The following is a 56,465-nucleotide window of genomic DNA, read 5'->3' as shown; positions in this document are numbered from 1 at the left end:
CAAAACCGCACGCACTTTCGCGCAGAGGAAATCGCCGAACTGCCACTGCTGCAGCAAACCACGCGACCCTACGCCTGGCGCCAGTGGTTCAACGCCCAACAACTGAATATCCCCCGGGACATGACAGGCCCGCGCTACGAGCTATTCTCCATGCTGTCCCAGGCGGCCATGCATGACATGGGGATTGCCTTGATCCCACCGTTCCTTATTCAGCGGGAACTGAGCGAGAAACAACTGGTGATTGCCAACCCGCAGGCGCTGACCAGCAGCAAAGCCTATTACCTGATGATTCCCGAAAGAAAGGTCGAATCTGCATCACTGCACGCCTTTCGAGACTGGCTGATTGATCAGGCACAGCGCTACAGCCATCAATTCTAGAGGCCCAGGCAAGTTATTGACCTTGTAGTCAGGTAATTTTGAGACCTACAGATATACGTATATGTCGCCTTTTGACAGACTGTACCGTTCGACCGTAAAACCCTCTGCAAGCCAATAGCTGCAAGCCCTACAGCGGGTATTCGGGGGCAATGATCGGTTATTCATGTCGACAATTGGGTAAATCGACTTTTCCCGCGATAACCCTTTAAACACCTGTATTCCAAGAGGTTATTCCGGCACATTGCGACAATCAGTCACAGGGTGACTTGTAGTTAATTTTTCGTCACCCGTCATAATCCCTTGAAGGCCGTAAAGTTCGCCTGCAAAATGCCGCGCCCTGCTGTCATTTCAGCGGGGTCGTGCTGATCGGCCGCCCCAGTTGCGCCACTCGCGGTGCACTGGCCTTTTTACAAAAATCAAAAGCAAAAAGATCATGCAGGAGATTTGACGTGCACATTGGTGTTCCTCTCGAAACCCAGACCGGTGAAACGCGGGTTGCTGCAACCCCGGAAACCATCAAGAAGCTGATCGGCCAGGGCCATAAGGTCACTGTACAAAGCGGTGCAGGTATCAAAGCCAGCGTCGTCGACAGTGCCTATGAAACGGCAGGCGCAACCATTGGCAGTGCCAGCGATGCGTTTGGCGCCGAGCTGATTCTCAAGGTGGTCGCCCCCAGCGACAGCGAACTGACGCTGATTAAAAGCGGCACCGTGTTGGTGGGCATGCTCAATCCGTTCAGCAACGAAACCATCACCCAACTGGCCGAACATGGCATCACTGCCTTCGCCCTGGAGGCCGCGCCGCGTACCTCCCGTGCGCAGAGCCTGGATGTGCTGTCGTCCCAGGCCAACATTGCCGGCTACAAGGCAGTGTTGCTGGCGGCCCATCACTACCCGCGCTTCATGCCAATGCTGATGACCGCCGCCGGTACGGTGAAAGCCGCTCGCGTGCTGATCCTCGGCGCCGGTGTTGCCGGCCTGCAAGCCATCGCTACGGCGAAACGCCTGGGTGCCGTCATCGAAGCGTCCGACGTACGCCCGGCCGTGAAGGAGCAGATCGAGTCCCTCGGTGCCAAGTTCGTCGACGTGCCCTACGAGACCGATGAAGAGCGCGAATGCGCCGTCGGTGTCGGCGGCTACGCCCGCCCAATGCCCACCAGCTGGATGCAGCGCCAGGCCCTGGCCGTGCATGAGCGCGCCAAGCAAGCCGATATCGTCATCACCACCGCCCTGATTCCGGGTCGCAAGGCCCCGACGCTGCTGAGCGCCGAAACCGTCGCCCAGATGAAGCCAGGCTCCGTGGTGATCGACCTGGCCGCCGCCCAGGGTGGCAACTGCCCACTGACCGTCGCCGACCAGGTGGTGGTGGAAAACGGCGTGACCATCTGTGGCCCGACCAACCTTGCCGGCGCGGTCGCTGCCGATGCTTCGGCCCTGTATGCGCGCAACCTGCTGGACTTCCTGAAGCTGGTCTTCACCAAGGAAGGGCAGTTTGAAATCAACCTCGAAGACGACATCGTCGCCGCGTGCCTGATGTGCCGCGACGGCCAAGTCATCCGCAAAAACGCCTAAGCAGGGATTCAGACGATGGAAGAGCTTATCTCCCCCGGTATCTACAACCTGATCATCTTCGTGCTGGCGATTTATGTCGGTTACCACGTGGTCTGGAACGTCACCCCCGCGCTGCACACGCCGCTGATGGCCGTGACCAACGCAATTTCGGCGATTGTGATCGTTGGCGCCATGCTCGCCGCCGCACTCACCGTTACCCCGCTGGGCAAGACCATGGGCACCCTGGCCGTGGCCCTGGCTGCCGTCAACGTGTTCGGTGGTTTCCTGGTTACCCGTAGGATGCTTGAGATGTTCAAGAAGAAAGCGCCCAAGGCTAAAGAAGAGGTGCAGAAGTAATGAGCATGAACCTCGTGACGACGCTCTACCTGATCGCGTCGATCTGCTTCATCCAGGCCCTCAAGGGCCTGTCGCACCCCACCACGTCCCGACGCGGCAACCTGTTCGGCATGCTCGGCATGGCGCTGGCGGTACTCACCACCGTGGGCCTCATCTATAAGCTCGGTGCAGAGCTGGCCACTGCCGGGATCGGCTACGTGATTGTCGGCCTGCTGATCGGCGGCACCGCCGGCTCGATCATGGCCAAGCGCGTAGAAATGACCAAGATGCCCGAACTGGTCGCCTTCATGCACAGCATGATCGGCCTGGCGGCGGTGTTTATCGCCATCGCGGCGGTGGTCGAGCCGCAATCCCTGGGGATCGTCAAGCAATTGGGTGACGCGATTCCTGCGGGCAACCGCCTGGAGCTGTTCCTCGGCGCAGCCATTGGTGCCATTACCTTCTCCGGTTCGGTCATTGCCTTCGGCAAGCTGTCGGGCAAGTACAAGTTCCGCCTGTTCCAGGGCGCACCGGTACAGTTTGGCGGCCAGCACAAGTTGAACCTCGTCCTGGGCCTGGCCACCCTGGGCCTGGGCCTGGTGTTTATGTTCACCGGCAACCTCAGTGCCTTCGCCCTGATGCTGGCCCTGGCCTTCGTGCTGGGCGTGCTGATCATCATCCCGATTGGCGGCGCCGACATGCCGGTGGTTGTCTCGATGCTCAACAGCTACTCCGGCTGGGCTGCGGCGGGCATCGGCTTCTCGCTGAACAACTCGATGCTGATCATTGCCGGCTCCCTGGTGGGTTCGAGCGGTGCGATCCTCTCGTACATCATGTGCAAGGCGATGAACCGCTCGTTCTTCAACGTGCTGCTCGGCGGTTTCGGCAATACGCCGGATGCGGCAGGGCAAGCCGGTTCGAAAGAAGCGCGCCCGGTGAAGTCCGGTTCGGCCGACGACGCCACTTTCCTGCTGACCAACGCCGACACCGTGATCATCGTCCCAGGCTATGGCCTGGCGGTCGCACGGGCGCAACACGCCCTTAAAGAGCTGACCGAGAAGCTGACCCATCGCGGCGTCACCGTGAAATACGCGATCCACCCGGTCGCCGGCCGCATGCCTGGCCACATGAACGTGCTGCTGGCCGAGGCCGAGGTGCCTTACGACCAGGTGTTCGAGATGGAAGACATCAACTCCGAGTTCGGCCAGGCCGACGTGGTGCTGGTGCTGGGCGCCAACGACGTGGTCAACCCGGCCGCCAAGAACGATCCGAAATCGCCGATCGCCGGCATGCCGATTCTCGAAGCCTTCAAGGCCAAGACGATCATCGTCAACAAGCGCTCGATGGCCAGCGGTTACGCCGGCCTGGATAACGAATTGTTCTACCTGGACAAGACCATGATGGTCTTCGGCGACGCGAAGAAGGTCATCGAAGACATGGTCAAGGCCGTCGAATAAACACTGCTCCAGCGCAATACCCAAAACCCCGGCCTCCCGTAGGCTGGGGTTTTTTATTAACGGGAAAAACCCGACCAAAGGCTCTAAATCGCCACCTGGCATTCGACCATGGTAGCGGGACGAACGCCTTTGAAATCACTAGACTGCCCACCTTGCCTCCGTTGCCCGAGATAACAATCCATGTACCGTGATCGTATCCGCTTGCCTTCGCTGTTGAACAAGGTCATGAGCGCCGCCGATGCTGCCGCCCTGATCGAGGACGGCATGACCGTCGGCATGAGCGGCTTTACCCGCGCCGGTGAAGCCAAGGCCGTGCCCCACGCCCTGGCCGAACGTGCCAAGACCTCGCCCCTGAAAATCACCCTGATGACCGGCGCCAGCCTGGGCAACGACCTGGACAAGCAACTGACCGAAGCCGGCGTGCTGTCGCGCCGCATGCCATTTCAGGTCGATAGCACCCTGCGCAAGGCGATCAATGCCGGCGAAGTGATGTTTATCGACCAGCATCTATCGGAAACCGTCGAACAGCTGCGCAACAACCAGCTCAAGCTGCCGGACATCGCGGTGATTGAAGCTGTGGCCATCACCGAGCAAGGCCACATCGTGCCCACCACCTCCGTGGGCAACTCGGCCAGCTTCGCGATTTTTGCCAAGCAGGTGATCATCGAGATCAACCTGGCGCACAACCCGAATCTGGAAGGCCTGCACGACATCTATATCCCGACCTACCGCCCGACCCGCACCCCGATCCCACTGGTCAAGGTGGATGATCGCATCGGCAGCACCGCGATCCCGATCCCGCCCGAGAAGATCGTCGCCATCGTCATCACCAACCAGGCCGACTCCGCCTCCACCGTGACCCCGCCCGACAGCGACACCCAGGGGATCGCCAATCACCTGATCAACTTCCTCAAGCAGGAAGTGGATGCCGGACGCATGACCAACAAGCTCGGCCCGTTGCAGGCCGGCATCGGCAATATCGCCAACGCGGTGATGTGCGGGTTGATCGAGTCGCCGTTCGAAGACCTGACCATGTACTCCGAAGTCCTCCAGGACTCGACCTTCGACCTCATCGACGCCGGCAAACTGAGCTTTGCCTCCGGCAGTTCGATCACCTTGTCAGAGCGGCGCAATGCCGACGTGTTCGGCAACCTGGAGCGCTACAAAGACAAGCTGGTGCTGCGCCCGCAGGAAATCTCCAACCACCCGGAAGTGGTGCGCCGCCTGGGCATCATCGGCATCAACACCGCGCTGGAGTTCGATATCTACGGCAACGTCAACTCCACCCACGTGTGTGGTACGCGGATGATGAACGGCATTGGCGGCTCGGGAGATTTCGCCCGCAACGCGCACCTGGCGATCTTTGTCACCAAGTCCATTGCCAAGGGCGGGGCGATTTCCAGCGTGGTGCCGATGGTCAGCCATGTCGACCATACCGAGCATGACGTCGACATCCTCGTGACCGAGATCGGCCTGGCTGACCTGCGCGGCCTGGCGCCACGGGAGCGGGCACGGGTGATCATCGATAACTGCGTGCACCCGGACTACCGTGACGCCCTCAACAACTACTACACCGCCGCCTGTGCCATCGGCGGGCACACCCCGCACATCCTGCGCGAAGCCTTGAGCTGGCACATCAACCTGGAAGAAACCGGGCAGATGCTCAAAGGCTGATCAATACAGATCCGGGTGGGTGCAAGCACAGTTGCATTCACCCGGAACTGAGCGCGGTACTTTTGAAAAAAACTGTACTGCTGTACCGGTCATTTCCTACCGAAAAACCCTACAAATCCTTTCCAAAACGCCTAAAACGCACCAAATAAGTGCTGACAGGTACAGTTGCCCCATTTCCGTACAGTACAGCCGCTATAAACAGTTAACTGGCCCCTCACAATACAGGTGAACTGTATCTAGAGAGTCTTGCGCCGGAGGAGGATCATTGGCATCAGTTAAACCACTACCTAATCCCGCCACAAGCGGAAGGATGTCATCATGGAACGTACACTCAGTTCCGAACTGTTCTTCGAAGATAAAGCTGTCAACACCCAGGCTTCCCTGCCTCTGCGCGTTATCGCCAACCTGATGTTGTGGCAGCGCCGCATCTCCAGCCGCCATCAACTGGCTCGTCTGGATTCGCGTCTGCTGGCCGATGCCGGGATCAGCGAAGCTCAACGCTACGAAGAGCTGAGCAAGCCGTTCTGGCGCTGATTTAGCGCCCGCTGGCCCTGACCTACCGGGTCCACCGCCAGCACCCCGAATTGTTGTAGCAAAGCCCGCCCCGGGTAACCGGCGGCGGGTTTTGTTGTTTCTGGGAGGACGAAAAAATAGCGTAGAAGCCATCCTCGATGCCTGGACAGGTACAGTTTAAAAAACATAACAATTAACAAGTACAATTACGCATTGGCTGATTTGTACCGGTCAAATAACCTCCGTGAGCCACCACTTCCAACTGCGCACTACCCGAACAGATAGGCGCCAGCTACTATCGCGTCATTAGTTCGTCTCATACACAGGAGTCACCCCATGTCCCGTCTTCGTTTGCTGAGCGCTGCAGCCCTGCTTGCCGTCGCTGCCAATGCCAGCGCCACCAGCCTGATCGTGACCACCGACTCGATTGTGGGCGCTCTCAAAGCCACTTCCGACGCCAGCTCCGATGCCACCTCCTCGCTGCGCGACAACAAAGTCGTGCGCGCTGCCCGTGACGATGCTGCCAGCTTCGTCGCCAGCGAAGGCGCGATCCGTGGCGTGAAGCTGGAAAGCGCCCTGGCGCAGATCCGCCAACAGGCGCCACAACTCAATGCCGCTACTGATGTGCAACTGGCCCAGGCAATCCTGGCCATCTGAGCCAGGCCTGTTTTGCAGGAGCCGACTTGCCGGCTCCTGCATAGAAGTACCCGCGCTGGCTCTCGCCCGGGCATTACGCTAGCCTTGGCGCTCGTTTTCAGTTGTCGAGTCCCATGGCTTTTTCATACCGCTTGTTGATTGTTCCCACGGTACTTGCCGTGTGCGGGGCCGGGCCGGTCCAGGCCTTTGATCTGTCCACACAAAGCCTCGTCGCCAGCGCCTATGCCACCAGCAAAGTGACCTCGGCGCCGTTCGATCGTAAATTGATACTGGCAGCCCAGGAGGACGCTGCTGCGTTTATTGCCACTGACGGCCAATGGCGGGGCGCCCGGCTGGAAAGTGCACTGGATTACCTGCGTCGCACCCAGCCAAAACTTAAGTCCAGTGACCTTGAACTGGCCCAGGCAATTCTCGTCCAATAATCATCTTTACCCTTTGGAGTCATTCCATGCGTCGCCCGTTGATCGCAGCTGCTCTCGGCCTGTTCTTGCTGGCAGATATCGCCCAGGCACAAACTCTCGTGGCCACCAGTAACATCATTGTTCGTGCCTTTGGCCGCACCATTGATTTCACCTCGGACACCACCACCTCTATCCGTGACTCCAAAGTCGTGCGTGCAGCCCACGATGACGCCGCCAGCTTTGTCGCCAGCAATGGCGATATCCGTGGCGCGCAACTGGAAGCCGCCTTCGACACCCTGCGAACTCGCGTGCCCGAAGCCCGCGACGCCAGCGACCAGGTCCTCGCCGAAGCCATCCTCGCATTGTGAGGCGCCTCACCGCCTGGCTATTGGCTGCGACGGTGCTGCTGGCCGGCAACGCCGCCCAGGCCAGCCTGCAACTACGGCTCAAGACCGACGGCTTGAGCCCAGCCCAGCAGCAGGCCAGCCAGGCATTGCTTGATGAAGCGATGCAGGCGCTGCCGCCGCGCTTCATCGAGCAACTGGACCGGCGCATCGACGTCGGCTGGACCGACGACATGCCCGCCAACGCCTATGGCCAGGCGTCGCTGGTGTCCGAACTGGACCTCAACCGCAGGCTACTGGCCAGCCTCACCGACGGTACCGCCGCCACCCAGCAGACCCAGCGACCCCACGGCACCGTGCGCCGGGAGCTGCTCGCCACCGTCTTGCATGAACTGACCCACATCTACGACCGCGCGCGCCTGTGGCCCAAGGACCAGCGCTCGTTGATCCAACGCTGCAGCCGCCAGAACAACATCACCGGCCTGATCGGCCTGCCCGATCAATGCCGTGGCCAGAATGATCGGCGCTTCACCCTCAGCGACGACCCGCGCTTGCTCGACCTGGCCGGCTGGCCGCAATACGTCGGCCGCCGTGGCGAGCGCGAGCAACACAACCGGCAAGTGGCGCGCAGTCCGGACCTGTACGAAATCACCAACCCCAAGGAGTTCGTCGCGGTCAACATGGAGTACTTCCTCCTCGACCCGAGCTACGCCTGCCGCCGGCCCGCGCTGTACCGTTACTACCAGCAACACTTCGGCTGGGCCCCGCCCGCCAAGGACGCGTGCGCCAACACCTTCGCCTTCCTCAACGCCGGCAACGACTTTGCCAAGACGCCCCTGGGCCAGGTCGATCCCGAGCGCGTGTACGCCATCGACTATCTGCTGGCCGAAGCCAACCAGAACCTGGTGAGCCGCTGGGGCCACAGCATGCTGCGCCTGGTGATCTGCGCGCCGGGCCGCCCCCGTGGCCCGGATTGCCGCCTGGACCTGGACCAGCACCTGGTGTTGTCCTACCGCGCATTCGTGGGCGACGTGCAGCTATCGAGCTGGGACGGGCTGGTGGGCAAGTACCCTTCACGCCTGTTTGTCCTGCCCCTGGCCCAGGTCATCGACGAGTACACCAAGACCGAACTGCGTGGCCTGGCGTCCGTGCCCTTGATCCTCACGCGCCAAGAGATCAACGACACCGTCGAACACGCCGCCGAAATGCACTGGAGCTACGACGGCAATTACTACTTCCTCTCCAACAACTGCGCGGTCGAAGGCCTGAAACTGCTGCGCAGCGGCAGCGCCAACCCGCAACTGACCACCCTGGACAACATCACCCCCAACGGTTTGCTCGAAGTGCTCAAGGCCCGCGGGCTGGCCGACACCAGTGTGCTGGATGACCGCCGCGAAGCCTTGCGCCTGGGTTATCACTTCGACTCCTTCCGCGAGCGCTACCAGGCGATGTTCGAGGTGCTGAAAAAACACCTGCCGATCCCCCAGACCCAGGTCGAAGACTGGCTGGCCTTGAGCGCCGAGCAACGCAGGACCTGGTTCGACCAGGCTGACCTGCGCACCAGCGCCGCTTTGCTGCTGCTGGAACAGGCGAGCTTTCGCAAACAACTGATGCTCGCCCAGGACGAGGTCAAGCAACGCTACCTCGGTGCCCGCGAGCTGAAGAACGGCGGCATGGCCAAGGCCGATGCGACGTTGCAGCAGATCCTCGCCAACAGCGGCTTCCTCAGCCGCCCGGCGGAGCTGCTCGGCAGCAGCGGTTATGGATTGCCCCAGCCCAAGGAATGGCAGCGCCTGGAGTCGGAAAGCGCATCGCGCCAGAAGCAGCTGCAATCGTTGACCGGCGACCTGGATAAAGAGGTGAGGGCGCTGCTGGAGCCTTCGCGGGCTGCGGAGATTGCCGCCTGCGAGGCCAATCTCAAGCAGGTGGGCGAGCATCTGCGGGCCTTGCACAAGGCGGCCGGCGGCCTGCAACTGCCTTAAGATCAGAAGCATCGCGGGCTTGTCGGATCGCCGCATCGCCGCGAAGACGTCGGCCCAGCAAACATTGAGGTTGACTGACCCACTGCTTTCGCGAGCAAGCCCGCTCCCACAGGGATCTGCGCTTAACTGACGGGTATTAGGGCTTGCCCGCGATAGCGCCCTTACAGACATCAAAACCAGACCAATCCTACGAAACATCTGTTCATCACCTGTTTACCCAGCGAAAGCTGGCTGAAAGCTTTCGCGATTAGGATCGCCCTCACTACCGGCAATAGACCGGTTGGCCAACCTGAGCGTTTTTATGCCCAGGGGCCCAATTAACAACAACAATGGTGATTCTGATGTCCGCTCGTACCCGCCTGTTTTTCCCCACTCCCCCCGTACGCCTCGCGCTTTTCGTTCTGCGCTGACCCCACCCGGTTCGCCATTCCCTAGCCGCGCTACGCCTGGAGTATTCCTATGCTGACTTTCCTTGGCTTTGCCATGGTCATCACGTTCATGTTCCTGATCATGACCAAGCGCCTGTCGGCGCTGATCGCCCTGATCATCGTGCCGATCCTGTTCGCGCTGTTCGGTGGCTTTGCGCCGAAGATCGGCCCGATGATGCTCGAAGGCATCACCAAGCTGGCGCCCACCGGCGTGATGCTGATGTTTGCCATCCTCTACTTTGCCTTGATGATCGACTCCGGCCTGTTCGACCCGGCCGTGCGCAAAATCCTCAAGCTGGTCAAGGGCGACCCGCTGAAAGTCTCGGTCGGTACTGCCGTGCTGGCGCTGGTGGTGTCCCTGGACGGTGACGGCGCCACTACCTATATGATCTGCGTGGCCGCCATGCTGCCTTTGTACAATCGCATTGGCATGAGCCCACGGATCATGGCCGGCCTGATCATCCTCGCCGGCGGCGTGATGAACATGACGCCCTGGGGCGGCCCGACCGCCCGCGCCGCCAGTGCGCTGCACGTGGATCCCTCGGACATCTTCGTACCGATGATCCCGGCCATGGCCGCCGGCGTAGTGGCCATCCTGATGATTGCCTATATGTACGGCCTGCGTGAACGCGCTCGCCTGGGCGTGTTGCACCTGCAAGGCGATGAAATCGACCATAGCGAAATCAGCGTCTCGCAGTTCCCGGATGCCCGTCGCCCGAAACTGATCTGGTTCAACGGCGCCCTGACCCTGGTCCTGATGTGCACCCTGATCGCCGGCCTGCTCCCGCTGCCAGTGCTGTTCATGGTGGCCTTCAGTATCGCGATGATCGTCAACTACCCGTGCCTGCAACAGCAGAAAGACCGCGTTGCGGCCCACTCGGGCAGCGTTCTGGCAGTGGTTGGCCTGATTTTCGCCGCCGGTATCTTCACCGGGATCCTGTCGGGCACCGGCATGGTCGATGCCATGTCCAAGAGCCTGCTGGCGGTCATCCCGGAAGCGCTGGGCCCGTACCTGGCGGTGATCACCGCGCTGGTGAGCATGCCGTTCACGTTCTTCATGTCCAACGATGCGTTCTACTACGGCGTATTGCCGGTGCTGGCCGAAGCCGCCAGCCACTACGGCATCACCGCCGCAGAAATGGGCCGCGCCTCGATTGTTGGCCAACCGGTACACTTGCTCAGCCCGCTGGTACCTTCGACTTACCTGCTGGTAGCCCTGGCCGGTATCGAATTTGGCGACCACCAGCGCTTCACCCTGAAGTGGGCAGTATTGGTATGCCTGTGCATAATGATCGCCGCATTGTTGTTGGGCACATTCCCGCTGTTCAGCACTCTATAATCGTAACAACCCACTGCGCCGGCCCTACTGCCGGCGCGGTCTAACACTCGCACAAAGGAACACATATGGAATGGCTGACCAATCCGGAGATCTGGATTGCCTTCTTCACCTTGACGGCACTCGAGATCGTCCTGGGCATCGATAACATCATCATGATTTCGATCCTGGTCAGCCGCATGCCCAAGCATATGCAGGCGCGCACCCGGATCTTCGGCCTGGCCCTGGCCATGGTCACGCGGATCCTGCTGCTGCTGTCGATCACCTGGGTGATGCAACTGACCGCCGACCTGTTCGTGGTATTGGGCCAGGGTATTTCCGGTCGTGACCTGATCCTGTTCTTCGGTGGCCTGTTCCTGCTATGGAAAAGCTCCCAGGAGATGTACCACGCCCTGGAAGGTGAAGACGAAACCCACGAAGAGCCGAAAGGCAAGGGTGGCAAGTTCATCTACACCATCATCCAGATCGCGATCATCGATATCGTGTTCTCCCTGGACTCGGTGATTACCGCCGTGGGCATGGTTTCCCACGTACCGGTCATGGTCGCCGCGATCGTCGTTGCCGTACTGGTGATGATGCTGGCCGCCGGCACCATCAGCGAGTTCATCGACAAGCACCCGTCGCTGAAAATGCTCGCGCTGTCGTTCCTGTTGATCGTGGGTACCGTGTTGATCGCCGAATCCTTCGATGTGCATGTGCCAAAAGGCTACGTGTACTTCGCCATGGCGTTCTCCCTCGCGGTCGAGGCCATCAACATCAAGATGCGTACCGCCATCGCGAAGAAGAAAAAGCAGCAGGATCCAGTGAAACTGCGCAAGGACATTCCGGGTCAATAACCCGAGATGACCAAAACGGGGGCCCTTGCGGGCCCCTTTTTTTTCGCCCGCAAAAAGCTGATTTCATGACAGTTTTGTTTCAATGCCGACTTTAGCTATGCGATGCTGGCGCACAGGCCGTTCGCCAACTACAGCTTAAGTACACACTACAAAACGGCACGCGGCACTTTTTGCTCCATTGGAGCACGACTCAATACAGGGGGCCGAGCATGCTGACCCTGCTCAATCTTCTTTCTGCGGTGACCCTGTTGATCTGGGGCACGCATATCGTCCGTACCGGCATCCTGCGGGTCTACGGTTCCAACCTGCGCCAGGTCATCGGGCAGAACATGGCCAGGCGCTGGCTCGCGTTCATTGCCGGGATCCTGGTGACTGCCATGGTGCAGAGCAGCAACGCCACGGCGATGCTGGTGACCTCGTTTGTCGGCCAGGGCCTGATGGGCCTAACGCCCGCCCTGGCGACCATGCTCGGCGCCGACGTCGGTACGGCGCTGATGGCGCGGGTGCTGACCCTGGATCTGTCATGGCTGTCGCCGCTGTTGATCTTTCTCGGGGTGATCTTCTTCCTGTCGCGCAAACAGACGCGCGCCGGGCAGATGGGCCGGGTGGGGATCGGCCTGGGCCTGATCATTCTCGCCCTGCAACTGATCGTCGAAGCCGCCGGGCCGATTACCCATGCCCAGGGCGTCAAGGTGCTGTTCGCCTCGCTGACCGGCGACATCCTGCTCGATGCCTTGGTGGGCGCGTTGTTTGCGATGATTTCCTACTCCAGCCTGGCCGCCGTGCTGCTGACCGCAACCCTGGCCGGCGCTGGGGTGATTGGCCTGCATGTGGCCATTGGCCTGGTGATCGGCGCCAATATCGGCAGCGGCGTACTGGCCTTCCTCAGCACCAGCATGCAAAACGCCGCCGGGCGCCAGGTGGCCCTGGGCAGCCTGCTGTACAAGCTGATTGGCCTGCTGCTGATCATCCCCGTCCTTGACCCGCTGGTGCTGTGGATGGACACCCTGGACTACAGCGCCCAGGGCATGGTCATCACCTTTCACCTGCTCTACAACGTCACCCGCTGCCTGATCCTGCTGCCGACCATCGGCCCCATGGCGCGCCTGTGTGCCTGGCTGCTGCCGGAGCGCCCGGAGGCCAATGGCCTGGCCAAACCCCGCCATCTTGACCCCACGGCGCTGACCACCCCAAGCCTGGCCCTGGCCAACGCGGCGCGGGAGACCCTGCGCCTGGGCGACCTGATCGACAACATGCTGACCGCCATGCTGGAAGTGCTGCGCGGCAAACAAACCGCCATCACCCAGGAAATGCGCAGCCTCAGCGATGATGTCGAAGCGCTCTACAGCGCGATCAAACTGTACTTGGCGCAAATGCCCCGGGAAGACCTGAGTGAGCACGACAGCCGGCGCTGGGCCGAGATCATCGAGCTATCGATCAACCTGAAGCTGGCCGGCGACTTGATCGAGCGCATGCTGCGCAAGGTCCAGCAGCAGAAAACCTCCCAGCGCCGCTCGTTTTCCGAAGTCGGGCTGGAAGAACTGGCCGGCCTGCACAGCCAGTTGATCGCCAACCTGCGCCTGGGCCTGTCGGTGTTCCTCAGCGCCGACCCGGAAAGCGCCCGCCAATTGCTGCGCGAGAAGCGCCGCTTCCGCGCCCAGGAACGGCGCCTGGCCCACGCCCATGTCAGCCGCCTGCAACGCAAGATCGTGCAAAGCATCGAGACCAGTTCCCTGCACCTGGAGCTGATTGCCGACATGAAACGCCTGAACTCGTTGTTTTGCAGCAGTGCTTATGTAGTGTTGGAAACCTCCGAGACCGGCGCGCTGGCCACGGACAATATTGCCGACATCACCCATTCGCCCTGAACGAACCGCACGCCCGGGGAGTCAGTTAAAAACACCGCCCAACCAATGTGGGAGCGGGCTTGCCCGCGATAGCGGTGTGTCAGCAGACGAATACGTGCCTGACACACTGGCTGCTCACAAAGTCATCACCCGCCAGGAACCCCGTTATGCGTCGCCTGTTATTCGCCTGCCTGCTCATAGGCTCGGCCCACGCCTTTGCCTTTGATCGCTTGCAGGTCGAAGGCTATATGTTGCCCAACGGCCTGCAATTGCTGCTCAAGCCGGGCACCGAGCGCGGGCACGTAGCGATCCGCCTGGTGGTCGGCATAGGCCTGGACGACTTCAGCTGCGCCGACAAGGAACTGCCGCACCTGCTCGAACACCTGCTGTTCAGCGGCATCGATGGCGGCGGCGAAGGTGTGCTGGAAGAACAGATGCAGGCCCTGGGCGGGGAGTGGAACGCCTACACCAGCAATGCCGACACCACCTTCGTCATCGAGGCCCCGGCACGTAACCAGCGCAAGGTGCTGGACCTGCTGAAGGCGATCCTGACCCGTACCGAACTGAGCGACGCGGCGATCAACGCCGCCAAGCAAGTGGTCGAGCGCGAAGACGGTGGCCACTATTCGCACCTGCAACGCCTGCTGGATCGCCAGGATTTGGGGCACAACGCCAGCAATCAACTGGCGGTGGAGCTGGGCCTCAAATGCGCCGAGCGCGCCGAGGTCGAGCACCTGACCCGCGCCCAGTTGGAAAAGGTACGCCAGGACTGGTACGCCCCCAACAACATGACCCTGATCATCGTCGGCGACCTCGACAAACTGCTACCGGCCTACCTGGAACGCACCTATGGCCAGCTCGAACCGGTGGACCCCACCGAACACCGGGCCTTGCCGCAAACCCTTGGCGCCGCAGCGATCCATCGTGACCTGATCCGGGGCTGGGTCGGCGATGGCGCCAAGCTGCACTGGCTGTTCCCCGAGCCGATGCTGGACGACCAGCACGATGCCACCTACGACCTGCTCAAGGATTACCTGGATTGGGCGTTGTATCGCCAGTTGCGCCTGCAGCATGGCCTGTCCTACGGCCCGTGGAGCGAGCGCGAAGTGCTGGGCGGCGTGGGTTTCATGAGCCTGAATGCCGACCTCGACCGCGAGAGCCTGCCCGAGGCCGAACACGTCCTAGAGAACCTCAAGGCCAGGCTGCTTGAGGATGGCCTCGACCCGGCCACCTTTCGCCGCCTGCAACAAGCCGCCATCGACCGCCAGGCCTGGGCCGTGCAAGGCAATAGCGCGCTGGCCGACTACTATTGGAGCGCCTTGGCCGACTACGCCGACGGGCGCTTCAGCGACCCGGCCAAGCGCATCAAGGCCGTGAGCCTGGCGCAAACCAACCAGGCCATGCGCCAGCTGTTCAACCAACAAGGCTACTGGCGCATTGAAAAGCCGCTGCTCAGTTACGACGCCCTGGGCTGGGGCGCCGCAGGCATGCTGGGGCTGATCGCCATTGGGCTGATCGGGCTGCGCCGTTATCGCAAAGCAATTGTGTAATGACACGCCTATCAACGGGCTAAGACGTTATTCTGTCTGGGATTTTTTCCTACAAAGACTGCGAACCGCCGAATGCCATACCTGACCCATTTCATACAGCGCATCCTCGAACTGATGAAGCGCTACCCAGGGGTGATCGCACTCGGCGGTTTTATCTCGGGGGTGGGCAGCTTTATCCTGGTGGACCGCCAGCAAGGCATGGCCAGCTGGATCGCGATCATCATGCTGGTGAGCTGGCTGTGGCTGATGCTCGAAAACAGCTTCACCCAGCTGTTCAGCAAGGTCTTCAAGCGGGAAATCCCCGAACCGCTGCTGCGCTACGCCACCCAGATGATCCACCAGGAAAGCCTGTTCTTTGTCCTGCCGTTCTTTTTCGTCACCACCACCTGGAACAGCAGCCAGGCGATTTTCACCGGTTTGCTGGGCGCCGCCGCGCTCGTCTCGATCACCGACCCGCTTTACTACAAATGGCTGGCGCCCAAGCGCTCGCTGTTTCTGGCGCTGCACACCCTGACCCTGTTTGCCGCCTTGCTCACCGCGCTGCCGATCATCCTGCACCTGACCACCGCCGAGAGTTACAAACTGGCGCTGGGGGTGGCGATGGCCCTGTCGATCCCCAGCTTGGCCGTGAGCCTGCCGCTGCGCAGCGTCAAGGGTTGGCTGATGCTGCTGGGCGTGACGGCGGTGATTGGTTGCGCAGGCTGGTTCCTGCGCAGTTGGGTACCGCCGGCCACGCTGTGGATGACCGAAGTGGCGATCAGTACCCAATTGCAGGACCGCACCCCCGGCGATGACCTCAAGGAAGTCAGCGCCAGCCAACTGCGCAGCAGCGGCCTGTACGCCTACACCGCGATCAACGCACCGCGCGGGCTGGACGAGCGCATCTACCATGTATGGCAGTTCAACGGCAAAGAAGTCGACCGCATCGCCCTGGATATCCACGGCGGGCGCAAGGAAGGCTACCGGGCCTGGACCCACAAGCAGAACTTCCCGGCGAATGCCGTGGGCCGCTGGCAAGTACGGGTGCTGACCGAAGACGGCCAGGTGATCGGCGTGTTGCGCTTTAAAGTCACTGACACAGCGCAAACGGACACGCCAAAGTAGGACGGATCGTGCTATTACATAGCAATTGTGGAATAGCCAAACAAGCTCGGAGCTTATGACCAGTAGCACAACGGCAGGCAATGCCCACCTGGACGCATCCACCCAGCCGCCCCAACTACGGGTCACCGGGGACTGGACGCTGGCCCATTACAGCGCCCTGAAGAAGTTGTCGACAAGCCTCGACGGCCAGTACGACGCCAGCACCCGCGTCGACCTCAACGGCCTGGGTGCGCTCGACACCGCCGGCGCTTCGCTGCTGGTAGAGCTGCTGGGCCCGGAGCGCATCGAACACTCCGCCGAACAAACCGACTGCCGTCTGCCCGCCGCCGACCGCGCACTGCTCAAGACCGTCTACCGCTCCCTGAATGATTTCTGTGTGCCGGTCAAAGAGCCGCAGGAAAGCGCCGGCATCCAGCTGTTGGCCCGCATCGGCCGCGCGGTGGATACGGTCTGGCAAGACGCCATGACCCTGCTGGGCTTTATCGGCCTGATCCTCGCAACCTTTGCCCGCGGCGTGTTCCGGCCCAAGCGCTGGCGCCTGACGCCGATGGTGGCGCATATCGAACAGACCGGGCTCGATGCCGCACCCATCGTCGCCTTGCTGACCTTTTTGGTGGGCGCCGTGGTCGCGTTTCTCGGCGCCACGGTGCTGGAAAGTTTCGGCGCGAGTATTTTTACCGTGGACCTCGTGGCGTTTTCCTTCCTACGGGAGTTCGGTGTCCTACTCACCGCGATCCTGATGGCCGGCCGCACCGCCAGCGCCTTCACCGCGCAGATCGGCTCGATGAAGGCCAACGAAGAAATCGACGCCATCCGTACCATGGGCCTCGACCCCATGGAGTTGCTGGTGCTGCCGCGCGTCCTCGCGCTGCTGGTAGCGCTGCCGATGCTGACCTTTCTCGCCATGATTTCGGGGATTATCGGCGGCGGCGTGGTGTGCGCCGTGGCCCTGGATATCTCGCCGGCGATGTTCCTCTCGCTGCTGCAATCGGACATTGGCGTCCAGCATTTGCTGGTGGGCCTGGTCAAAGCGCCGTTCTTTGCCTTCCTGATCGCCGCCATTGGCTGCCTGGAAGGCTTCAAGGTCAGCGGCAGCGCCGAGTCGGTCGGCGCCCACACCACCTCTGCGGTGGTGCAATCGATTTTCGTGGTGATCGTGCTCGATGCAGTCGCCGCACTGTTCTTTATGGAGATGGGCTGGTGAGCCGTTTACAGCGAGCGCCCAGCGAGGCGGTGATCGAAGTCCGTGGCCTGTGCAACCGCTTTGGCCCGCAGAGCGTGCATGAAAACCTCGACCTGGACCTGTACAAAGGCGAGATCCTCGCCGTGGTCGGCGGCTCGGGCAGCGGCAAGTCGGTGTTGCTGCGCAGCATCATCGGCCTGCGTCAGCCCAGCGAAGGGCAGGTGCGGGTGTTCGGGCAGAACCTGCCGAGCCTGTCGGAGCAGGAGCGCTCCCTGGTGGAACGACGTTTCGGCGTGCTGTTCCAGAAGGGCGCGCTGTTTTCCTCGCTGACGGTCACGGAGAACGTCGCCCTGCCATTGATCGAACACGCCGGCCTCAGCCGCGCCGATGCCGAGCACCTGGCGGCCGTGAAGCTGGCCCTGGCCGGGCTGCCGCTATCGGCGGCCGACAAATACCCGTCGTCGCTCTCCGGCGGGATGATCAAGCGTGCGGCCCTGGCCCGCGCCCTGGCCCTGGACCCGGACATTCTGTTTCTCGATGAACCCACCGCCGGCCTCGACCCCATCGGTGCAGCGGCATTCGACCAACTGATCCTGACCCTGCGCGATGCCTTGGGCCTGAGTGTGCTGCTGATCACCCATGACCTGGACACGCTCTACACCATCACCGACCGCGTGGCGGTGCTGGCGCAGAAAAAGGTATTGGTGGCCGGAGCCATAGATGTTGTTTCGCAAACGAACGACGCCTGGATTCACGAATACTTTCATGGCCCCCGGGGCCGCGCGGCATTGGATGCCGCTCAACAGCTCAACGAGGTATGACATGGAAACCCGAGCCCATCATGTGATGATCGGTCTGTTCAGCGTGATAGTCGTGGTCGGCGCCATGCTCTTCGGCCTGTGGCTGGCCAAGTCCAGCGTCGACAGCGCGTTCCAGGATTACGAAGTGATCTTCAACGAAGCGGTCAGCGGCCTGTCCCAGGGCAGCGCGGTGCAGTACAGCGGGATCAAGGTCGGTGATGTCACCAGCCTGCGCCTGGATCCCAAAGACCCGCGCCGCGTACTGGCGCGCATCCGCCTGGCCGGGCAGACACCGATCAAGGAAGACACCCAGGCCAAGCTGGCGCTGACCGGCATCACCGGCACCTCGATCATCCAGCTCAGCGGCGGCACCCCACAAAGCGCCGAGCTCAAGGGCAAGAACGGCGAGCTGCCGCAGATCATCGCCTCGCCATCGCCCATTGCCCGGCTGCTGAACAACAGCAACGACCTGATGACCAGCATCAACCTGTTGCTGCACAACGCCAACCGCATGTTCTCGCCGGCTAACGTCGACCGCCTGAGCGGCACCCTGGCGCACCTGGAGCAGACCACCGGGGCCATCGCCGAGCAACGGGGCGATATCAAGGTGGTGATGCAGCAATTGGCCCAGGTCAGCAAACAGGCCGGCGGCGCCCTGGAGCAGACCACCGCGCTGATGCGCAACGCCAACGGGCTGCTCAACGACCAGGGCAAACAGATGTTCGGCAGCGCCGAAGGGGCCATGCGCTCCCTGGAGCAAAGCACCGCCACCATCAACAGTTTGTTGGACAGCAACAAGGACTCCCTGAACAGCGGCATGCAGGGCCTCAACGAACTGGCGCCCGCCGTGCGCGAGCTGCGCGATACCCTCGGCTCCCTGCGCGCCATCACCCGTCGCCTGGAAGCCAACCCCAGCGGGTATCTGCTGGGCAGTGACAAGAACAAGGAGTTCACGCCATGAAGCGTGCTTACCAAATGATCCTCCCGGTAGCCCTGGCCCTGGTCAGCGCCTGCTCGATCCTGCCCAAGGCCGATCCGTCCAATGTCTACCGGCTGCCGGCGGCCCAGGCGCCAGCACCTGCCCATGGCAGCGCGGGCACCTGGTCATTGCGCCTGGCTAAGCCGCAGGCCAGTGAATTCCTCGACAGCCCGCGCATTGCCGTGGTGCCCCAGGGCGACTTGATCAGCAGCTACGCCCAGTCGCGCTGGAGCGATCCGGCGCCGGTGCTGCTGCGCAACCGTCTGCTGGACGGTTTCCAGCGTGATGGCCGGGTGGCGTTCCTGAGCACCGATGACACCAACCTGCAGGCGGATTTCGAGCTGGGCGGGCAGTTGCAGGCCTTCCAGAGCGAGTACCGGGGCGCGGCGGTGGAAGTGGTGATCCGGCTGGATGCGCGATTGGTGCGCGGCAGCGACCAGCGAATCGTAGCGGCCAAGCGCTTTGAAGTGCGCCAGCCGGTGAGTGATACCCAGGTGCCGGCGGTAGTGGCCGGGTTTGGGTTGGCGGGAGATCAGTTGAACAAGCAGGTGGTGGATTGGGTGGTGCAGCAGGGCAATACAGCGCCGAAACGCTGAGGGCCTCATCGCAGGCAAGCCAGCTCCCACATTTGACGGTGTTCACACATCAAAATGTGGGAGCTGGCTTGCCTGCGATAGCGATCTAAGCTCAGCCAAAGAACCAGTAGCAAACCGCAATCGCCGCCACCACACCGGCCAATTCCGCCAGCAGCGCACACCCCACCGCATGCCGCGCCCGCTGGATACCCACCGAGCCAAAGTACACCGCCAGCACGTAGAAGGTGGTCTCGGTACTGCCCTGGATCGTCGCCGCCACCAGCGCCGGGAAGCTGTCCACGCCCTGGGTCTGCATGGTCTCGATCAGCATCGCCCGCGCCGCGCTGCCGGAGAAGGGCTTGACCATCGCCGTGGGCAAGGCATCGACAAAACGCGTGTCCAGGCCGGTCCAGGCCACCAGATGGCGAATCCCTTCGAGGCCAAACTCCAGCGCCCCGGAAGCGCGCAGTACGCCAACCGCACACAGCATCGCCACCAGGTACGGCAGCAGGTTCTTCGCGACGTCAAAGCCCTCTTTGGCGCCTTCGACAAACGCTTCATAGACCTTGACCTTGCGCAGCGCACCGATCAGCAAAAACAGCATGATCAGGCCAAACAACGTGAGGTTGCCGAGGATCGAAGACAAGCCCGCCAGGGCCGTGGCCGACATCGTCGCCAGCAAGGCCATGAAGCCGCCCAGCACCAGCGCACCGGGGATCAGGTACGCCAGCACCACTGGGTCCCACAGGCGCAGGCGCTGCATCAGCGCCACCGACAGCAGGCCCACCAGGGTCGAGGCGCTGGTGGCCAGCAGGATCGGCAGGAACACCAGGGTCGGGTCGGGCGCGCCTTGCTGGGCGCGGTACATGAAGATCGTCACCGGCAGCAAGGTCAGGGAAGACGCGTTGAGCACCAGGAACAGGATCTGCGCGTTGGTCGCGGTGTTGGGGATCGGATTGAGTTCTTGCAGCGCCTTCATGGCCTTGAGGCCGATCGGCGTCGCCGCGTTATCCAGGCCCAGGCCGTTGGCGGCAAAGTTGAGGGTGATCAAGCCGATGGCCGGGTGACCGGCCGGTACTTCCGGCATCAGCCGCAAGAATAGCGGGCCCAGGGCCTTGGCCAGCCACTCGACGATCCCGGCCTTCTCGGCGATGCGCAAAAAGCCTAGCCACAGGGTCAAGGTGCCGAACAGCAGCACCATCACTTCCACAGACAGCTTGGCCATGGCGAAGATACTCTCCACCATCGCCGCAAAGATCCCGGCGTTACCGCCCACCAGCCATTGCACCAGCGCCGATACCATCGCCACGACAAAGAAGCCAAGCCACAGGCCATTGAGCATCAGTCACACCCCTTTAAATATGTGGCGAATGATAGCGGGGCTGACAGAAACGACAAACCCCGGATTTACCGGGGTTTGTGCGTATCAAGCAGGGATCAGCCCTGGCTGGTCTCGCCAGCCGGCAGCGCGGTCTTGGTCCGCCAGTGTGGCAGGGAGTTCCAGTAGCGCTCGCCCTTGGCATCGTCGTACATGCCTTCCCAACGCGCGATGACCAACACGGCCAGGGCGTTGCCGATCACGTTCAGGGCGGTACGCGCCATGTCCATGATGCGGTCGACACCGGCGATGAACGCCAGGCCTTCCAATGGGATACCCACGCTGCCCAGGGTGGCCAGCAGCACCACGAAGGACACGCCCGGCACGCCGGCGATACCTTTGGAGGTGACCATCAGGGTCAGTACCAGCATCAGTTGCTGGCCAACCGACAGGTCGATGCCATACAGCTGGGCAATGAAGATCGCCGCGATGCTCTGGTACAGGGTCGAACCGTCGAGGTTGAACGAGTAACCGGTCGGCACCACGAAGCTGCAAATGGCTTTCGGCGCACCGTAGGCTTCCATCTTCTCGATCACGCGCGGCAGCACGGTCTCGGAGCTGGCGGTGGAGTAGGCCAGTACCAGCTCATCCTTGAAGATGCGCATCAGCTTGATCACCGAGAAGCCAAACAGGCGGGCGATCAGGCCGAGAATCACAAAGGCGAAGAACAGGATGGCAACGTAGACCAGGATTACCAGCTTGGCCAATGGCAGCAGCGAGGCGAAGCCGAAGTTGGCCACGGTCACGGCGATCAGGGCGAATACACCGATAGGGGCGTATTTCATGATCATGTGGGTGACTTTGAACATGCTCTCGGACACGCCCTGGAACATGGTGACCAGGGGTTCGCGCAGGTCTGGCTTGAGGCTCGACAAGCCCAGGCCGAACAACACGGAGAAGAAGATGATCGGCAGCATCTCGCCACGGGCCACGGCGGCAAAGATGTTCGATGGGATCAGGTTGAGGATGGTCTCGATGAACGCATGTTCATGCTGCACCTCGGCGGCGGTCGCCTGGTACTTGGAGATATCCACGGTACCCAGGGTACTCATGTCGATCCCGGCACCGGGGTGGAACAGGTTGGCCAACAGCAGACCGACCACAATCGCGATGGTAGTGACCACTTCGAAGTAAACGATGGTCTTCACGCCGATCCGACCGAGTTTTTTCGCATCCCCCACACCGGCGATTCCGACAATCAGCGACGAAATCACGATCGGGATCACGATCATCTTGATCAGGCGGATAAAGATATCGCCCGCCGGTTGCAACACGTTGCTGATCCACCAGGCTTTTTCGGCACTGAAGTGGTTGAGTACAGCACCGATTGCAATCCCTAGCACCAGACCGATGAGGATCTGCCAGGCGAGGCTTAGTTTTGCCTTCTTCATGTCATTACCCTTGTTTCAAGTGGACTCAGGCAGATGCGCCAGCTGGAACGCCCGGGAGCGAAAAAGTGTGAGCATCAACCTCCGTAGAAGGTCACCGCAGATGGCCGATATGGCTTACTGGCAAGCGAAAAAAGGCGCAACTATTCCGATGCGCGGGGGCAGAGTCTAATGCCGTAAACGCCTACCCTATGCCGAATCGGCATGGGTTTTTGCAAATAAATCTGTCTGTTTGGTCAGTTCGAATGCGACATTTTGTCAGGCATACCTGCCGTGAACCGGTCATTTCAGGCTTGCCCAGGGATTTTCGGTTTTTTTGCGGGGAGGGAAAAACTCTTGAAATTTCCTACGCATACCGTCAAGAAACAGGTCTGGCCGTAGACAAACTTTCTCGATAGATGGTCACGTAGCAACACCGTGAAACGGTTGTGATGATGCAGAAAGGAAATTTGCAGCTAAGTACAGCATAAGTGCCACGGGATGCTGAGCGAGCCCGTCGCAAGTCCGTCAGGCCATAACTGCCTGCGGACTTGCGTCGCAGCTTTTCTCCTGACCCGGCCCTTGCGCAGGCACTCCCTGTACCCGTAGGTCACGCCGATCCACTTTGATCAGAGCAACCCGGCCCCCTGGTCATGCACCGCCGCCAGGCAGGTGCAAACGGAAACAGGCAGTTGGCCGGTTTCCATGTGGGTAAGGCCCGCAGACGGGCCTAGTACCAATTCGGATCTTTCTTCAGTTGCTCCATGAGCAACTTCTGCATGCCTTCATCAGGCTTGCCGATGAAGCGGTAGTCCGCATGCCTAGTTGGCGACTTGTCCGCCGGAAGCCCGGCTGGGACTTCGACCAGCATCGCGTAGGCATCTTCCTTATCAAGGCTGAAGGCAACGATCAGGCGTTTATTCAGGCAGGTGTCAGCCGTTTCACACAGCGGCCCTACCAGATACCCATCACCGTCCTCCGTGACGGCATTCATCTGCTCAGAGGTGCCCGACAGATTGATCACCCATTCCGGCAGGCGCTCTTCCTTCTTGACCACGCCCTGCCAGGTTTCCCGATACTGCGGGTCGGCATTGAGCAGTTCATTGGCCCGCGCCTGGCCGTCATTGGCGGCCATGGCCAAGCCACTGCCGCCCAACAGCAGGGCGGCAGCCAGGGTTTTGAAAGACAAGTTGGCCATGTTCAACCTCGACCGCGACGGCCAAAGAAGAAGGAAGCGATGAACATCACCAGGAAGACGACAAAGAGAATCTTGGCGATACCCGTAGCGGTGCCCGCGATACCACCGAAGCCCAGGACTGCAGCCACAATGGCAATGATCAGGAATGTGATTGCCCAACTCAACATGGTGATTCTCCTTTTGCGTCTATAGAAGTGACTGCTGTGTAGCCATCCTGTCGCACCCAACGGGGCGGCAGGTTCGTGCCTAGAACACCCAGCGTTCCTGGACGGGTTCGTCGTACAGGGCAATGTCCTGTTCAACCGCCATCATGCGTGGGGCTGTCACGTCAGCGCTGGTGCTGCCAACGGATCGGAAATGGGTCTGTGTCATCGGTGCGCGCTCGAACTGCGGGGCGGACTGCTGGCTCTGCTGCCAATGTTGCAATTGCTGGCCACCGATCAAGGTCACCATCAAGGCGAGGCTGGCAAACAGCCCCTGTTGAAGGCGCAGTGGCGATACACGCAATGGCTTGAGGCTTTGGCGAGTCATCCTGAATCTCTCCCGCATGTTGTTTTGTTCGTTGATCACGCTTGTAGAGGAGGTATTGCAGAGTGCATGCCAGTTTTTAATCCAAATAAAAGCCAATAAAATCAGCTACTTAAAAGATAGGTGCGTTTCTTGTCAGCAGCATCCTGCACGATGCGCCTATCCTCACCGTGCGAAATGCACGATGGCCAATGGTCGGATCAAGGGATCAGAGAGGGCTGTAGGACTGCCGAAGGGTCAACAAGGGTTAAAAACCCGCTACCCAGGCATATAAGTAGGAATGGTCTCAGATAGCTGCGCGATAGGGCTTTGAATCAATCAGAATAAACCATGCAACTTGCCCGATTATTCCGGGACTAACCAAGATCAATCATTCTTATTTTAAGGAGCGCGGGACAGATGGAATCCGCCAAGGAACTTCAAGGCCGCATTCTTTTAGTGGACGACGAGTCAGCAATCCTGCGCACCTTCCGCTACTGCCTGGAAGATGAAGGCTATACCGTAGCCACCGCCAACAGCGCGGCCCAGGCCGATGCCCTGTTGCAACGCCAGGTGTTCGACCTGTGTTTCCTGGACCTGCGCCTGGGCGAAGACAATGGCCTGGACGTGCTGGCGCAGATGCGCATCCAGGCACCGTGGATGCGTGTGGTGATCGTCACCGCTCATTCGGCCGTCGATACGGCAGTGGATGCGATCCAGGCAGGCGCGGCCGATTACCTGGTCAAACCATGCAGCCCCGACCAACTGCGCCTGGCCACCGCCAAGCAACTGGAAGTGCGCCAGCTGTCGGCGCGCCTGGAAGCACTGGAGGGCGAGGTGCGCCAACCCAAGGATGGCCTCGACTCCCATAGCCCGGCGATGATGGTGGTGCTGGAGACCGCCCGACAAGTGGCCGGCACCGATGCCAATATCCTGATCCTCGGCGAATCCGGCACAGGTAAAGGTGAGTTGGCCCGGGCGATTCACGGCTGGAGCAAAAGGGCGAAAAAATCCTGCGTCACCATCAACTGCCCGTCCCTGACCGCCGAACTGATGGAAAGCGAACTGTTCGGCCACAGCCGCGGGGCCTTTACCGGCGCCAGCGAAAGCACCTTGGGCCGAGTCAACCAAGCGGATGGTGGCACGCTGTTTCTTGATGAGATCGGCGATTTTCCCCTGACACTGCAACCCAAGTTGCTGCGTTTTATCCAGGACAAGGAATATGAACGGGTCGGTGACCCTGTCACCCGACGCGCCGATGTGCGCATCCTGGCGGCGACCAACCTGAACCTGGAGGACATGGTGCGCGACGGACGCTTTCGCGAGGACTTGTTGTATCGCCTGAATGTCATCACCTTGCACCTGCCGCCCCTGCGCGAACGCAGCGAAGATATCCTGGCCCTCGCCGACCGCTTCCTCGCGCGCTTCGTCAAAGAGTACGCACGACCGGCTCGCGGCTTCAGCGATGACGCCCGGGAAGCGCTGCTCAACTACCGTTGGCCGGGCAATATCCGTGAGCTACGCAACGTCGTGGAACGCGCGAGCATCATCTGCGCCCAGGAGAAAGTCGAAATCAGCCATCTGGGGATGGCCGAGCAACCGACCAACAACTCGCCGCGTATCGGCGCGGCGTTGAGCCTGGATGAACTGGAAAAGGCCCATATCGGCGCCGTCCTGGCCACCAGCGACACCCTGGACCAGGCGGCCAAGACCCTGGGCATCGATGCGTCGACCCTGTATCGCAAACGCAAGCAATACAACCTGTGAGCTGCACCTTATGAAGCTGGCGATGAAACTGCGCACGCGGCTGTTCCTGAGCATTTCTGCGCTGATCACCGTGGCGCTGCTCGGGTTGCTACTGGGGCTGGTGAGCGTCATGCAAATGGCCAAGACCCAGGAAGCCCTGATCCGCAGCAACTTCATTACCCTGGACCTGGGGCTCAAGCTGCGCCAGACCCTGGGTGACCAGCTGATTTTGATGCTCAACGACACTCCGGACCCGGTCGCGCTGAACACGTCCAAGCAACAGTATTTCAAGCTGCTGGACGAGGGCATCGCCCACGAAATGAGTGTCGCCAGAGTGGGAGGTTTCTCTCAGGCCAAGGCCGATTACCTGGCATTCCTCGAAGCGTTCGAAGAAAATGAAAATAGGCCGCCGTCCCTGCGCAATAACGAACAACTCACCACCAGCTTCAACGTCTTGCGCAATGGGCTGATCAGCGAACACAAAAGAGCGCTGGAAAACATCAATGCCACCGAAAGCCAGTCTCGCGAACGCGCCCTGTGGATCGCCGGCCTGCTCGGGCTGGTGGGCCTGGCGGTGCTGATCATCGGCTTCATCACCGCCCACGGCATCGCCCGACGCTTTGGCGGGCCGATCGAAGCCCTGGCCAAGGCAGCCGACAAAATCGGCCAAGGCAACTTTGATGTCACCCTGCCGATTTCTTCGGCGGCGGAAATGAACCAACTGACCCGGCGCTTTGGCATCATGGCCGAAGCGCTGCGCCAGCATCAGGCGACCAATGTCGACGAATTGCTCGCCGGCCAGCAACGCTTGCAAGCGGTGCTCGACAGCATCGACGACGGCTTGCTGATGATCGACCGCCAAGGGCACCTGGAACACCTCAACCCGGTCGCCCAGCGCCAACTGGGCTGGGACGAGAGCCGCCTGGGGCAGGGCCTGGGCGACGCGCTGCAACGCCCCGAACTGGATGAGCAACTGCACCTGGTGCTGCGCGGCGGCAACCTGGAGCGCGCACCTGACGACCTGGAAGTGGAAGTCGAAGGCGAATCGCGCCTGCTGACCTACAGCATGACGCCGGTCAGCCACCACCAGGGGCATATTCTCGGCGCGGTGATGGTGTTGCATGACGTTACCGAGCAGCGCGCCTTCGAGCGCGTGCGCAGCGAATTCGTGCTGCGTGCCTCCCATGAACTGCGTACGCCGGTCACCGGCATGCACATGGCGTTCGGCCTGTTCCAGGAGCGGGCGAAATTCCCTCCTGAATCCCGCGAAGCCGACCTGCTGAACACGGTCAACGAAGAAATGCAGCGCTTGATGCAACTGATCAACGACCTGCTCAACTTTTCCCGCTACCAGAACGGCCTGCAAAAACTCACCCTGGCGCCGTGCGACATCAACGATCTGCTTGAACATGCTCGCGCACGTTTTGCCGAGCTGGCGAATGCGCAACACATCGACCTGCTGGTAGAGGCGCAGGCACAACTGCCCAGGTTGCATGCCGACCAGGCGCAATTGGAGCGGGTCCTGGACAATCTGCTCGGCAATGCCCTGCGCCACACCAGCGAGGGCGGGCAGATTCGCCTGCAGGCGCGGCGCCATGGCGAACGGCTGATCATCAGCGTCGAGGACAATGGCGAAGGCATCGCCTACGGCCAGCAGGGCAGGATTTTCGAGCCATTTGTCCAGGTAGGCCGCAAGAAAGGCGGCGCCGGCCTGGGGCTGGCGCTGTGCAAGGAGATCGTGCAATTGCACGGTGGCCGCATGGGGGTCTATTCCCGGCCGGGGCAGGGCACGCAGTTCTATATGGCGTTGCCGCTGTAACTACACACGGTGACCACTCAAGGGGTGCAAGATCAAAGGTGGGGGCTATCGAGTCCCCACAGGTATTGCTCGCAGCCCTTTACTTGCCTGAATCAAAGACCTCAGCGGTGATTCAATACCCGCAGGATCGCGGCGCTTTGCGCATCCGGCGTACCGTCGAACAACGCCGGCCTAAAGCGCATCTGGAACGCAGCCAGCACCCGCCGCGTCGCCACATCCAGCTCGCCGGTCTGCGGCGTGGAATAGCCCACGCGGGCTAACTCTTCCTGGAACCAGGTAACGCTCGGCAGCTGCCTGGCATACTCGGCCTGATACCGCGCGACCGCCTGGGCCTCGGGCCAGATCCCCAGGCCTTGATCCGCCAGGCGCTTCCACGGGAACAATGGGCCCGGATCGAGTTTGCGCCCGGGAGCGATATCACTGTGGCCGATAATGAACTTAGGGTTGATCCGATTGCGCTGGCTGATGTCCTTGAGCAAGGTCACCAGGGACTGGACCTGCGCTTCGGAGTACGGATACCAGACACGCCCGGTGGGTGTGTCGCGGTAGCCAGGATTGACGATCTCGATACCAATGGAGCTGGAATTGAGCCAGGTACGGCCCATCCACTCACTTTCCCCGGCGTGCCAGGAGCGCTTGTCTTCGTCCACCAGCTTATAGATGGTTGCACGGGCATCATCGCCAATCAGGTAGTGGCTGCTGACTTGGCCTTTGGTCAATAGCGCCAGCGAGCCTTGCAGGTTGGTCGCGGTGTAGTGCAGGACGACGAACTGGATACGATTATCGAAGTTCACCGACGGGTGGCTGGTATCCAGGCGCGGGCCACTCGCACAGCCGGCGAGTGTGAGGGATAAAAGAGCAGCAACGAGAAATTTCATGGCAACAGACGGTACGCTAAAGACGATAATGCAACAGTGTAACGTACCGTTTGCCGGTCAGCGGCCCGCTATACAAAATGGAACAACTTTTCAGCCCGCCTGTACCTGATTGCGCCCCGCCGCCTTGGCCCGATACAAGGCTTCGTCTGCGCGCTTGAGTGTGAGGTCGCTGCGCTCGCCGGGCTGGAACTGCGCCATGCCGATGGACATGGTGATGGTCACGCGCTCGCCCTTGAAGTGAAACGGGCACGCCTCGATGGCTGCCCGCAGGCGCTCACCGAGTTGCAGCGCATCGCCCAGCGCCGAATCCGGCATCAGCAAGACAAACTCCTCACCGCCAAACCGCGCGATAAAGTCCGTCGGCCGCAGGCGTTTGCCCAACACATTGGCGATGATCTTCAACACCTTGTCGCCCGCCAGGTGGCCGTAGCTGTCATTGATGCGCTTGAAGTGATCGAGGTCCAGCATCGCCAGCGACAGGCTGTTGCCCTGCTGATGCCAGGTGTTGACCTCGGACTCCAGGCGCTCGCTCCAGGCGGCACGGTTGGGCAAGCCGGTGAGCGGATCGATCAGGGCTTTCTGGCGCTGGACCTCAAGGTGCTCACGATAGCCCTGGGCCTCCTGCTCCATGCTTGCTACCCGCTCCGCCAGCCCCTGCAACCGTGCGGCGACTTCATGTTCACGCTGGTCGCGCTGCTTTTGATGCTCGTCCATGGCCCCCAACAGCCCCTCAAGATGGCTTTCCAGCACTTGCTTGAGGTCATCGAGGTCGGCCGCTTCCTGGACGCTGCTTTGCAAGCCGTCCATCTGTTCACGGATCTGCGTATCCATCTCGCGCGCAGCGCTGCGGCTGTCGGCATGCCCGTCGCTGGCCGCCTGCAAGTTAGCCTGGAAGGCTTCCAGTCGCTCGTTGAGGCGCTTGAGGTAGGCTTCGAACTCATGCTGGCCGCTATCAGTGATGGCCAGCATCAATACCGCCAGGTCATCAAGGATCGGCAGCAACTCGTACCAATTGAGCCCGTGGGCCAGGCGCTCGCGCATGGCTTCGGCCTGGGGCCGGTGATGCTCGGGCAGGTCGAGGTCGCCCAGCAGGCCGAGCAGGGTGTCTTCGATGTGCTTGGCGACTGAGCTGTAGGAAGGCTCGGGCGAGTCGGGCAGGGCGTACAACGCCTCGGGATCGATTTCAGCCGATTCGTCATCCAGCACCGGCGGCAATGACAGGCTGCCGATTGCCGTCGGCTGCGGCGCCTCTGGCAGGAGCTGCGGCGCTGCGACCGTACTTTCACGCTGCGGCACAACGCTCACGTCGGCAGGCTGGACAGATTCCGGATCCTGGACCACTGCAGCAGGCATTTCGACCGGCGTTATACGGGCAACCTGCGGCTGCGGCTGCGGCTGCGGCTGCGGCTGCGGCTGCGGGGCCACAAGCTCATCCACTTCGACCCGGGGCGCAACAGGCACCGGCGCAGGTGCGCTCTCAGTGACCTGCGGCTGCGGGGCCTGGGCTTGTGGCGCAAAAGCCCGTAGGGCCTGGGCCAGCTCGGGCGCATCTTCAACCGCCGGGGCGGCCGGGCTTGCCTGAGCAGCAGGGCTTTGCCGGGAGGCCGTGGCAGCGGGCTCAACCGGCGCAACCTCGGTACCCGCCTCCTTGCCCCCGAACAGACGTTGCAACAAACCCGGGCGAGCCGGTTCGTCATCCGGCTCGAGGTTGCTCAGGGCCTGCCCTTGAAGGCCGCTCAATTCACTGAGCAGCAGAGGGATTTCCCGCGCCTGGCCGACGCGGCTGTCCAACTGCTTGGCAAAACTCTTGAGCGGGCGACTGACTTCCCGGGGCAAGGGCAGCGCCTGCAATTGCGTGACCAGGGAGGTCATAGCGGTGCTGATCTGATCAACCCGCGTTTCACGGCGTTGCTCGGAATCCAGCACGGCCTTTTCCAGGCGCGGCAGCAGGGCGGCGAGGGCGGCGTCCATGTCATCGCTGCGCACCACATCGCGCATCTCTTTCATGCACTGGTCGACGGCCCGGTCCGTGCCCTCGGCGGCCAGGGTGCTGCGCACCAGGCCACGGCGCAGCAAGTCGAGGCGCGCGGCCCAACGGCGTTCGAGCTTTTCTTGTTGCTCGATGCTTAACAGGTATTTTTCTTTCCAGCGCTGGGCGTCGTCGCTCATGCAAGGGGTCCGCGAGGGCCGGGGCTCAACGCGGGTAATGCATCAACCGTGAGCGAACCCGGCAGACGAATCTCTACCGCGACCGGCAGGTGATCGGAAATGGGTTGCGCCAGCACCTGCACGCTTTCCAGCGTCAGGGTCGGGCTTAACAGGATGTGATCAAGACAGCGTTGCGGGCGCCAGCTGGGGAAAGTGGCTTCGACCTGGGGCGCCAGCAGCCCGAGGTCGCGCAACGGGGAATTCTCCAACAGGTCACTGGCGTGGGTGTTCATGTCCCCCATCAGCACCTGGTGTTTGTAATCGCCAATCAGCTCACGGATGTAGGCCAACTGCATGGTGCGGGTACGCGCGCCCAGCGCCAGGTGCATCATGACGACTACCAGCGCCTCGGGCCCCTCGCCAAACCGCACGAGAATCGCCCCGCGCCCTTTCGGGCCTGGCAGTGGATGGTCTTCGATCGCCCAGGGCTTAAGGCGGCTGAGTACACCATTGCTGTGCTGGCCGAGTTTGCCGAGGTTGCGATTGAGTTGTTGATACCAGTAGGGAAACGCACCGAGCTGGGCCAGGTGCTCGACCTGGTTGACGTAGCCCGAACGCAGGCTGCCACCATCGGCCTCCTGCAGGGCCACCAGGTCGAAGTCTCCCAGCAGGTCGCCAATCTTCTGCAGATTGCCCGCCCGGCCATTGTGGGGCAACAGATGCTGCCAGCCACGGGTCAGGTAGTGCCGGTACTTTTCGGTACTGATGCCGACCTGGATATTGAAGCTCAGCAAGCGCAGCCGGCTGTCCGCCGGCAGGCCGGTGGACGCGAGATGATGCTCGTTGACCTGCGGATCATGCAGGCCAACCACTCGTTCTGTACCCCAGCGGCGCATGGCGGGCCCCTTACTTGGCTGCGCGCTCTTTGGCGATCAGCTGGTCGGCAACGTTCAGGGTCGCTTCAGGGCCGCCGGTGGAGCCGAGGTCAAAGCGGTACTTGCCGTTGACGATCAGGGTTGGAACGCCTTGCACGCCGTATTTCTGTGCCAGCTCCTTGGCCTGCTTGATCTGGCCCTGGATGGCGAAGGAGTTGAAGGTTGCGAGGAACTTGTCCTTGTCCACGCCTTGGGTGGCGAGGAAGTCAGCCATTTGATCAGGCTTGGTCAGCGGCTTGCGATCCTTCTGGATAGCTTCGAACACTGCATTGTGGACCTTATGCTCCACACCCATGGCTTCCAGGGTCAGGAACATCTGGCCGTGGGCATCCCAAGGGCCGCCGAACATGGCCGGGATGCGCTTGAAGTTCACGTCCGAAGGCAGCTTTTCGGCCCAAGGGTTGATGGTCGGTTCAAAAGAGTAGCAATGCGGGCAGCCATACCAGAACAGCTCTACGACTTCGATCTTGCCCGGCACGGAAACCGGTACAGGATTGGCCAGTTCAACATAGGTCTTGCCCGCTTCAAGTGGCACATCGGCGGCTTGGGCGGTCATGCCGAACAGGCTGGCAGTGACGAGAGCGGCGCTGAGGATCAATTTACGCATGCTTAACTCCTGGACAAATAAAGTCGCCTCGCGCGACCTTTTTTATGACAGGCCTGCACGGGCATGAGTTCGTTAGTGTAACGGTAGCGGCCACAAAAAAGGGCGGCCCGCGCCACCCTTTTTATGCTTGCATCGACGGATTAATCGAGCGTTAACGTTACCACTGGTGTACGCCCGGCCTTGCGCGCCTTACTTGTGCAGGCCCTGGATATAGCTGGCCACCGCTGCAATGTCTTCATCGCTCAATTTGCGCGCGATGGTGCGCATGGTCATGGCGTCGCCATCGTTGGCGCGACCGGCTTCTTCCTTGCGGAAATCGGTCAGTTGCTTGGCGATGTACTGGGCGTGCTGGCCGCCCAGGTGCGGGAAACCTGCTGCGGCGTTACCCGAGCCATCGGGGGAGTGGCAGCCGGTACAGGCCGGCAGGCCTTTGTCGAGGTCGCCGCCACGGAACAGCTTTTCACCACGCTCGACCAGTTTTGGATCCGCCGCCCCCACGCTGCCTGCCTGGCTGGCGAAATACGCCGCGATATCCGCCAGGTCCTGATCGTTGAGATTGGTCAGCATGCCGGTCATTTCCAGGACCGTTCGCTTGCCGTCCTTGATGTCGTGCATCTGCTTGGTCAGGTATTTCTCGCCCTGGCCCGCCAGTTTTGGAAAGTTGGGTGCCGGGCTGTTGCCGTCCGGTCCATGGCAGGCGCCACATACAGCGGCCTTTGTCTGGCCAGCAGTAGCGTCACCTGCAGCATGGGCAACACCAGTGATGCCCAAGGTCAACAGCAGACTCACGATCAATTTGTTCATCAGCTAATCCAATTACGGCTAAAGGTTATAGAGTTATGAACCGGGTCTACTCGCTCATCAAAAGGATGATGGCCTGGTAATCCTCGGCACGGCATTCCATGCACAAACCACGCGGCGGCATCGCCTTGAAACCCTGGGTCACGTGCTGCACCAGCGTATCCATGCCTTGCGCCAGTCTCGGCGCCCAGGCTGCCTGGTCACCCCGCTTGGGGGCCGTTGGCAACTGCCCGGCATGGCAAGCCGCGCAAACGCGGTTGTACACAGCTTCCGGATCCTGTGTAGCCTGCGCACTGTAAAGTGGTATCAGGACACCGACAGCTAGCAGCCACTTGGTCATACGTCGACCTTTTCAGGGTTTGGAAGCGTTTTGCGTTCTAATGCGCAATAAAGGTCTATCGCTCCCGTGAACTTCATCCTTCGCTGGGACAAAGCACACACAAAATCTGCGGCATTATATACTGGCGCTACTGAAACGGGAACGACACTACTTGCCGCACCCATTCCCGGCACCGCCCACATCGGAAATCCCATGCAACTCAAGAACCCCATCCTCGGTCTGTGCCAACAGTCCACGTTCATGCTCAGCGCCGCCAAAGTCGACCAATGCCCCGACGACGAAGGCTTTGAAGTGGCCTTCGCCGGGCGCTCCAACGCCGGCAAGTCCAGCGCGCTCAACACCCTGACCCATGCCAGCCTGGCTCGCACCTCGAAAACCCCAGGCCGCACGCAACTGCTCAACTTCTTCAAGCTAGACGATGATCGGCGTCTGGTCGACCTGCCGGGCTACGGTTACGCAAAAGTACCTATCCCATTGAAGCTGCACTGGCAGCGTCACCTGGAAGCGTATCTGGGTGGCCGCGAGAGTTTGAAAGGGCTGATCCTGATGATGGATATCCGTCATCCAATGACCGATTTCGACCTGCTGATGCTCGATTGGGCAGTCGCCAGCGGCATGCCAATGCACATCCTGCTGACCAAGGCCGACAAGCTGACCTACGGCGCCGCCAAGGGCACTTTGCTCAAAGTGCAGGCGCAAATCCGTAAAGGTTGGGGTGATGCCATCACCATCCAGCTGTTCTCGGCACCCAAGCGCATGGGCCTGGAAGATGCCTATACCGTGCTGGCAGGCTGGATGGAGCTGGCGGACAAGGGCGCAGAACTGGCCGAATAACTTTTCTGCGGGCAAAAAAAACCCCGGACTTCGTATGGGGAGGGGAAGTTCGGGGTCCAAGTTCCGGACCGCTAGGGCGGGGTCCAGATATCTGCCAACACTTAACACAACATAGGAGCATTGAAGGGCTTCACCACCCATTCAGTAACTCTGAGTGACTTTTCATGGGTTAAGTTCCGGCGCCCCGGAAAAACTATTGGAAATAACCCTCGGATATTTCCGATCTATAGGCAACGCTGCGACCTCATGCCGCAGCACTGCCGGATGATCAGTGCGCCTGGTCCCAGTTATCGCCCACGCCGACCTCCACCAGCAGCGGCACATCCAGTTGCGCGGCACTGCTCATGTGCTCGCGAATCTTCTCGCTGACTTCAGCCACCAGGTCCTCACGGACCTCGACCACCAATTCATCGTGCACCTGCAGGATGACCTTGGCGTCGAGCCCCGACTCCGTCAGCCAGTTGTCGACCTTGACCATGGCCTTCTTGATGATATCGGCGGCAGTCCCCTGCATCGGCGCGTTGATCGCGGTGCGTTCTGCGCCTGCGCGCTCCTGCGGCTTGTTGGAGTGAATATCCGGCAAGTACAGGCGACGCCCGAACAGGGTTTCCACATAGCCCTGGTCGGAAGCCTGGGCGCGGGTGCGCTCCATGTACTCGCGCACCCCTGGGTAGCGGGCGAAGTACACATCTATATAGGCCTTGGCCGTCTTGGTATCGACGCCAATGTCCTTGCCCAGCTTCTGCGCGCCCATGCCGTAGATCAGGCCGAAGTTGATCGCCTTGGCGCTGCGGCGCTGATCGGACGTGACCTCGTCCAGTTCGACCTTGAACACCTCGGCCGCCGTGGCCGTGTGCACATCCAGGTTGTCGCGAAAGGCGTTGAGCAAGCCTTCGTCCTTGGACAAGTGCGCCATGATCCGCAGCTCGATTTGCGAGTAGTCCGCCGCCAGCAGCTTGTAGCCCTTGGGTGCGACGAACGCCTGGCGGATCCGCCGGCCTTCGGCCGTGCGCACCGGGATGTTCTGCAGGTTCGGATCACTGGACGACAAGCGCCCGGTGGCCGCCACCGCCTGGTGATAAGAGGTATGGATACGCCCGGTACGGGGGTTGATCTGCTCGGGCAAACGATCGGTGTAGGTGCTTTTGAGCTTGCTCATGCTGCGGTACTGCATCAGCACCTTGGGCAATGGATAGTCATCTTCGGCCAGTTTGGCCAGTACTTCCTCGGCGGTAGAGGCCTGGCCCTTGCCAGTCTTCTTCAATACCGGCAGCCCGAGCTTTTCGTAGAGGATAGCCCCCAACTGCTTGGGCGAACCCAGGTTGAACTCCTCGCCGGCGATCTCGTACGCCTGGCGCTCCAGCTCCACCATCTTGTTGCCCAGCTCGATGCTCTGCACGCCAAGCAACGCGGCATCCACCAGGGCACCTTGGCGCTCGATCCGTGCCAGCACCGGCACCAATGGCATCTCGATATCCGTCAGCACGCTGGCCAGGCTCGGCAGGGCGCAGAGCTGCTCATACAGCGCCAGGTGCAGGCGCAGGGTCACATCGGCGTCTTCGGCGGCGTAGGGGCCGGCCTGCTCCAGGGCAATCTGGTCGAAGGTCAGTTGCTTGGCGCCTTTGCCGGCGATGTCCTGGAAGCTGACGGTGTCATGTTCCAGGTACTTCTTCGCCAGGCTGTCCATGTCGTGACGGGTCGCGGTGGAGTTCAGCACGTAGGATTCAAGCATTGTGTCGAAGGCAATGCCGCGCACGGTGATGCCGTGCGCCGGGTCGCCGCCGATGGCGCAATTGGCCAGGATATTCATGTCGAACTTGGCGTGCTGGCCGACCTTGAGCTTGTTCGGGTCCTCCAGCAGCGGCTTGAGGGCCAACAACACCGTATCGCGGTCCAGTTGCTCGGGCACGCCGATGTAGGAATGGGTCAGCGGGATGTAGGCCGCTTCGTTGGCCTGCACGGCAAACGAAACCCCCACCAGTTGCGCCTGCTGGGCGTCGACACCGGTGGTTTCGGTATCGAAGGCAAACAACTTGGCGTCATTGAGTTTTTTCAGCCAGACGTCAAAGCGGGCCTGGTCGAGGATGGTCTCGTACTGCGCCTGGACCGGGGCCACAGGCGCCTGGGCCTCAACTGCAACCTGAGCCGGTGCAACGTCCGCGGCGGCCTTGAGCTCGACGCGCTTGGCATCGCGCTGAATCTCGTCGATCCAGCTCTTGAACTCCAGCAGGGTGTACAGCTCCAGCAGCTTCTCGCGATCCGGCTCGATCAGGTGCAAGTCTTCCAGGCCAACATCCAGGGGCACGTCGACCTTGATGGTCGCCAACTGGTAGGACAGGAATGCCATCTCTTTATGCTCTTCCAGCTTGGCCGGCAGGGTCTTGGCCCCACGGATCGGCAAGGTCGGGACAATATCCAGTTGCTCGTACAGCTCTTTCAGGCCGCCGTTCACACCGACCAGCAGCCCCGAAGCGGTCTTAGGACCGATACCTGGAACGCCTGGGATGTTGTCGGAGGAATCGCCCATCAATGCCAGATAGTCGATGATCTGCTCGGGAGCGACCCCAAATTTCTCCTTTACGCCGTCGATGTCCATGGCGCTACCGGTCATGGTGTTGACCAAGGTAATGTGCCCATCGACCAACTGTGCCATGTCCTTGTCACCCGTGGAGATCACCACCGGGCGGTTGGCGGCCGCACTGCTGCGGGCCAGGGTGCCGATCACGTCATCCGCTTCGACGCCTTCGACGCACAGCAGCGGGAAGCCCAGGGCGATCACGCTCTGGTGCAGCGGCTCGATCTGCACGCGCATGTCATCGGGCATGCTCGGGCGGTTGGCCTTGTATTCGGCGTACATGTCATCGCGAAATGTCCCGCCCTTGGCGTCGAACACGACCGCGAACGGGCTGTCCGGGTACTGCTTGCGCAGGCTTTTGAGCATGTTCAACACGCCCTTGACCGCACCGGTCGGCAGGCCTTTGGACGTGGTCAACGGCGGCAGCGCGTGGAAGGCGCGGTACAGATATGAAGAACCGTCCACCAGGACGAGGGGGGCTTGGCTCATGAGCAGGATCAACCTTTTCGGCGGGTCTGGCGCTAGAATAGCCGGACCAATGACAACAAAGGGACAAGGTTATCATGCGTACATTCAATCGCCTGCTGTTGACCGGCTTGATTGCACTCGCTCCGATGGCTGCCATGGCGGCAGACGACGCTCCCTCGGGAGACCCGCAAGTCACCATTCGCACGGAAGGCGACAAGACCATCCAGGAATACCGCCAAAACGGTTTCCTGTATGCCATCAAGGTAACGCCCAAGGGCGCACCCCCGTACTTTTTGGTGCGCGCGGACGGAACCGATGCGAACTTCATCCGCTCGGACCAGCCGGATATGCTGATCCCGTCATGGAAGATCTTCGAATGGAAATGATTTCTTAACTTTAATCGGCGCCGCGGCCTGCGGCGCCCGTACTGGCAGTTTTAACCATGTCTGTGTTCACCCCCCTGGCTCGGCCCGAGCTGGAAACCTTTCTCGCCCCTTATGGGCTCGGCCGCCTGCTCGATTTCCAGGGGATTGCCGCTGGTAGCGAAAACACCAACTTCTTTATCAGCCTGGAACAGGGCGAATTTGTCCTGACCCTGGTTGAACGCGGCCCCGTGGACGAAATGCCGTTCTTCATCGAACTGCTGGACGTACTCCACGACGCCGACCTGCCCGTGCCTTACGCCCTGCGCACCACCGACGGCGTGGCCCTGCGCGAATTGGCAGGCAAGCCGGCGCTGCTGCAACCGCGCCTGGCGGGCAAGCACATCAAGGAGGCCAATGCCCAGCATTGCGTGCAAGTGGGTGAATTACTCGCTCACCTGCACCTGGCCACCCAGGGCGACAAGGTGCTGGAACGCAAGACCGATCGCGGGCTGGATTGGATGCTCGACGAGGGCACGCAGCTGATCTCGCACCTCGACGCCCACCAACAGCAACTGTTGCAAATGGCGCTGGATGAAATCCAGCAGCTCAAAGGGCAGATCCTCACGCTGCCACGGGCCAATATCCACGCCGACCTGTTTCGCGACAACGCGATGTTCGAAGGCACCCACCTGACCGGGTTGATCGACTTCTATAACGCCTGCTCCGGGCCAATGCTGTACGACGTGGCGATTGCCCTCAATGACTGGTGCTCGGACGCCGCCGGGGTGATCGACGGCCACCGCGCCCGCGCACTGCTGGGCGCCTATGCGGCACTGCGGCCGTTCAGCACCAGGGAAGCCGAGCTGTGGCCGACGATGCTGCGCGTGGCGTGTGTGCGGTTCTGGCTGTCCCGCCTGATTGCAGCAGAGACGTTTGCGGGGCAGGACGTGCTGATTCACGATCCGGTGGAGCTTCAACAGCTGCTGGAACAACGCCAGCAGGTCACCCTCCAGCTGCCGCTCGCCCTCTAACGCTTTGGGAGCGGGCTTGCCCGCGATGAGGCGTGTCAGTCACCTAATGAGCGCCTGATACACCGCATCGCGGGCAAGCCCGCTCCCACATTGGTTTGGCGGTGTGCCTACAGTGACTCCAGACACCCTGCCAAATCATTGCCCAGCTTCTCCAGCAACTGCTCATACCCCTGGCCCGTGGCCGGGGTGTAGCCGCCCAGGGCATCCAATTCCGCCAGCTTCACCGGCAGGCCAGCCACCAGGGTCTCGGCCAGGCGCGGGCGCAAGGGTGGCTCGCTGAACACACAAGTCTTGCCCACCTCCTGCAAGCGCGTGCGCATCGCCGCCACATGCTGGGCGCCGGGCTGCACTTCGGCGGCCACGCTGAACACACCGGTGTGCTTGAGGCCGTAGGCATCTTCAAAGTAGTCGAAGGCTTCGTGGAACACGAAGTAAGGCTTGCCGGCGATACCCGCCAGACGCGCTTTCAAACGCAGGTCCAAGGCATCCAGGCGCCCGTTGAACGCTTGCAGGTTGCTCTGGTAGCGCTCTGCATTGGCGGGGTCAGCCGCGCTCAAGTCCGCCGCCATCCTGGCCGCAATCACCCGCGCATTCACCGGCGACAACCACAAGTGGGCATCCAGGCTGCCAGGGCGATGATCGTGGTCATGGTCGTCGGCTTCTTCGCCATGGGAGTGATTATCTTCGGCGAAATGCCGCAGCTTCAGGCCCGGCAGTTCCTGCACGGCCACCGTGGGCAAGTTGCGACCCTTGAGGACCCGTGGCAGGAAGCCTTCCATGTCCGGACCGATCCAATACAGCAGATCCACCGATTGCACACGCCGTACGTCGGATGGGCGCAATGCATAGTTATGCGGCGAGGCTCCGGGTGGCAATAACACCTCTGGAACCGCCACGCCGTCCTGCACAGCGGCGGCAATCAGCTGTAAGGGTTTGATGCTGGTGAGCACCCGAACCTCGGCCTGGGCAGCCCCGGCAATCAATAAACTGGTGACAAATACGACAAAAACGGCAAAAAGTCGGGACACGATGAGCACTCAAGTCAGCAGGAACGGGTAACATAATAACGTCTCTCACAAATATCTGTCGCCGCTCATGCCTAAAACACCGCTTGCCAGCCGTCCCCACGACCACTCTCACTGCGTGCACAACGCACTGTCGGAGGCCGACGCCCTGTGCGCACGCCAAGGCCTGCGCCTGACCGCCCTGCGCCGGCGAGTGCTGGAACTGGTGTGGCAGAGCCACAAGCCGCTGGGTGCCTACGACATTCTCGGCGTGCTCAGCGAGCAGGACGGGCGCCGCGCCGCGCCGCCCACGGTGTACCGTGCGCTGGACTTCCTGCTGGAAAACGGCCTGGTGCATCGCATCGCCTCGTTGAACGCCTTTGTCGGCTGCAACCACCCGGAGCACGCGCACCAGGGCCAGTTCCTGATCTGCCGCGAGTGCCACGCCGCCATCGAGCTTGAACAAAAAAGCATCAGCGACGCGATTATCAAGAGCGCCGGCGATGTCGGCTTCCGGGTCGAAGGGCAGACCGTCGAAGTGGTTGGCATCTGCTCGGGCTGCCAGGGGGCTTGATGAGCACTGCGCTAATCCGCCTGGAACAGGTCGGCGTCACATTCGCCGACCAGAACGTGCTGGACAACATTGACCTGAGCGTCGAGCCGGGGCAGATCGTCACCCTGATCGGCCCCAACGGCGCCGGCAAGACCACCCTGGTGCGCGCCGTGCTAGGCCTGCTCAAGCCCGACAGCGGCAGTGTCTGGCGCAAGCCCAAGCTGCGCATCGGCTATATGCCGCAGAAACTGCACGTCGACCCAACCCTGCCACTGTCGGTGCTGCGCTTCCTGCGCCTGGTGCCCGGCGTGGACCGCACCCGCGCCCTGGCCGCGCTCAAGGAAGTGGGGGCCGAGCAGGTCATCGACAGCCCGGTCCAAAGCATCTCCGGTGGCGAGATGCAGCGCGTACTGCTAGCCCGGGCCCTGCTGCGCGAGCCCGAATTGCTGGTGCTCGATGAACCGGTGCAAGGCGTCGACGTTGCCGGCCAGGCCGAGCTCTACAGCCTGATCACCCGCCTGCGCGACCGGCATGGCTGCGGCGTGCTGATGGTGTCCCACGATCTGCACCTGGTGATGAGCACTACCGACCAGGTGGTGTGCCTCAACCGCCACGTCTGCTGCTCCGGCCACCCGGAACAGGTCAGCGGCGACCCGGCCTTCGTCGAGCTGTTCGGCAAGAATGCGCAGAGCCTGGCGATTTACCACCACCGTCACGACCATGCCCATGACCTGCATGGCGCGGTAGTTGCCGATCCGATCGCCCCTCATACCCACGTCCACGGAGATGGCTGCAAGCATGGCTGATTTTCTGCTCTACGCCCTGCTTGCAGGCTTGGCTTTGGCGCTGGTGGCGGGCCCGTTGGGCTCGTTCGTGGTCTGGCGGCGCATGGCCTACTTTGGCGACACCTTGTCCCACGCGGCCCTGCTCGGCGTGGCCTTGGGCTTTTTGCTGGACGTCAGCCCGACCATCGCGGTAACCGTCGGCTGCCTGCTGCTGGCAGTGCTGCTGGTGACCCTGCAACAGCGCCAGCCCCTGGCCTCGGACACGCTACTGGGGATCCTCGCGCCGAGTACCCTGTCCCTGGGCCTGGTGGTGCTGAGTTTTATGCATGAAGTGCGTATCGACCTGATGGCCTACTTGTTCGGCGATCTGCTGGCGATCAGCCCCACGGACCTGGCCTGGATTCTCGGCGGCAGCGCGGCAGTATTGATCCTGCTCGTGGCCCTGTGGCGCCCGCTGCTGGCAATTACCGTCCACGAACAACTGGCCACCGTCGAAGGCTTGCCAGTACCCGCACTGCGCATGACCCTGATGTTGCTGATCGCCGTGGTGATCGCTGTCGCAATGAAGATTGTCGGCGTATTGTTGATCACGTCGCTGTTGATCATCCCCGCCGCAGCCGCCCAGCGTCATGCACGTTCGCCGGAACAGATGGCGGTCGGCGCCAGTTTGCTGGGGATGCTTGCCGTGTGTGGTGGCCTGGCGCTGTCCTGGTTCAAGGACACCCCGGCCGGGCCGTCGATTGTGGTCACGGCCGCCGCACTGTTTCTGCTGAGTTTTGTCCTGCCCCGTCGAGGGGTGTAGACTTGCTCGCTTTTTGCGCAATTAGAGAGTCGCAGGAATGAAGCCGTTCACCTCCCGTTATCTGCTCCTTGCCGCATTTTCCCTGCTGCTGGGCGCCTGCCAAAGCACCCCGCCCGTCGCCCCCGAGGCGCCGGACGCGCGCGCTGCGGCCATTGCACAGCTGGAACAAAACCTGGCCAGCAGTGAGCTGGCTACCGCCGAAGACCAACTGGCGGCCTTGCAGGCCCAATCGCCTGACGATCCGGCGCTGGAGCCTTATCAGCGCCAACTGGCCGAAGCCTATTTGCAGCGCAGCCAGATCGTCCTGCAAAAAGGTGATGTCAACGCCGCCGCTACGGCCTTGAGCCGCGCCCGGGCCCTGATGCCCAAGGCTCCGGCACTGACTGGCGGGGTCAACAGCGCCATCGCCCACGCCCGCAAAGCCGAGCTGGATAAAGCCGAAGCCGCCCTTAAAGCCGCCGAAGCCAAGCCACCGGCCAAGGTCATCGACCCCTCCGCCGAGAGCACCACGGTTGCGCTGAACCTCACGGATATCCAGCAATTGCGCCATCAACTGGATGCCATCGCCACCGATGTGGTGAATTACCAGTGTGACGTGAGCATCCAGGTGCCGCGCACCGAGGATTACCCGTGGCTGAACACCCTGTTGACTAAACGAGTGAAGCGGATTGACTCAGGGTATGACCTGAAGATCCACCGGCAGATTCTCAAACACATACCGGCCCAGGTGGTGCTGATTCCGCGTAAGGCGGACTGACGCCCATCGCCGGCAAGCCGGCCCCCACAGTGCAATACATTTCAACGTGGGAGCCGGCTTGCCGGCGATGAGGCCCTGTCAAACAACCAGAAACTTAAGCCGGAACCGCCTTGGCCCTAGGCTCGCGCTCCCACACCCGATGCTGGGCAATCGCCGCAATAAACGCCTTCAACGCCTTGGCATCACCGCCCACAATCAACCCCGCATCCACCTCCAGCTTCAACACTTCCAGCAACTGCTTCGCCTCACCGGCCAAGGCAATCGCCTTCAAGTGCTTGTAGGCCTCCAGCAGGTAATGCAACGCCACGCCATCGCCGCTCAATGCCTGGATCGACTTCGCCCCGCCCGGCACAAACACCGCATCGAATGCCACCGACGGCAAGCCTTCCATCGACGCGTCCACCGCCAGGCTCTTGCCATCGGCCGTGGTGACCGGCGCCGAGGTCGGCCCGAGCAACTTGGCATGGGCACCTTCTGCGGCCAGCGCCTTTTTCAGCGCGGCAATCGCGGCACCATCCACACCATTGGCGGCCAGGATCGCCACCTTGCGCGTCTTGATATTGCCCGCCAGCAAGTTGGCCTGGCTCAAGGCCGGCGAGCGCTCTGGCGCGGTCTTGCGCACCGGCACGGTGCCTTTTTTCGGTGCCGGCAGGCCCAGGTTCTGCGCCACACGCTTGGCCAGCCCGAGGTCGATATTGGCCAGGATTTCATTGACCTGGCGCGCCCGGATAAACTCACGCTCGACCTTGCCCAGCTCAAAGCTATAGGCCGCGATGATGTGTTCCTGCTCGTGCTTGCTCATGCTGTTGAAAAACAGGCGCGCCTGGGAAAAGTGATCGCCAAAGGACTCACTGCGCTCGCGGATCTTGTGCGCGTCGATACGCTCCGGGTAGGACTCGAAACCACCGTCCTGCGCTGCCGGCGCAGTTTCTTTCGGCCAGCCGCCGTCGATGGAGTTCGGCTCGTACGCGGCACGACCTTTATCGATGGTGCTGCGGTGCATGGCATCGCGCTGGTTGTTATGCAGTGGCGTCAGCGGCTGATTGATCGGCAACTGGTGAAAGTTCGGGCCACCTAGTCGGCTGATCTGCGTATCGGTGTAGGAAAACAGGCGACCTTGCAGCAGCGGGTCATTGGAGAAATCGATACCCGGCACGATATGCCCCGGGCAGAACGCGACCTGTTCGACTTCGGCGAAGAAGTTGTCCGGGTTGCGATTGAGCACCATCTTGCCCAGCGGGGTGATGGGCACCAACTCTTCGGGAATCAGCTTGGTCGGGTCGAGAATATCGAAGTCGAACGCGTGCTCCTTATCTTCCGGAATCACCTGTACGCCCAATTCCCACTCCGGGTAATCGCCCATCTCGATCGCATCCCACAGGTCGCGACGATGGTAATCGGTATCTTTACCGGCCAGCTTTTGCGCTTCATCCCACACCAGGGAGCAGGTGCCCGCCGTCGGACGCCAGTGGAATTTGACGAAGTTGGATTGACCCTCGGCATTCACCAGGCGGAACGTGTGCACCCCAAAACCCTGCATGCTGCGTAGGCTTTTTGGAATGGCGCGGTCGGACATCGCCCAGATCACCATGTGCGCCGATTCCGGCTGCAGCGAGACAAAATCCCAGAAAGTATCGTGGGCCGAGCCGCCGGTAGGAATTTCGTTGTGCGGCTCAGGTTTTACCGCATGCACGAAGTCAGGAAACTTGATCGCGTCCTGAATGAAAAATACCGGCATGTTGTTGCCCACCAGGTCGAAGTTGCCTTCGTCGGTGAAGAACTTCACGGCAAAGCCGCGCACGTCACGCACCGTATCGCCTGAACCACGTGGGCCCTGCACCGTGGAAAAGCGCGTGAACACCGGGGTTTTACGGCCAGGGTCACGTAAAAAACCCGCCTTGGTCAGCGCCGAATGGTTTTCATAGGTCTGGAAGTAGCCATGGGCGCCAGTGCCGCGGGCGTGCACGATGCGCTCCGGGATACGCTCGTGGTCAAAGTGCGTGATCTTTTCACGCATGATGAAATCTTCCAGCAGCGAAGGCCCGCGCGCGCCGACTTTCAACGTGTTCTGGTTATCGGAGATTTTCACCCCCTGATTAGTGCGCAGCGCCTGGCCGGTGGCGTCGGAGCGAGACTTCTCCAGGCTTTGCAGCTTGGCATTGGTGTTGCCACGGTCCAGGGTATCGGTGCCTGCAAGCTCGCTCTTGGGCGGCGTAGCGGGTTTTTTGGTACTCATCAGACAAAACTCCTCGTTTGCGTAGGCCAGAGCGGTCCCTGGCTCGTTTGAGCAAAACCCCGGGCACGGCACCCGGGAAATCGAGTTGCTTAAGTAGTGACTGACGGGATTTTTTACCGTTCCTTTTTTATGACCTTTGATCGCGTTATTGCCAAATCGCTGGTTGAATACGAAATAAATGCTAAGAAACGCTATACGGACAGGCTAAAATGCGCGCCCGGCTAACCGCTGATCCCTTTTCAATGCGCCCCACAAGGTTCGCTACGTGATCGAGTTTCATAACGTCCATAAAACCTACCGGGTCGCCGGCAAGGATATCCCCGCACTGCATCCCACCAGCCTGCGCGTCGAGAACGGCCAGGTGTTTGGCCTGATCGGCCATTCCGGCGCGGGAAAAAGTACTCTGCTGCGCCTGATCAATCGCCTCGAAGAGCCTTCGGGCGGCCAGATCCAGGTGGATGGCGAAGAAGTCACCGCCCTGGATGCCAACGGCCTGCGCCGTTTCCGGCAGCAGGTCGGGATGATCTTCCAGCACTTCAACCTGCTGGCCTCCAAGACCGTTGCCGACAACGTCGCGCTGCCGCTGACCCTGGCGGGCGAACTGTCGCGCCGCGAGATCGATGCGCGCGTGGCCGAACTGCTGGACCGGGTCGGCCTCGCCGACCACGCCAGGAAGTACCCGGCGCAACTGTCCGGCGGCCAGAAGCAGCGCGTCGGCATTGCCCGTGCCCTGGCCACCAAGCCGAAAATCCTGCTGTGCGACGAAGCCACCAGCGCCCTCGACCCACAGACCACCGCCTCGGTCCTGCAATTGCTGGCCGAGATCAACCGCGAGCTGAAGCTGACCATCGTGCTGATCACCCATGAAATGGACGTGATCCGCCGTGTCTGCGACCAGGTCGCGGTGATGGATGCCGGGGTGATTGTCGAGCAAGGCCCGGTGGCCCAGGTGTTCCTGCACCCCACGCACCCGACCACCAAGCGCTTTGTGCAAGAAGCCGAGCAGGTCGATGAAGGTGAGCAGCGCGATGTGTTCGCCCATGTGCCGGGCCGCATCGTGCGCCTGACGTTCCAGGGCGAAGCGACCTACGCGCCACTGCTGGGTACCGTCGCCCGCGAAACGGGTGTGGACTACAGCATCCTTGCCGGTCGCATCGACCACATCAAAGATACCCCTTACGGGCAACTGACCCTGGCCATCACCGGCGGTGACATGGAAGCGGCGTTCGCGCGCTTTACCGCCGCCGATGTGCACATGGAGGTCCTGCGTTAATGGACGTGTTACTGCATTATTTCGACAACGTCGACTGGGCTGATATCTGGGTGGCCACCAACGACACCCTGCTGATGCTCGGCACCTCGCTGTTTTTCACCGTGCTGGTGGGCCTGCCGCTGGGCATCCTGCTGTTTCTCTTCAGCCCACGGCAGTTGCTGGAGCAGAAAACCACCTATGCCGCCCTGGCCTTCGTGGTCAACGCCATACGTTCGCTGCCGTTTATCATTCTGCTGATCGTGATGATCCCGACGACCGTGTTCCTCACGGGCACTTCGCTGGGCGTGGCCGGCGCGATTCCACCGCTGGTGGTAGGCGCTTCGACGTTCTTCGCGCGGCTGGTGGAAACCGCCCTGCGCGAGGTCGATCGCGGCATCATCGAGGCGACCCAGGCCATGGGCGCGACCACCCGGCAGATCATCACCAAGGCGCTGCTGCCCGAGGCAAAGCCGGGCATCATTGCTGCAATCACCGTGACCGCCATTGCCCTGGTGGGCTACACCGCCATGGCGGGTGTGGTGGGTGCCGGTGGCCTGGGCGACCTGGCGATCCGCTATGGCTACCAGCGTTTCCAGGATGACGTCATGGTCGTGACCGTGGTGATGTTGATTGTGCTGGTGCAGATTCTGCAAACCATCGGCGATAAGCTGGTGACCCACTATTCTCGAAAATAACGGCCATTGCCGGCCCTCGCCGGCATGCCCGAACAAGGAGCTTGTTGGATGAAAAAACTACTGGTTGCTTTCGCCGCGGTTGCCGCATTTTCCGCCCACGCCGCCGAGACCCTGACGGTCGCCGCGACCCCGGTGCCGCACGCTGAGATCCTTGAGTTCGTGAAGCCGGCCCTGGCCGCGCAAGGCGTGGACCTGAAGGTCAAGGTGTTCACCGACTACGTGCAGCCGAACGTACAAGTGGCCGAAAAACGCCTGGACGCCAACTTCTTCCAGCACCAGCCGTACCTGGATGAGTTCAACAAGGCCAAGGGCACCCACCTGGTGAGCGTCGCCGGCGTGCACCTGGAGCCGCTGGGCGCGTACTCCAGCAAATACAAAACCCTGGCCGAGCTGCCGAACGGCGCCAACGTGGTGATCCCCAACGACGCCACCAACGGCGGCCGCGCGCTGTTGCTGCTGGCCAGCAAGGGCCTGATCACCTTGAAGAACCCGACCGATATCCTGTCGACCATCAAGGACATCACCGGCAACGAAAAAGGCCTGAAATTCCGCGAACTGGAAGCCGCCACCCTGCCGCGCGTGCTGACCCAGGTCGACCTGGCCCTGATCAACACCAACTACGCCCTGGAAGCCAAGCTGGACCCGTCCAAGGATGCCCTGGCGATCGAAGGCAACGACTCGCCTTACGTCAATATCCTGGTGACCCGCGAGGACAACAAGGATTCGGACGCGGTGCAAAAACTGGTCAAAGCCCTGCACACTCCGGAAGTGAAGAAATTCATCAACGAGAAGTACAAAGGCGCGATCCTGCCGGCGTTTGATCTGAAAGACGATCTCTGAAGCCGAGCAAAGCAAAATGTGGGAGCTGGCTTGCCTGCGATAGCGGTGGGTCAGCAACCAAGAGGCTGGCTGACCTGACGCTATCGCAGGCAAGCCAGCTCCCACACTTGATCTGTGTTGTCAGCTCAGTTGCGCTGCAACAACCCCGGCAACTGCGCCACCAGCTTCTGGTTATTCAACGGCGCACGGATAAACCCGCGCTGGCTGCCATCCGGGCCGATCAATGCCAGGTTGCCGCTGTGGTCGACGGTGTAGTTCGGCTTGCTGGTGTCGGCCGGAATGAACGGAATGCTCACCGCATTCGAGACCTTCTGCACATCCTCCACATTCGCCCCGGTCAACCCTGCAAATTGCGGATCGAAGTAGCTCAAGTACTGCTTGAGCTGGGTCGGGGTATCGCGATGCGGGTCAACGCTGACCAGGATCACCTGCAGCTTATCCACCACGTCCTTGGGCAGCTCGCTCTTGATCTGCCGCAGTTGGGCCAGGGTGGTCGGGCAGATGTCCGGGCAGAAGGTGTAGCCAAAGAACAGCACGCTCCACTTGCCCTTCAACTCATTGACCAGCACCGGCTGGCCGTCCTGGTTGGTCATGGTCACGGGCGGCAGCTGGCGGCTTTGCGGCAGCAGGATAATGCCCGCGTCGATCAATGCCGTAGGGTCGCCCTGGCCCTTGCCAGACAGCACTTTGTTGACGGTCAGGCCCATGATCAACGCCACGACGGCCACCAGGATAACGACAGTTTTTTGAGTTCGAGTCATAGGTTCAACAATAAGTAGTGGTCTACGAGCAGGGCGATAAATAGCAAAAACAGGTACCAGATAGAGTACTTGAAGGTATTGATCGCCGCGTGCGGCCGACTGCCACGGTACAGCACCCAGGCCCATTGCAGAAAGCGCGCACCCAGAACCAGCGCACAACCGAGGTATAACAGCCCGCTCATGTGGATCACATAGGGCATCAGGCTCACCGCCAGCAGCGCGAAGGTGTACAGCAGGATATGCACCTTGGTGTAGTGCTCGCCGTGGGTCACCGGCAGCATCGGGATATCGGCCTTGGCGTACTCCTCCTTGCGATGGATGGCCAGGGCCCAGAAGTGCGGCGGGGTCCAGGCGAAGATGATCAGCACCAGCAGCAACGGCTCGGCGCTCACATGGCCGGTGACCGCCACCCAGCCGAGCAACGGTGGCGCCGCGCCGGCCAGGCCGCCGATCACGATGTTCTGCGGTGTCGCGCGCTTGAGAAATCCGGTGTAGATCACCGCATAGCCCAGCAGCGAGGCCAGGGTCAGCCAGGCCGCCAACGGGTTGGTAAACGCCAGCAGCAACGCCAGCCCGGCCACCGCCAGCGCCAGGGCAAACGTCAGCGCGGCAGCCGGGGAAACCCGGCCTTCAGCCAACGGTCGCTTGTGGGTGCGCGCCATCAGCGCGTCAATGCGCCGGTCCACCACATGGTTGACCGCCGCCGCGCCACCGGCACACAGGGCTATCCCCAGGTTGCCGAAGATCAGCACCGGCCACGGCACCCCGGCGCGGGTGGCGAGAAACATGCCCACCAGCGAGGTAATCAGCATCAGCACCACCACCTTGGGCTTGGTCAGCTCCAGGTAGTCACGCCAGATAGCCTGGCCGGGACGCTCGCCAATCAAGGTCGCCATGGCATCTCTCCTTTAAGGGTGATCAGACCCGACACGTGCTTGCGCGGGCTGAAGCGCCAACCGAACGGCACTTGGTGGCGGACCCGCACCAGGCTGGTACGGGCGTGGTAATTGACCAGCACCAGGGTCAGCAACAACGCTGCGCCGCCGGCGTTATGGGCGACCGCCACCGGCAGCGGCAAATGAAAGTACACATTGCTCAGGCCCAGGCCGATCTGCACGGCCAGGGCAACCAGCAGCAGGCCCGCCAGGCGGGTCATGCCCACCGCCTTGAGCTGCCAGGCCAGGCCCAGCAGCGCCACAGTCACCACCAGCGCGCCCAGGCGATGGGTCAGGTGAATCGCCGTGCGTGCATCACTGTCCAGTTGCCCGCCCAGGTAGTTGGGGCCGATATGCTGGGTCAGGTGAAAGCCATTGGCAAAGTCCGCTGCCGGCCACCACTCACCATGACAGGTCGGCAAATCGATACAGGCCACCGCCGCATAGTTGGAACTGACCCAGCCACCGAGGGCGATCTGCCCGATCACCAGCACCAGGCCGGCCGTGGCCCAATACTGCAGGCGCCGGGGCACGATCAGCGCCGGCAACACCCCGGACAAACGCAGGGTCAGCAGAAACAACAGGCTCAAGGTCGCGAAGCCCCCCAGCAAATGCCCGGTGACCACCTGCGGCCACAGCTTGAGCGTCACCGTCCACATGCCAAAGGCCGCCTGGGCGAGCACCACCGCCAGCAGAAACAACGGCAGCTTCAAGGGCTGCCCCGGATGCCGGCGATGAGTCCAGGCGCGGGTGGCCAACAGCGCGATCAGCAGCCCCAGGGTGCCTGCTGCATAGCGATGGATCATCTCGTTCCAGCCCTTGTCGGCCTCCACCGGCGTGTCCGGGAAGTGCAACTCGGCATGGGCCAACTGGGCCTCGCTTTTCGGCACGCTGATAAAGCCATAGCAACCCGGCCAGTCCGGGCAACCGAGACCGGCATGGGTCAGGCGCGTGTAGGCGCCCAAAAGCACCACAATCAGCGCCAGCAGGGTGGCAAACAGCGCGAGGCGAAATCCAGGTTTGGCCATGACGATGCCCTTATCCGATATTCGACAGTTTCAGCAGGTGGCGCAGGTCGTTGAGCAGATCCTTGCCCTTGACCCGCGCGTCATAGCGCAGCACCAGGTTGCCGTGGGGGTCGACGATCCACAGTTGCGCATCGCCCGGCGCGGCAGCGTTTTGCTTGAAGGTCGGCAGGTCCAGGGGCAAACGCTGCAACTGCGGATACTCGGCCTTCAACTTGGCCTCATACTCGGCGCCGACCGGCTGCGCACTGGCCAGGGCATGGCTGGCACGGGACGCATCGCGCCCCAGGCCGATCTGCAACTGGCGCGCGAGGTAGACCAGTTGCTGGCAATCGGCCGCGCAGGCCGCGGGCGCGGTGACCAGCAATTGCCAGCGGTCCTCGTCGGCCTGCACGCCGATATCGCTGCGGGTCTGGCCATTGCCGATCATTTCGCCATGATCGCTGCGGTTGTCCGGCACCCAGAACTGCCACTTGTACATCAGGGTCGCCAGCACCATCGGGCCGATCACCATCAGCAGGATCAGGATCAGTTGCCAGCGCCCCTTGCTGCGGTTGGGCGCCGCTGGCATGTCAGACATGTTGAGTGGATTCATGGCCGCTCCCATGGTGCTTCTCCCTTGCGTTGTGCCAGCCGAGGTAGAGGTAAAGGCCCAGTAGCGCCAGCGCCATGGCGAACCACTGCACGGCATACCCCAGGTGTTTTTCCGGGCCCATGGCCACTACTGGCCACTGGGTTTCATAGGTCGCCGGGCCCGCTTCGGCCCGTAGCTCAAAGGCAAAGCCGCTGTGCTCCAGCTCGGCCCACAGCGCCTGCGGGTGCAGCGCCGTCAGCAGGCGTGGCCATTTGGCGGCGGCTGGGTCGGCGTGTAGCTGGAACGTCTCGCCGGGGGCGACATACACCCAGGCGTTGATATTCAAAGGCTGGTCGGGGGTGGTGAAAGCTGGCGGCGTGCGCCGGTCCGGCCACGGCAGCCAGCCGCGATTGAGCAACAGCCACTGGCCGCTGGTCTGGTCATGAAAGGGTTGCAGCAACTCGACGCCGGCCTTGCCGTCGCGCATGCGGTTATCCAGCAGCACGCTGTGCGCGGCGTCGAACTGCCCGCGCAACTGCACGCGGCGAAAGGCCGGATCCGCCACCGTCTCCAGTTGCGCAACGCTGATGGGCTGCGCCGCCCGGCGTTCGGCATAACTCTGGAGCAGTGCCTGTTTTTCCTGACCACGGGACAACTGCCAAAAGCCCAGGAACACCATCAGCGGTAGCAGCACCAGCACCACCAGGGTCGGGGCAATCCCGGGGCGAAAGCGTTTCATGGCGTTACCGCGAAGGTCGATGCTGTGCTGGCTATACTGAATCTCATTGCCCGCCCCTCAAAATAAGAGCCCTGGAGCCTGACCATGCTCAAAGCCGCTATCGCCCTGATGCTGATCGCTACCGTTGTGAGCCTGTTCAGTGGCTTGTTCTTCCTGGTCAAGGACGAGGGCCACTCCAATCGCCTCGTCACCGCCTTGACCGTGCGTGTAGTACTGGCCGTGATCACCCTGGCGCTGATCACCTGGGGGTTCTTCAGCGGCCAGCTGGTTTCCCACGCCCCCTGGTAAATCGCTACAGCACGTAGACGAAGAAAAACAGACCGATCCACACCACGTCGACAAAGTGCCAATACCAACTGGCCGCCTCGAAACCGAACTGGTGCTCGGCATTGAAATGCCCCTTGAGGATGCGCATCAGCATCACGAACAAAATGATCGTGCCGATGGTCACGTGGGCACCGTGAAAGCCGGTCAGCATGAAGAACGTCGCGCCATACACCCCCGAGCCCAGCGTCAGGCCCAGCTCTTTATAGGCGTGGATATATTCCTCGGCCTGGAACCCGAGAAACGCCAACCCCAGCAACACGGTGATCGCCAGCCAGATCTTCAGCGCGCCGCGATGCCCCTTGCGCAGGGCATGGTGGGCGATGGTGATGGTCACGCTGGAACTCACCAGCAAGATGGTGTTGACCAATGGCAGGCCCCACGGGCTGATGGTGCCTTCCGGCGCCGGGAACAGCTTGGGGTCCGGGTTGTTGAGCAGCGGCCAGGCAAACTCGAAATTGGGCCACAGCATATGGGCAATGCCCTTGGAGCCCTCACCGGCCAGCCACGGCGCCGACATATGCCGCACATAGAACAGCGCGCCAAAGAACGCGATAAAAAACATCACCTCGGAAAAGATGAACCAGGTCATGCCCCAGCGGAATGAGCGGTCCATCTGCGCACTGTACAACCCGGCGCGGCTTTCTTTGATCACCGCGCCAAACCAGCCAAACATCATGTACGCCAGCAGCAGGCTGCCGACGAAAAAGATCAGCGGGCCGTGGGATTCCGGGCGGGCCGCCTTGAGGTCGTTGAACCACACACCCAGGCCATACACGGTGATCAACAGCCCAAACGTGGCAATTATTGGCCATTTGCTTTGCGCTGGTACGTAGTACGTATCATGAGTCGACATGTATCCGTTCTCCTAATCGAGCCCGCAGGCACGCCTAGCCGCCGGTATGGACAGCCACGGGCGGTTGGCGCGCAGTGATATCGAACAGCGTGTACGCCAGGGTCAAATGCTTCACATCCTTGGGCATGTCGCGATCGACAATGAAGCGCACCGGCATCTCGATGCGCTCTCCCGGCTGCAGCACTTGCTGGGTGAAGCAAAAGCACTCGGTCTTGTGGAAGTACATCGCCGCTTCGGCCGGGGAAATACTCGGGATCGCCTGGGCGGTCATCGGCTTGTCGGTGGGGTTGAAGGCCACGAACACCATCTCGTTGACCGCACCGGGGTGGACCACGATTTCGTCGGCCTTGGAGTGGAATTCCCAGACCATATCGATGGCATTGGTCGACAGGAATTGCACCCGTATCTGACGTGACGGATCGACCACCTGCGAGCCTTCGTACTGCCCCGCGGTCTTGCCGTTGATGCCGAACGCCTTGCACATCACGTCGTAGATCGGCACCAGGGCAAAACCGAAGGCGAACATCGCCAGCACCAGGATCAGCAGGCGCGTGACCAGGCGGTTGAGAGGCACGGAGTCAGCCATGGCGCCCACCTGGGCGAGCTGGCTTCGCGATGAGGCCCTCAAGCTCTGCAGGGGTCTTGAGGCCGCCATCGCGGGCAAGCCCGCTCCCACAGGGGATCGGGAGTGTTTTCATGACCGGGCTCATTTGACCTCCGGCGGCGTGGTGAAGGTGTGATACGGCGCCGGCGAAGGAATGCTCCACTCCAGCCCTTCGGCGCCATCCCACGGCTTGGCCGGCGCCGGCTTGCCGCCCCGGATGCACTTGATCACGATAAACAGGAAGAAGATCTGCGTGGCGCCGAACATAAAGGCGCCAATCGACGACACCATATTGAAGTCGGCGAACTGCAGGTTGTAGTCCGGCACCCTCCGTGGCATGCCGGCCAGCCCCACGAAGTGCATCGGGAAGAACGCCATGTTCATCCCCACGAACGACAGCCAGAAGTGCAGCTTGCCCAGGGTTTCGTCGTACATATGGCCGGTCCATTTCGGCAGCCAGTAGTAGGCCGAGGCGAAGATCCCGAAGATCGCTCCAGGCACCAGTACGTAATGGAAATGCGCCACCACAAAGTAGGTGTCGTGGTACTGGAAGTCCGCCGGGGCAATCGCCAGCATCAACCCGGAAAAGCCGCCGATGGTGAACAGGATCACAAAGGCCACGGCAAACAGCATGGGCGTCTCGAACGTCAGCGAGCCTTGCCACATGGTGCTGACCCAGTTGAACACCTTGACCCCGGTGGGCACCGCGATCAGCAGGGTGGCGTACATGAAGAACAGCTCGCCCACCAGCGGAATACCCACCACGAACATGTGGTGCGCCCACACGATAAACGACAGGAACGCGATGCTCGCCGTGGCGTAGACCATCGAGGTGTAGCCAAACAGCGGCTTGCGCGAGAAGGTCGGGATGATCGAGCTGACGGCACCGAAGGCCGGCAGGATCATGATGTACACCTCAGGGTGGCCGAAGAACCAGAACACATGCTGGAACAACACCGGGTCACCGCCGCCAGCGGCGCTGAAGAAGCTGGTGCCGAAGTGGATATCCATCAGCATCATGGTCACGCAACCGGCCAGCACCGGCATCACCGCAATCAGCAGGAAGGCGGTGATCAGCCAGGTCCAGACGAACAGCGGCATCTTCATCAGGGTCATGCCCGGTGCGCGCAGGTTGAGGATGGTGGCGACCACGTTGATCGCACCCATGATCGAGCTGATACCCATCAGGTGGATGGCAAAGATAAAGAACGTCACGCTTTCCGGGGCGTAGGTGGTGGAAAGCGGGGCGTAGAAGGTCCAGCCAAAATTCGGCCCGCCACCGGGGGTGAACAGGGTCGAGACCAGCAGCAGGAACGCCGCCGGCAGCAGCCAGAAGCTGAAGTTGTTCATGCGCGGCAAGGCCATGTCCGGCGCGCCGATCATCAGCGGGATCATCCAGTTGGCCAGGCCGACAAACGCCGGCATCACCGCGCCAAACACCATGATCAAGCCATGCATGGTGGTCATCTGGTTGAAGAACGCCGGCTCGACGATCTGCAAGCCCGGCTGGAACAACTCGGCACGGATCACCATGGCGAACGAGCCGCCGAGCAGGAACATGGCGAAGCTGAACCACAGGTACATGGTCCCGATGTCTTTGTGGTTGGTGGTCAGCACCCAGCGCATCAGGCCCTTGGCGGGACCGTGGGCGTGGTCAGCGGCATGACCGTGGTCATCGATCACAGTGCTCATGGCCGTTCTCCTGCAAGCGGATGGGCGGGGCGGTTCAGGGCATACGCAATGAAGAGGTTCATTTGCTTTCCGCCTGTTTGATGGCCAGCACGTCTTTGGGCGTGACCATGTCGCCTTTGTTGTTGCCCCAGGCGTTACGCTCGTAGGTCACGACCGCCGCAATATCGACTTCCGACAGTTGTTTGCCAAAGGCCGCCATCGCCGTACCGGGCTTACCGTGGTAGACGATGCTCAGGTGGTCTGCCGCCGGTCCAGTGGCGATTTTCGAGCCTTTGAGCGCCGGGAACATCGGCGGTAGGCCCTGGCCTTCAGCCTGGTGACAGGCCACGCAGGTGGTGTGATAGACCTTGTCGCCACGGGCCACCAGCTCTTCGCGCGTCCACTCTTTGGAGGTCAGCTCCTTGAGCTTGGCGGCTTCCTCCTTGCGCTCGCCGAGCCAGGTTTCGTAGTCGGCCTTGGACTTGACCTCGACGACGATGGGCATGAAGCCGTGATCCTTGCCGCACAGCTCCGCGCACTGGCCACGGTAGATGCCGGGCTTCTCGACCCGGGTCCAGGCCTCGTTGACGAAGCCTGGGATCGCATCGCGCTTGACCGCAAACGCCGGCACCCACCACGAATGGATCACGTCGGCGGCCGTTACCAAAAAGCGCACCTTGGCGCCGACCGGCAGCACCAGCGGCTGGTCGACTTCCAGCAGATAGTGTTCGCCCTTGGTGGCCTGGTTATGGATCTGCTCGGCGGGAGTGGCCAGGTTGCTGAAGAACTCGACGTCCTGGCCCAGGTACTTGTAGTGCCACTTCCACTGGTAGCCGGTGACCTGGATATCAATATCCGATTCACTGCTGTCGTAGATGTTGATCAGGGTCTTGGTCGCCGGAATGGCCATGGCGACGAGGATCAGCAAGGGCACCACCGTCCAGAGAATCTCGACCGTCGTGCTTTCGTGGAACTTGGCCGCCACCTGGCCCGTGGAGCGTCGATGCACAATCATCGACCAGAACATGGCGCCAAACACGATGATGCCGATCACCACACAGATCCAGAAAATGGTCATGTGCAGGTCGAACACGGCGTGACTGACTTCAGTGGCCCCTGGTGCCA

Annotated in this window: 55 protein-coding genes (2 of these 55 cut by a window edge); 32 read left to right on the top strand and 23 right to left on the bottom strand. The window is 61.5% G+C overall.

Annotation, left to right across the window (positions count from 1 at the left end; translation table 11 throughout):
• From ACO77H_RS00550 to ACO77H_RS00460, 19 genes are all read left to right on the top strand, one after another.
• Window positions 1–378, top strand: the 3' portion of a protein-coding gene (locus tag ACO77H_RS00550; protein ID WP_432754840.1) for a LysR family transcriptional regulator. It extends 522 nt beyond the left edge of the window; only the last 378 of its 900 coding nucleotides appear in the window; its start codon lies off the left edge, out of view; its stop codon occupies window positions 376–378.
• Between the two features lie 449 nt (window positions 379–827).
• A complete protein-coding gene (locus ACO77H_RS00545) occupies window positions 828–1,949 on the top strand; it encodes a Re/Si-specific NAD(P)(+) transhydrogenase subunit alpha (RefSeq protein WP_065942441.1) in 1,122 nt (373 codons plus the stop codon).
• A gap of 15 nt (window positions 1,950–1,964) precedes the next feature.
• The gene (locus ACO77H_RS00540) at window positions 1,965–2,285 is read left to right on the top strand and encodes an NAD(P) transhydrogenase subunit alpha (protein ID WP_003233786.1); all 321 of its coding nucleotides are present in this window, start codon (window positions 1,965–1,967) and stop codon (window positions 2,283–2,285) included.
• The gene (locus tag ACO77H_RS00535) at window positions 2,285–3,721 is read left to right on the top strand and encodes an NAD(P)(+) transhydrogenase (Re/Si-specific) subunit beta (RefSeq protein ID WP_432754839.1); all 1,437 of its coding nucleotides are present in this window, start codon (window positions 2,285–2,287) and stop codon (window positions 3,719–3,721) included. The genes ACO77H_RS00540 and ACO77H_RS00535 overlap by 1 nt, the downstream gene beginning before the upstream one ends.
• A 180-nt stretch (window positions 3,722–3,901) precedes the next feature.
• A complete protein-coding gene (locus tag ACO77H_RS00530; RefSeq protein WP_432754838.1) occupies window positions 3,902–5,395 on the top strand; it encodes an acetyl-CoA hydrolase/transferase family protein in 1,494 nt (497 codons plus the stop codon).
• Window positions 5,396–5,713: 318 nt separating this feature from the next.
• Window positions 5,714–5,929, top strand: coding sequence for a DUF1127 domain-containing protein (locus ACO77H_RS00525; RefSeq protein WP_007911656.1), 216 nt, complete (start codon window positions 5,714–5,716; stop codon window positions 5,927–5,929).
• A gap of 315 nt (window positions 5,930–6,244) precedes the next feature.
• A complete protein-coding gene (locus ACO77H_RS00520; protein ID WP_057442142.1) occupies window positions 6,245–6,565 on the top strand; it encodes a DUF2388 domain-containing protein in 321 nt (106 codons plus the stop codon).
• 113 nt (window positions 6,566–6,678) lie between these two features.
• Window positions 6,679–6,987 (top strand): DUF2388 domain-containing protein, encoded by a 309-nt coding sequence (locus ACO77H_RS00515; protein WP_432754837.1) that lies wholly within the window; start codon window positions 6,679–6,681, stop codon window positions 6,985–6,987.
• Between the two features lie 26 nt (window positions 6,988–7,013).
• Window positions 7,014–7,334, top strand: coding sequence for a DUF2388 domain-containing protein (locus tag ACO77H_RS00510; RefSeq protein WP_029290409.1), 321 nt, complete (start codon window positions 7,014–7,016; stop codon window positions 7,332–7,334).
• Window positions 7,331–9,292, top strand: a complete 1,962-nt coding sequence (locus ACO77H_RS00505; protein ID WP_169954140.1) for a DUF4105 domain-containing protein — start codon at window positions 7,331–7,333, stop codon at window positions 9,290–9,292. Before ACO77H_RS00510 ends, ACO77H_RS00505 begins: the two co-directional genes overlap by 4 nt.
• Before the next feature lie 459 nt (window positions 9,293–9,751).
• On the top strand, window positions 9,752–11,059 hold the full coding sequence (locus ACO77H_RS00500) for a CitMHS family transporter (protein ID WP_432754836.1): 1,308 nt from the start codon (window positions 9,752–9,754) through the stop codon (window positions 11,057–11,059).
• Window positions 11,060–11,124: 65 nt separating this feature from the next.
• Window positions 11,125–11,892 (top strand): TerC family protein, encoded by a 768-nt coding sequence (locus tag ACO77H_RS00495; protein ID WP_169954138.1) that lies wholly within the window; start codon window positions 11,125–11,127, stop codon window positions 11,890–11,892.
• A 209-nt stretch (window positions 11,893–12,101) separates the two neighbouring features.
• Window positions 12,102–13,760: a Na/Pi cotransporter family protein gene (locus ACO77H_RS00490; RefSeq protein ID WP_169954137.1), complete on the top strand. Its 1,659-nt coding sequence runs from the start codon at window positions 12,102–12,104 to the stop codon at window positions 13,758–13,760.
• A 146-nt stretch (window positions 13,761–13,906) separates the two neighbouring features.
• Window positions 13,907–15,289, top strand: a complete 1,383-nt coding sequence (locus ACO77H_RS00485) for a M16 family metallopeptidase (RefSeq protein ID WP_432754835.1) — start codon at window positions 13,907–13,909, stop codon at window positions 15,287–15,289.
• Window positions 15,290–15,361: 72 nt separating this feature from the next.
• Window positions 15,362–16,393 carry a DUF5924 family protein gene (locus ACO77H_RS00480; RefSeq protein WP_170041968.1) on the top strand — a complete coding sequence of 344 codons (1,032 nt, stop codon included), beginning with the start codon at window positions 15,362–15,364 and terminating at the stop codon, window positions 16,391–16,393.
• A 55-nt stretch (window positions 16,394–16,448) separates the two neighbouring features.
• Complete coding sequence (locus ACO77H_RS00475) at window positions 16,449–17,597, top strand: ABC transporter permease (protein WP_169954134.1); 1,149 nt, start codon at window positions 16,449–16,451, stop codon at window positions 17,595–17,597.
• A complete protein-coding gene (locus tag ACO77H_RS00470) occupies window positions 17,594–18,397 on the top strand; it encodes an ATP-binding cassette domain-containing protein (protein WP_169954133.1) in 804 nt (267 codons plus the stop codon). Before ACO77H_RS00475 ends, ACO77H_RS00470 begins: the two co-directional genes overlap by 4 nt.
• Window position 18,398: 1 nt before the next feature.
• Window positions 18,399–19,337, top strand: coding sequence for an MlaD family protein (locus tag ACO77H_RS00465; RefSeq protein ID WP_170041969.1), 939 nt, complete (start codon window positions 18,399–18,401; stop codon window positions 19,335–19,337).
• Window positions 19,334–19,951 carry an ABC-type transport auxiliary lipoprotein family protein gene (locus ACO77H_RS00460; RefSeq protein ID WP_172313883.1) on the top strand — a complete coding sequence of 206 codons (618 nt, stop codon included), beginning with the start codon at window positions 19,334–19,336 and terminating at the stop codon, window positions 19,949–19,951. The genes ACO77H_RS00465 and ACO77H_RS00460 overlap by 4 nt, the downstream gene beginning before the upstream one ends.
• Window positions 19,952–20,042: 91 nt before the next feature.
• Here ACO77H_RS00460 and ACO77H_RS00455 read toward each other — a convergent pair whose 3' ends face one another.
• The 5 genes from ACO77H_RS00455 to ACO77H_RS00435 form a co-directional block, all read right to left on the bottom strand.
• Window positions 20,043–21,272 carry a nucleoside recognition domain-containing protein gene (locus ACO77H_RS00455; RefSeq protein WP_170057442.1) on the bottom strand — a complete coding sequence of 410 codons (1,230 nt, stop codon included), beginning with the start codon at window positions 21,270–21,272 and terminating at the stop codon, window positions 20,043–20,045.
• A 95-nt stretch (window positions 21,273–21,367) separates the two neighbouring features.
• The gene (gene gltP / locus ACO77H_RS00450) at window positions 21,368–22,699 is read right to left on the bottom strand and encodes a glutamate/aspartate:proton symporter GltP (protein WP_057444842.1); all 1,332 of its coding nucleotides are present in this window, start codon (window positions 22,697–22,699) and stop codon (window positions 21,368–21,370) included.
• 706 nt (window positions 22,700–23,405) lie between these two features.
• Entirely contained in the window at window positions 23,406–23,873 is a 468-nt protein-coding gene (locus ACO77H_RS00445) for an inhibitor of vertebrate lysozyme family protein (protein ID WP_169954129.1), read from the bottom strand.
• Between the two features lie 2 nt (window positions 23,874–23,875).
• Window positions 23,876–24,040 (bottom strand): DUF1328 domain-containing protein, encoded by a 165-nt coding sequence (locus ACO77H_RS00440; protein WP_003170804.1) that lies wholly within the window; start codon window positions 24,038–24,040, stop codon window positions 23,876–23,878.
• Window positions 24,041–24,119: 79 nt separating this feature from the next.
• Window positions 24,120–24,404 carry a hypothetical protein gene (locus ACO77H_RS00435; RefSeq protein WP_169954128.1) on the bottom strand — a complete coding sequence of 95 codons (285 nt, stop codon included), beginning with the start codon at window positions 24,402–24,404 and terminating at the stop codon, window positions 24,120–24,122.
• A gap of 396 nt (window positions 24,405–24,800) precedes the next feature.
• On the opposite strand from ACO77H_RS00435, the gene algB reads away from it, so the two are divergent.
• Entirely contained in the window at window positions 24,801–26,147 is a 1,347-nt protein-coding gene (gene algB, locus ACO77H_RS00430) for a sigma-54-dependent response regulator transcription factor AlgB (protein WP_169954127.1), read from the top strand.
• A gap of 10 nt (window positions 26,148–26,157) precedes the next feature.
• Window positions 26,158–27,945, top strand: a complete 1,788-nt coding sequence (locus ACO77H_RS00425; RefSeq protein WP_432754834.1) for a KinB sensor domain-containing domain — start codon at window positions 26,158–26,160, stop codon at window positions 27,943–27,945.
• 101 nt (window positions 27,946–28,046) lie between these two features.
• Here the strand turns inward: ACO77H_RS00425 and ACO77H_RS00420 are convergent, their stop codons facing one another.
• The 6 genes from ACO77H_RS00420 to ACO77H_RS00395 all read right to left on the bottom strand — a co-directional run bounded on the left by ACO77H_RS00420 (window position 28,047) and on the right by ACO77H_RS00395 (window position 33,654).
• Entirely contained in the window at window positions 28,047–28,823 is a 777-nt protein-coding gene (locus ACO77H_RS00420; RefSeq protein WP_169954125.1) for an N-acetylmuramoyl-L-alanine amidase, read from the bottom strand.
• A 90-nt stretch (window positions 28,824–28,913) separates the two neighbouring features.
• Window positions 28,914–30,992, bottom strand: coding sequence for a diguanylate cyclase (locus tag ACO77H_RS00415; protein WP_432754833.1), 2,079 nt, complete (start codon window positions 30,990–30,992; stop codon window positions 28,914–28,916).
• Complete coding sequence (locus ACO77H_RS00410) at window positions 30,989–31,867, bottom strand: endonuclease/exonuclease/phosphatase family protein (protein WP_169954123.1); 879 nt, start codon at window positions 31,865–31,867, stop codon at window positions 30,989–30,991. The genes ACO77H_RS00415 and ACO77H_RS00410 overlap by 4 nt, the downstream gene beginning before the upstream one ends.
• A 10-nt stretch (window positions 31,868–31,877) precedes the next feature.
• Window positions 31,878–32,513, bottom strand: a complete 636-nt coding sequence (gene dsbA, locus ACO77H_RS00405) for a thiol:disulfide interchange protein DsbA (protein WP_170041976.1) — start codon at window positions 32,511–32,513, stop codon at window positions 31,878–31,880.
• 189 nt (window positions 32,514–32,702) lie between these two features.
• Window positions 32,703–33,317, bottom strand: coding sequence for a c-type cytochrome (locus tag ACO77H_RS00400; protein WP_169954121.1), 615 nt, complete (start codon window positions 33,315–33,317; stop codon window positions 32,703–32,705).
• Window positions 33,318–33,363: 46 nt separating this feature from the next.
• Window positions 33,364–33,654, bottom strand: a complete 291-nt coding sequence (locus ACO77H_RS00395) for a c-type cytochrome (protein ID WP_169954120.1) — start codon at window positions 33,652–33,654, stop codon at window positions 33,364–33,366.
• Between the two features lie 192 nt (window positions 33,655–33,846).
• Here ACO77H_RS00395 and yihA point away from each other — a divergent pair, with 192 nt between their 5' ends.
• The gene (yihA, locus tag ACO77H_RS00390; RefSeq protein WP_076963373.1) at window positions 33,847–34,488 is read left to right on the top strand and encodes a ribosome biogenesis GTP-binding protein YihA/YsxC; all 642 of its coding nucleotides are present in this window, start codon (window positions 33,847–33,849) and stop codon (window positions 34,486–34,488) included.
• A gap of 268 nt (window positions 34,489–34,756) precedes the next feature.
• On the opposite strand, the gene polA is transcribed toward yihA, so the two are convergent.
• Complete coding sequence (gene polA / locus ACO77H_RS00385; protein ID WP_169954119.1) at window positions 34,757–37,552, bottom strand: DNA polymerase I; 2,796 nt, start codon at window positions 37,550–37,552, stop codon at window positions 34,757–34,759.
• Window positions 37,553–37,626: 74 nt separating this feature from the next.
• Between polA and ACO77H_RS00380 the strand changes: the two genes are divergently transcribed.
• Together ACO77H_RS00380 and ACO77H_RS00375 are read left to right on the top strand one after the other, a co-directional pair.
• Window positions 37,627–37,917 (top strand): DUF2782 domain-containing protein, encoded by a 291-nt coding sequence (locus ACO77H_RS00380; protein WP_104911281.1) that lies wholly within the window; start codon window positions 37,627–37,629, stop codon window positions 37,915–37,917.
• A gap of 56 nt (window positions 37,918–37,973) precedes the next feature.
• A complete protein-coding gene (locus tag ACO77H_RS00375; RefSeq protein ID WP_169954118.1) occupies window positions 37,974–38,927 on the top strand; it encodes a homoserine kinase in 954 nt (317 codons plus the stop codon).
• Between the two features lie 107 nt (window positions 38,928–39,034).
• On the opposite strand, the gene ACO77H_RS00370 is transcribed toward ACO77H_RS00375, so the two are convergent.
• Window positions 39,035–39,964 (bottom strand): metal ABC transporter solute-binding protein, Zn/Mn family, encoded by a 930-nt coding sequence (locus tag ACO77H_RS00370; RefSeq protein ID WP_169954117.1) that lies wholly within the window; start codon window positions 39,962–39,964, stop codon window positions 39,035–39,037.
• Window positions 39,965–40,022: 58 nt separating this feature from the next.
• Here ACO77H_RS00370 and zur point away from each other — a divergent pair, with 58 nt between their 5' ends.
• The 4 genes from zur to ACO77H_RS00350 are packed head-to-tail and all read left to right on the top strand — an operon-like array spanning window position 40,023 to window position 42,828.
• Complete coding sequence (gene zur, locus ACO77H_RS00365; protein WP_029290345.1) at window positions 40,023–40,505, top strand: zinc uptake transcriptional repressor Zur; 483 nt, start codon at window positions 40,023–40,025, stop codon at window positions 40,503–40,505.
• Complete coding sequence (znuC, locus tag ACO77H_RS00360; protein ID WP_169954116.1) at window positions 40,505–41,290, top strand: zinc ABC transporter ATP-binding protein ZnuC; 786 nt, start codon at window positions 40,505–40,507, stop codon at window positions 41,288–41,290. Before zur ends, znuC begins: the two co-directional genes overlap by 1 nt.
• The gene (gene znuB, locus ACO77H_RS00355) at window positions 41,283–42,071 is read left to right on the top strand and encodes a zinc ABC transporter permease subunit ZnuB (protein WP_029290341.1); all 789 of its coding nucleotides are present in this window, start codon (window positions 41,283–41,285) and stop codon (window positions 42,069–42,071) included. Before znuC ends, znuB begins: the two co-directional genes overlap by 8 nt.
• Window positions 42,072–42,108: 37 nt before the next feature.
• Complete coding sequence (locus tag ACO77H_RS00350; protein ID WP_432754832.1) at window positions 42,109–42,828, top strand: PA5502 family lipoprotein; 720 nt, start codon at window positions 42,109–42,111, stop codon at window positions 42,826–42,828.
• 94 nt (window positions 42,829–42,922) lie between these two features.
• Here the strand turns inward: ACO77H_RS00350 and katE are convergent, their stop codons facing one another.
• Window positions 42,923–45,064 (bottom strand): catalase HPII, encoded by a 2,142-nt coding sequence (gene katE / locus ACO77H_RS00345; RefSeq protein WP_178121174.1) that lies wholly within the window; start codon window positions 45,062–45,064, stop codon window positions 42,923–42,925.
• A gap of 265 nt (window positions 45,065–45,329) precedes the next feature.
• Here katE and ACO77H_RS00340 point away from each other — a divergent pair, with 265 nt between their 5' ends.
• From ACO77H_RS00340 to ACO77H_RS00330, 3 genes are read left to right on the top strand one after another with little or no spacing between them, the layout of a single operon-like run.
• A complete protein-coding gene (locus tag ACO77H_RS00340) occupies window positions 45,330–46,337 on the top strand; it encodes an ATP-binding cassette domain-containing protein (protein ID WP_170041980.1) in 1,008 nt (335 codons plus the stop codon).
• On the top strand, window positions 46,337–47,011 hold the full coding sequence (locus ACO77H_RS00335) for a methionine ABC transporter permease (protein ID WP_169954113.1): 675 nt from the start codon (window positions 46,337–46,339) through the stop codon (window positions 47,009–47,011). The genes ACO77H_RS00340 and ACO77H_RS00335 overlap by 1 nt, the downstream gene beginning before the upstream one ends.
• 48 nt (window positions 47,012–47,059) lie before the next feature.
• Window positions 47,060–47,851, top strand: coding sequence for a MetQ/NlpA family ABC transporter substrate-binding protein (locus ACO77H_RS00330; protein WP_432754831.1), 792 nt, complete (start codon window positions 47,060–47,062; stop codon window positions 47,849–47,851).
• Window positions 47,852–47,976: 125 nt separating this feature from the next.
• Here the strand turns inward: ACO77H_RS00330 and ACO77H_RS00325 are convergent, their stop codons facing one another.
• From ACO77H_RS00325 to ACO77H_RS00305, 5 genes are read right to left on the bottom strand one after another with little or no spacing between them, the layout of a single operon-like run.
• Window positions 47,977–48,612 (bottom strand): SCO family protein, encoded by a 636-nt coding sequence (locus tag ACO77H_RS00325; protein WP_432754830.1) that lies wholly within the window; start codon window positions 48,610–48,612, stop codon window positions 47,977–47,979.
• On the bottom strand, window positions 48,609–49,508 hold the full coding sequence (gene cyoE / locus ACO77H_RS00320; RefSeq protein WP_169954110.1) for a heme o synthase: 900 nt from the start codon (window positions 49,506–49,508) through the stop codon (window positions 48,609–48,611). The genes ACO77H_RS00325 and cyoE overlap by 4 nt, the downstream gene beginning before the upstream one ends.
• Entirely contained in the window at window positions 49,496–50,575 is a 1,080-nt protein-coding gene (locus ACO77H_RS00315) for a COX15/CtaA family protein (protein ID WP_432754829.1), read from the bottom strand. The genes cyoE and ACO77H_RS00315 overlap by 13 nt, the downstream gene beginning before the upstream one ends.
• Before the next feature lie 10 nt (window positions 50,576–50,585).
• Entirely contained in the window at window positions 50,586–51,179 is a 594-nt protein-coding gene (locus ACO77H_RS00310) for a hypothetical protein (protein ID WP_432754828.1), read from the bottom strand.
• Window positions 51,145–51,885, bottom strand: a complete 741-nt coding sequence (locus tag ACO77H_RS00305) for an SURF1 family protein (RefSeq protein WP_432754827.1) — start codon at window positions 51,883–51,885, stop codon at window positions 51,145–51,147. The genes ACO77H_RS00310 and ACO77H_RS00305 overlap by 35 nt, the downstream gene beginning before the upstream one ends.
• An 84-nt stretch (window positions 51,886–51,969) precedes the next feature.
• On the opposite strand from ACO77H_RS00305, the gene ACO77H_RS00300 reads away from it, so the two are divergent.
• Window positions 51,970–52,173, top strand: a complete 204-nt coding sequence (locus tag ACO77H_RS00300) for a twin transmembrane helix small protein (protein ID WP_017528731.1) — start codon at window positions 51,970–51,972, stop codon at window positions 52,171–52,173.
• A gap of 4 nt (window positions 52,174–52,177) precedes the next feature.
• On the opposite strand, the gene ACO77H_RS00295 is transcribed toward ACO77H_RS00300, so the two are convergent.
• From ACO77H_RS00295 to coxB, 4 genes are all read right to left on the bottom strand, one after another.
• Window positions 52,178–53,065, bottom strand: coding sequence for a cytochrome c oxidase subunit 3 (locus ACO77H_RS00295; protein WP_169954106.1), 888 nt, complete (start codon window positions 53,063–53,065; stop codon window positions 52,178–52,180).
• A 34-nt stretch (window positions 53,066–53,099) separates the two neighbouring features.
• Window positions 53,100–53,651 carry a cytochrome c oxidase assembly protein gene (locus tag ACO77H_RS00290; protein WP_076963356.1) on the bottom strand — a complete coding sequence of 184 codons (552 nt, stop codon included), beginning with the start codon at window positions 53,649–53,651 and terminating at the stop codon, window positions 53,100–53,102.
• A 120-nt stretch (window positions 53,652–53,771) separates the two neighbouring features.
• Window positions 53,772–55,361, bottom strand: a complete 1,590-nt coding sequence (gene ctaD / locus ACO77H_RS00285) for a cytochrome c oxidase subunit I (RefSeq protein WP_038444815.1) — start codon at window positions 55,359–55,361, stop codon at window positions 53,772–53,774.
• 58 nt (window positions 55,362–55,419) lie between these two features.
• Window positions 55,420–56,465 carry the 3' portion of a cytochrome c oxidase subunit II gene (gene coxB, locus ACO77H_RS00280; RefSeq protein WP_169954105.1) on the bottom strand. The gene runs 82 nt beyond the window's last position, so 1,046 of the gene's 1,128 nt are visible here — the last part of the coding sequence; the start codon falls outside the window, past its right edge; it ends in the stop codon at window positions 55,420–55,422.

Origin of the sequence: Pseudomonas sp. WMBT8 (assembly GCF_050916005.1) — a bacterium.
Classification (GTDB): domain Bacteria; phylum Pseudomonadota; class Gammaproteobacteria; order Pseudomonadales; family Pseudomonadaceae; genus Aquipseudomonas.
The sequence above is the reverse complement of the archived record's forward strand: the minus strand, read 5'-3'. Positions and strand labels throughout refer to the sequence as shown.

Excerpts from the sequence above, each read along its gene's own strand:
- ACO77H_RS00540 (WP_003233786.1), top strand. The coding sequence starts at position 1,965 with ATGGAAGAGCTTATCTCCCCCGGTATCTACAACCTGATCATCTTCGTG.
- ACO77H_RS00535 (WP_432754839.1), top strand. The coding sequence starts at position 2,285 with ATGAGCATGAACCTCGTGACGACGCTCTACCTGATCGCGTCGATCTGC.
- ACO77H_RS00530 (WP_432754838.1), top strand. The coding sequence starts at position 3,902 with ATGTACCGTGATCGTATCCGCTTGCCTTCGCTGTTGAACAAGGTCATG.
- ACO77H_RS00525 (WP_007911656.1), top strand. The coding sequence starts at position 5,714 with ATGGAACGTACACTCAGTTCCGAACTGTTCTTCGAAGATAAAGCTGTC.
- ACO77H_RS00520 (WP_057442142.1), top strand. The coding sequence starts at position 6,245 with ATGTCCCGTCTTCGTTTGCTGAGCGCTGCAGCCCTGCTTGCCGTCGCT.
- ACO77H_RS00515 (WP_432754837.1), top strand. The coding sequence starts at position 6,679 with ATGGCTTTTTCATACCGCTTGTTGATTGTTCCCACGGTACTTGCCGTG.
- ACO77H_RS00510 (WP_029290409.1), top strand. The coding sequence starts at position 7,014 with ATGCGTCGCCCGTTGATCGCAGCTGCTCTCGGCCTGTTCTTGCTGGCA.
- ACO77H_RS00500 (WP_432754836.1), top strand. The coding sequence starts at position 9,752 with ATGCTGACTTTCCTTGGCTTTGCCATGGTCATCACGTTCATGTTCCTG.
- ACO77H_RS00495 (WP_169954138.1), top strand. The coding sequence starts at position 11,125 with ATGGAATGGCTGACCAATCCGGAGATCTGGATTGCCTTCTTCACCTTG.
- ACO77H_RS00490 (WP_169954137.1), top strand. The coding sequence starts at position 12,102 with ATGCTGACCCTGCTCAATCTTCTTTCTGCGGTGACCCTGTTGATCTGG.
- ACO77H_RS00485 (WP_432754835.1), top strand. The coding sequence starts at position 13,907 with ATGCGTCGCCTGTTATTCGCCTGCCTGCTCATAGGCTCGGCCCACGCC.
- ACO77H_RS00480 (WP_170041968.1), top strand. The coding sequence starts at position 15,362 with ATGCCATACCTGACCCATTTCATACAGCGCATCCTCGAACTGATGAAG.
- ACO77H_RS00475 (WP_169954134.1), top strand. The coding sequence starts at position 16,449 with ATGACCAGTAGCACAACGGCAGGCAATGCCCACCTGGACGCATCCACC.
- ACO77H_RS00465 (WP_170041969.1), top strand. The coding sequence starts at position 18,399 with ATGGAAACCCGAGCCCATCATGTGATGATCGGTCTGTTCAGCGTGATA.
- ACO77H_RS00460 (WP_172313883.1), top strand. The coding sequence starts at position 19,334 with ATGAAGCGTGCTTACCAAATGATCCTCCCGGTAGCCCTGGCCCTGGTC.
- ACO77H_RS00455 (WP_170057442.1), bottom strand. The coding sequence starts at position 21,272 with ATGCTCAATGGCCTGTGGCTTGGCTTCTTTGTCGTGGCGATGGTATCG.
- gltP (WP_057444842.1), bottom strand. The coding sequence starts at position 22,699 with ATGAAGAAGGCAAAACTAAGCCTCGCCTGGCAGATCCTCATCGGTCTG.
- ACO77H_RS00445 (WP_169954129.1), bottom strand. The coding sequence starts at position 23,873 with ATGGCCAACTTGTCTTTCAAAACCCTGGCTGCCGCCCTGCTGTTGGGC.
- ACO77H_RS00440 (WP_003170804.1), bottom strand. The coding sequence starts at position 24,040 with ATGTTGAGTTGGGCAATCACATTCCTGATCATTGCCATTGTGGCTGCA.
- ACO77H_RS00435 (WP_169954128.1), bottom strand. The coding sequence starts at position 24,404 with ATGACTCGCCAAAGCCTCAAGCCATTGCGTGTATCGCCACTGCGCCTT.
- algB (WP_169954127.1), top strand. The coding sequence starts at position 24,801 with ATGGAATCCGCCAAGGAACTTCAAGGCCGCATTCTTTTAGTGGACGAC.
- ACO77H_RS00425 (WP_432754834.1), top strand. The coding sequence starts at position 26,158 with ATGAAGCTGGCGATGAAACTGCGCACGCGGCTGTTCCTGAGCATTTCT.
- ACO77H_RS00420 (WP_169954125.1), bottom strand. The coding sequence starts at position 28,823 with ATGAAATTTCTCGTTGCTGCTCTTTTATCCCTCACACTCGCCGGCTGT.
- ACO77H_RS00415 (WP_432754833.1), bottom strand. The coding sequence starts at position 30,992 with ATGAGCGACGACGCCCAGCGCTGGAAAGAAAAATACCTGTTAAGCATC.
- ACO77H_RS00410 (WP_169954123.1), bottom strand. The coding sequence starts at position 31,867 with ATGCGCCGCTGGGGTACAGAACGAGTGGTTGGCCTGCATGATCCGCAG.
- dsbA (WP_170041976.1), bottom strand. The coding sequence starts at position 32,513 with ATGCGTAAATTGATCCTCAGCGCCGCTCTCGTCACTGCCAGCCTGTTC.
- ACO77H_RS00400 (WP_169954121.1), bottom strand. The coding sequence starts at position 33,317 with ATGAACAAATTGATCGTGAGTCTGCTGTTGACCTTGGGCATCACTGGT.
- ACO77H_RS00395 (WP_169954120.1), bottom strand. The coding sequence starts at position 33,654 with ATGACCAAGTGGCTGCTAGCTGTCGGTGTCCTGATACCACTTTACAGT.
- yihA (WP_076963373.1), top strand. The coding sequence starts at position 33,847 with ATGCAACTCAAGAACCCCATCCTCGGTCTGTGCCAACAGTCCACGTTC.
- polA (WP_169954119.1), bottom strand. The coding sequence starts at position 37,552 with ATGAGCCAAGCCCCCCTCGTCCTGGTGGACGGTTCTTCATATCTGTAC.
- ACO77H_RS00380 (WP_104911281.1), top strand. The coding sequence starts at position 37,627 with ATGCGTACATTCAATCGCCTGCTGTTGACCGGCTTGATTGCACTCGCT.
- ACO77H_RS00375 (WP_169954118.1), top strand. The coding sequence starts at position 37,974 with ATGTCTGTGTTCACCCCCCTGGCTCGGCCCGAGCTGGAAACCTTTCTC.
- zur (WP_029290345.1), top strand. The coding sequence starts at position 40,023 with ATGCCTAAAACACCGCTTGCCAGCCGTCCCCACGACCACTCTCACTGC.
- znuC (WP_169954116.1), top strand. The coding sequence starts at position 40,505 with ATGAGCACTGCGCTAATCCGCCTGGAACAGGTCGGCGTCACATTCGCC.
- znuB (WP_029290341.1), top strand. The coding sequence starts at position 41,283 with ATGGCTGATTTTCTGCTCTACGCCCTGCTTGCAGGCTTGGCTTTGGCG.
- ACO77H_RS00350 (WP_432754832.1), top strand. The coding sequence starts at position 42,109 with ATGAAGCCGTTCACCTCCCGTTATCTGCTCCTTGCCGCATTTTCCCTG.
- katE (WP_178121174.1), bottom strand. The coding sequence starts at position 45,064 with ATGAGTACCAAAAAACCCGCTACGCCGCCCAAGAGCGAGCTTGCAGGC.
- ACO77H_RS00335 (WP_169954113.1), top strand. The coding sequence starts at position 46,337 with ATGGACGTGTTACTGCATTATTTCGACAACGTCGACTGGGCTGATATC.
- ACO77H_RS00330 (WP_432754831.1), top strand. The coding sequence starts at position 47,060 with ATGAAAAAACTACTGGTTGCTTTCGCCGCGGTTGCCGCATTTTCCGCC.
- ACO77H_RS00325 (WP_432754830.1), bottom strand. The coding sequence starts at position 48,612 with ATGACTCGAACTCAAAAAACTGTCGTTATCCTGGTGGCCGTCGTGGCG.
- cyoE (WP_169954110.1), bottom strand. The coding sequence starts at position 49,508 with ATGGCGACCTTGATTGGCGAGCGTCCCGGCCAGGCTATCTGGCGTGAC.
- ACO77H_RS00315 (WP_432754829.1), bottom strand. The coding sequence starts at position 50,575 with ATGGCCAAACCTGGATTTCGCCTCGCGCTGTTTGCCACCCTGCTGGCG.
- ACO77H_RS00310 (WP_432754828.1), bottom strand. The coding sequence starts at position 51,179 with ATGGGAGCGGCCATGAATCCACTCAACATGTCTGACATGCCAGCGGCG.
- ACO77H_RS00305 (WP_432754827.1), bottom strand. The coding sequence starts at position 51,885 with ATGAAACGCTTTCGCCCCGGGATTGCCCCGACCCTGGTGGTGCTGGTG.
- ACO77H_RS00300 (WP_017528731.1), top strand. The coding sequence starts at position 51,970 with ATGCTCAAAGCCGCTATCGCCCTGATGCTGATCGCTACCGTTGTGAGC.
- ACO77H_RS00295 (WP_169954106.1), bottom strand. The coding sequence starts at position 53,065 with ATGTCGACTCATGATACGTACTACGTACCAGCGCAAAGCAAATGGCCA.
- ACO77H_RS00290 (WP_076963356.1), bottom strand. The coding sequence starts at position 53,651 with ATGGCTGACTCCGTGCCTCTCAACCGCCTGGTCACGCGCCTGCTGATC.
- ctaD (WP_038444815.1), bottom strand. The coding sequence starts at position 55,361 with ATGAGCACTGTGATCGATGACCACGGTCATGCCGCTGACCACGCCCAC.